At 61.0% G+C, this 55,199-nt stretch carries 60 protein-coding genes and 2 pseudogenes (1 of these 62 running past the window's edge); 34 read left to right on the plus strand and 28 right to left on the minus strand.

What is annotated here, in order from left to right:
• Positions 1-213: pseudogene (locus MOV61_RS07380) on the minus strand (hypothetical protein); the annotation flags it as partial.
• Positions 214-340: 127 nt separating this feature from the next.
• Here MOV61_RS07380 and MOV61_RS07385 point away from each other — a divergent pair.
• Complete coding sequence (locus MOV61_RS07385; RefSeq protein WP_038539139.1) at positions 341-796, plus strand: carbon monoxide dehydrogenase subunit G; 456 nt, start codon at positions 341-343, stop codon at positions 794-796.
• 16 nt (positions 797-812) lie between these two features.
• On the opposite strand, the gene MOV61_RS07390 is transcribed toward MOV61_RS07385, so the two are convergent.
• The 3 genes from MOV61_RS07390 to sppA form a co-directional block, all read right to left on the minus strand.
• Positions 813-1,148 carry a lipopolysaccharide assembly protein LapA domain-containing protein gene (locus MOV61_RS07390; protein ID WP_038539136.1) on the minus strand — a complete coding sequence of 112 codons (336 nt, stop codon included), beginning with the start codon at positions 1,146-1,148 and terminating at the stop codon, positions 813-815.
• A 102-nt stretch (positions 1,149-1,250) separates the two neighbouring features.
• Positions 1,251-1,550: an integration host factor subunit beta gene (locus MOV61_RS07395; protein ID WP_007759833.1), complete on the minus strand. Its 300-nt coding sequence runs from the start codon at positions 1,548-1,550 to the stop codon at positions 1,251-1,253.
• A gap of 26 nt (positions 1,551-1,576) precedes the next feature.
• Complete coding sequence (sppA, locus tag MOV61_RS07400; protein WP_247031535.1) at positions 1,577-2,533, minus strand: signal peptide peptidase SppA; 957 nt, start codon at positions 2,531-2,533, stop codon at positions 1,577-1,579.
• A gap of 204 nt (positions 2,534-2,737) precedes the next feature.
• Here sppA and lptC point away from each other — a divergent pair, with 204 nt between their 5' ends.
• From lptC to ptsN, 6 genes are all read left to right on the plus strand, one after another.
• Positions 2,738-3,406, plus strand: coding sequence for an LPS export ABC transporter periplasmic protein LptC (gene lptC / locus MOV61_RS07405; RefSeq protein WP_247136122.1), 669 nt, complete (start codon positions 2,738-2,740; stop codon positions 3,404-3,406).
• A 12-nt stretch (positions 3,407-3,418) separates the two neighbouring features.
• The gene (locus tag MOV61_RS07410) at positions 3,419-3,973 is read left to right on the plus strand and encodes an LptA/OstA family protein (protein WP_038539123.1); all 555 of its coding nucleotides are present in this window, start codon (positions 3,419-3,421) and stop codon (positions 3,971-3,973) included.
• Between the two features lie 36 nt (positions 3,974-4,009).
• On the plus strand, positions 4,010-4,792 hold the full coding sequence (gene lptB / locus MOV61_RS07415) for an LPS export ABC transporter ATP-binding protein (RefSeq protein WP_065814785.1): 783 nt from the start codon (positions 4,010-4,012) through the stop codon (positions 4,790-4,792).
• A 191-nt stretch (positions 4,793-4,983) separates the two neighbouring features.
• On the plus strand, positions 4,984-6,540 hold the full coding sequence (gene rpoN / locus MOV61_RS07420) for an RNA polymerase factor sigma-54 (RefSeq protein WP_247136123.1): 1,557 nt from the start codon (positions 4,984-4,986) through the stop codon (positions 6,538-6,540).
• Positions 6,541-6,788: 248 nt separating this feature from the next.
• Complete coding sequence (gene hpf, locus MOV61_RS07425; RefSeq protein WP_038539113.1) at positions 6,789-7,364, plus strand: ribosome hibernation-promoting factor, HPF/YfiA family; 576 nt, start codon at positions 6,789-6,791, stop codon at positions 7,362-7,364.
• A gap of 77 nt (positions 7,365-7,441) precedes the next feature.
• Entirely contained in the window at positions 7,442-7,906 is a 465-nt protein-coding gene (ptsN, locus tag MOV61_RS07430) for a PTS IIA-like nitrogen regulatory protein PtsN (protein WP_038539110.1), read from the plus strand.
• Between the two features lie 202 nt (positions 7,907-8,108).
• Here the strand turns inward: ptsN and grpE are convergent, their stop codons facing one another.
• The gene (grpE, locus tag MOV61_RS07435) at positions 8,109-8,750 is read right to left on the minus strand and encodes a nucleotide exchange factor GrpE (RefSeq protein WP_038539107.1); all 642 of its coding nucleotides are present in this window, start codon (positions 8,748-8,750) and stop codon (positions 8,109-8,111) included.
• Positions 8,751-8,868: 118 nt separating this feature from the next.
• Positions 8,869-9,948 carry a heat-inducible transcriptional repressor HrcA gene (gene hrcA / locus MOV61_RS07440; protein ID WP_038539103.1) on the minus strand — a complete coding sequence of 360 codons (1,080 nt, stop codon included), beginning with the start codon at positions 9,946-9,948 and terminating at the stop codon, positions 8,869-8,871.
• Between the two features lie 176 nt (positions 9,949-10,124).
• On the opposite strand from hrcA, the gene rph reads away from it, so the two are divergent.
• The 4 genes from rph to hemW are packed head-to-tail and all read left to right on the plus strand — an operon-like array spanning position 10,125 to position 13,120.
• On the plus strand, positions 10,125-10,841 hold the full coding sequence (gene rph / locus MOV61_RS07445) for a ribonuclease PH (RefSeq protein ID WP_038539100.1): 717 nt from the start codon (positions 10,125-10,127) through the stop codon (positions 10,839-10,841).
• A gap of 18 nt (positions 10,842-10,859) precedes the next feature.
• Positions 10,860-11,267 carry a VOC family protein gene (locus MOV61_RS07450; protein ID WP_038539097.1) on the plus strand — a complete coding sequence of 136 codons (408 nt, stop codon included), beginning with the start codon at positions 10,860-10,862 and terminating at the stop codon, positions 11,265-11,267.
• An 8-nt stretch (positions 11,268-11,275) separates the two neighbouring features.
• A complete protein-coding gene (gene rdgB / locus MOV61_RS07455; protein ID WP_247136124.1) occupies positions 11,276-11,920 on the plus strand; it encodes an RdgB/HAM1 family non-canonical purine NTP pyrophosphatase in 645 nt (214 codons plus the stop codon).
• A gap of 6 nt (positions 11,921-11,926) precedes the next feature.
• A complete protein-coding gene (gene hemW / locus MOV61_RS07460; RefSeq protein WP_247136125.1) occupies positions 11,927-13,120 on the plus strand; it encodes a radical SAM family heme chaperone HemW in 1,194 nt (397 codons plus the stop codon).
• Between the two features lie 11 nt (positions 13,121-13,131).
• On the opposite strand, the gene MOV61_RS07465 is transcribed toward hemW, so the two are convergent.
• The 6 genes from MOV61_RS07465 to mutM all read right to left on the minus strand — a co-directional run bounded on the left by MOV61_RS07465 (position 13,132) and on the right by mutM (position 18,948).
• Positions 13,132-13,725 carry a bifunctional 2-polyprenyl-6-hydroxyphenol methylase/3-demethylubiquinol 3-O-methyltransferase UbiG gene (locus tag MOV61_RS07465; protein ID WP_247136126.1) on the minus strand — a complete coding sequence of 198 codons (594 nt, stop codon included), beginning with the start codon at positions 13,723-13,725 and terminating at the stop codon, positions 13,132-13,134.
• A gap of 9 nt (positions 13,726-13,734) precedes the next feature.
• Positions 13,735-14,319, minus strand: a complete 585-nt coding sequence (locus tag MOV61_RS07470) for a LysE family translocator (RefSeq protein WP_244447463.1) — start codon at positions 14,317-14,319, stop codon at positions 13,735-13,737.
• Between the two features lie 38 nt (positions 14,320-14,357).
• Positions 14,358-15,923 (minus strand): chromosomal replication initiator protein DnaA, encoded by a 1,566-nt coding sequence (dnaA, locus tag MOV61_RS07475; protein ID WP_151040492.1) that lies wholly within the window; start codon positions 15,921-15,923, stop codon positions 14,358-14,360.
• An 859-nt stretch (positions 15,924-16,782) separates the two neighbouring features.
• Complete coding sequence (rpsT, locus tag MOV61_RS07480; RefSeq protein ID WP_038548594.1) at positions 16,783-17,049, minus strand: 30S ribosomal protein S20; 267 nt, start codon at positions 17,047-17,049, stop codon at positions 16,783-16,785.
• A gap of 191 nt (positions 17,050-17,240) precedes the next feature.
• The gene (locus MOV61_RS07485) at positions 17,241-18,014 is read right to left on the minus strand and encodes an enoyl-CoA hydratase (protein WP_247136127.1); all 774 of its coding nucleotides are present in this window, start codon (positions 18,012-18,014) and stop codon (positions 17,241-17,243) included.
• Positions 18,015-18,069: 55 nt separating this feature from the next.
• Positions 18,070-18,948 (minus strand): bifunctional DNA-formamidopyrimidine glycosylase/DNA-(apurinic or apyrimidinic site) lyase, encoded by an 879-nt coding sequence (mutM, locus tag MOV61_RS07490; RefSeq protein WP_247136128.1) that lies wholly within the window; start codon positions 18,946-18,948, stop codon positions 18,070-18,072.
• Positions 18,949-19,099: 151 nt separating this feature from the next.
• Between mutM and ubiE the strand changes: the two genes are divergently transcribed.
• From ubiE to MOV61_RS07510, 4 genes are all read left to right on the plus strand, one after another.
• Positions 19,100-19,876 (plus strand): bifunctional demethylmenaquinone methyltransferase/2-methoxy-6-polyprenyl-1,4-benzoquinol methylase UbiE, encoded by a 777-nt coding sequence (gene ubiE / locus MOV61_RS07495; protein ID WP_046627918.1) that lies wholly within the window; start codon positions 19,100-19,102, stop codon positions 19,874-19,876.
• A gap of 4 nt (positions 19,877-19,880) precedes the next feature.
• On the plus strand, positions 19,881-21,443 hold the full coding sequence (ubiB, locus tag MOV61_RS07500; RefSeq protein WP_038548582.1) for a 2-polyprenylphenol 6-hydroxylase: 1,563 nt from the start codon (positions 19,881-19,883) through the stop codon (positions 21,441-21,443).
• Positions 21,444-21,591: 148 nt separating this feature from the next.
• The gene (locus MOV61_RS07505; protein WP_247136129.1) at positions 21,592-22,929 is read left to right on the plus strand and encodes a hypothetical protein; all 1,338 of its coding nucleotides are present in this window, start codon (positions 21,592-21,594) and stop codon (positions 22,927-22,929) included.
• Positions 22,916-23,692, plus strand: a complete 777-nt coding sequence (locus MOV61_RS07510) for a hypothetical protein (protein ID WP_247136130.1) — start codon at positions 22,916-22,918, stop codon at positions 23,690-23,692. Before MOV61_RS07505 ends, MOV61_RS07510 begins: the two co-directional genes overlap by 14 nt.
• Before the next feature lie 27 nt (positions 23,693-23,719).
• Here MOV61_RS07510 and MOV61_RS07515 read toward each other — a convergent pair whose 3' ends face one another.
• Both MOV61_RS07515 and MOV61_RS07520 read right to left on the minus strand, forming a co-directional pair.
• Positions 23,720-24,280 carry a glyoxalase superfamily protein gene (locus tag MOV61_RS07515; protein WP_247136131.1) on the minus strand — a complete coding sequence of 187 codons (561 nt, stop codon included), beginning with the start codon at positions 24,278-24,280 and terminating at the stop codon, positions 23,720-23,722.
• Between the two features lie 222 nt (positions 24,281-24,502).
• Positions 24,503-24,862, minus strand: a complete 360-nt coding sequence (locus MOV61_RS07520) for a hypothetical protein (RefSeq protein ID WP_247136132.1) — start codon at positions 24,860-24,862, stop codon at positions 24,503-24,505.
• A 128-nt stretch (positions 24,863-24,990) separates the two neighbouring features.
• Here MOV61_RS07520 and coaBC point away from each other — a divergent pair, with 128 nt between their 5' ends.
• On the plus strand, positions 24,991-26,196 hold the full coding sequence (coaBC, locus tag MOV61_RS07525) for a bifunctional phosphopantothenoylcysteine decarboxylase/phosphopantothenate--cysteine ligase CoaBC (protein WP_247136133.1): 1,206 nt from the start codon (positions 24,991-24,993) through the stop codon (positions 26,194-26,196).
• Positions 26,197-26,199: 3 nt separating this feature from the next.
• Here the strand turns inward: coaBC and MOV61_RS07530 are convergent, their stop codons facing one another.
• Complete coding sequence (locus tag MOV61_RS07530) at positions 26,200-26,994, minus strand: class II glutamine amidotransferase (RefSeq protein WP_038548565.1); 795 nt, start codon at positions 26,992-26,994, stop codon at positions 26,200-26,202.
• 194 nt (positions 26,995-27,188) lie between these two features.
• Here MOV61_RS07530 and otsB point away from each other — a divergent pair, with 194 nt between their 5' ends.
• On the plus strand, positions 27,189-28,004 hold the full coding sequence (gene otsB / locus MOV61_RS07535) for a trehalose-phosphatase (protein ID WP_247136134.1): 816 nt from the start codon (positions 27,189-27,191) through the stop codon (positions 28,002-28,004).
• A gap of 17 nt (positions 28,005-28,021) precedes the next feature.
• Entirely contained in the window at positions 28,022-29,398 is a 1,377-nt protein-coding gene (otsA, locus tag MOV61_RS07540) for an alpha,alpha-trehalose-phosphate synthase (UDP-forming) (RefSeq protein WP_247136135.1), read from the plus strand.
• 103 nt (positions 29,399-29,501) lie between these two features.
• Here the strand turns inward: otsA and MOV61_RS07545 are convergent, their stop codons facing one another.
• Complete coding sequence (locus tag MOV61_RS07545) at positions 29,502-30,209, minus strand: glutathione S-transferase family protein (protein WP_247136136.1); 708 nt, start codon at positions 30,207-30,209, stop codon at positions 29,502-29,504.
• 111 nt (positions 30,210-30,320) lie between these two features.
• Here MOV61_RS07545 and MOV61_RS07550 point away from each other — a divergent pair, with 111 nt between their 5' ends.
• Positions 30,321-31,214 carry a LysR substrate-binding domain-containing protein gene (locus tag MOV61_RS07550; RefSeq protein ID WP_247136137.1) on the plus strand — a complete coding sequence of 298 codons (894 nt, stop codon included), beginning with the start codon at positions 30,321-30,323 and terminating at the stop codon, positions 31,212-31,214.
• A 62-nt stretch (positions 31,215-31,276) separates the two neighbouring features.
• Positions 31,277-32,221, plus strand: a complete 945-nt coding sequence (locus tag MOV61_RS07555; protein ID WP_247136138.1) for a threonine/serine dehydratase — start codon at positions 31,277-31,279, stop codon at positions 32,219-32,221.
• On the opposite strand, the gene MOV61_RS07560 is transcribed toward MOV61_RS07555, so the two are convergent.
• A complete protein-coding gene (locus MOV61_RS07560; RefSeq protein WP_247136139.1) occupies positions 32,222-32,749 on the minus strand; it encodes an Lrp/AsnC family transcriptional regulator in 528 nt (175 codons plus the stop codon).
• A gap of 81 nt (positions 32,750-32,830) precedes the next feature.
• Here MOV61_RS07560 and MOV61_RS07565 point away from each other — a divergent pair, with 81 nt between their 5' ends.
• Positions 32,831-33,217, plus strand: a complete 387-nt coding sequence (locus MOV61_RS07565) for a RidA family protein (RefSeq protein ID WP_247136140.1) — start codon at positions 32,831-32,833, stop codon at positions 33,215-33,217.
• A 6-nt stretch (positions 33,218-33,223) separates the two neighbouring features.
• On the opposite strand, the gene MOV61_RS07570 is transcribed toward MOV61_RS07565, so the two are convergent.
• The gene (locus tag MOV61_RS07570) at positions 33,224-34,807 is read right to left on the minus strand and encodes a peptide chain release factor 3 (RefSeq protein ID WP_247136141.1); all 1,584 of its coding nucleotides are present in this window, start codon (positions 34,805-34,807) and stop codon (positions 33,224-33,226) included.
• A gap of 98 nt (positions 34,808-34,905) precedes the next feature.
• Here MOV61_RS07570 and dut point away from each other — a divergent pair, with 98 nt between their 5' ends.
• On the plus strand, positions 34,906-35,376 hold the full coding sequence (dut, locus tag MOV61_RS07575) for a dUTP diphosphatase (protein ID WP_247136163.1): 471 nt from the start codon (positions 34,906-34,908) through the stop codon (positions 35,374-35,376).
• 129 nt (positions 35,377-35,505) lie between these two features.
• Positions 35,506-36,474 carry a cysteine synthase A gene (gene cysK, locus MOV61_RS07580; RefSeq protein WP_038592663.1) on the plus strand — a complete coding sequence of 323 codons (969 nt, stop codon included), beginning with the start codon at positions 35,506-35,508 and terminating at the stop codon, positions 36,472-36,474.
• 114 nt (positions 36,475-36,588) lie between these two features.
• Here cysK and MOV61_RS07585 read toward each other — a convergent pair whose 3' ends face one another.
• From MOV61_RS07585 to rsmI, 9 genes are all read right to left on the minus strand, one after another.
• Positions 36,589-38,124: a YifB family Mg chelatase-like AAA ATPase gene (locus tag MOV61_RS07585; protein WP_247136164.1), complete on the minus strand. Its 1,536-nt coding sequence runs from the start codon at positions 38,122-38,124 to the stop codon at positions 36,589-36,591.
• 194 nt (positions 38,125-38,318) lie between these two features.
• Positions 38,319-39,269, minus strand: coding sequence for a glutathione synthase (gene gshB / locus MOV61_RS07590; RefSeq protein ID WP_038592651.1), 951 nt, complete (start codon positions 39,267-39,269; stop codon positions 38,319-38,321).
• A 74-nt stretch (positions 39,270-39,343) separates the two neighbouring features.
• Positions 39,344-39,847, minus strand: coding sequence for a cupin domain-containing protein (locus MOV61_RS07595; protein ID WP_247031569.1), 504 nt, complete (start codon positions 39,845-39,847; stop codon positions 39,344-39,346).
• Between the two features lie 108 nt (positions 39,848-39,955).
• A complete protein-coding gene (locus MOV61_RS07600; protein WP_247136142.1) occupies positions 39,956-41,056 on the minus strand; it encodes a sn-glycerol-3-phosphate import ATP-binding protein UgpC in 1,101 nt (366 codons plus the stop codon).
• Position 41,057: 1 nt separating this feature from the next.
• On the minus strand, positions 41,058-41,906 hold the full coding sequence (ugpE, locus tag MOV61_RS07605; RefSeq protein WP_038548528.1) for a sn-glycerol-3-phosphate ABC transporter permease UgpE: 849 nt from the start codon (positions 41,904-41,906) through the stop codon (positions 41,058-41,060).
• A gap of 9 nt (positions 41,907-41,915) precedes the next feature.
• The gene (gene ugpA / locus MOV61_RS07610) at positions 41,916-42,800 is read right to left on the minus strand and encodes a sn-glycerol-3-phosphate ABC transporter permease UgpA (RefSeq protein WP_247136143.1); all 885 of its coding nucleotides are present in this window, start codon (positions 42,798-42,800) and stop codon (positions 41,916-41,918) included.
• A gap of 77 nt (positions 42,801-42,877) precedes the next feature.
• The gene (gene ugpB / locus MOV61_RS07615; RefSeq protein ID WP_038592641.1) at positions 42,878-44,200 is read right to left on the minus strand and encodes a sn-glycerol-3-phosphate ABC transporter substrate-binding protein UgpB; all 1,323 of its coding nucleotides are present in this window, start codon (positions 44,198-44,200) and stop codon (positions 42,878-42,880) included.
• Between the two features lie 113 nt (positions 44,201-44,313).
• Positions 44,314-44,703, minus strand: a complete 390-nt coding sequence (locus MOV61_RS07620) for a YraN family protein (protein WP_247136144.1) — start codon at positions 44,701-44,703, stop codon at positions 44,314-44,316.
• Positions 44,684-45,604, minus strand: coding sequence for a 16S rRNA (cytidine(1402)-2'-O)-methyltransferase (rsmI, locus tag MOV61_RS07625; RefSeq protein WP_247136145.1), 921 nt, complete (start codon positions 45,602-45,604; stop codon positions 44,684-44,686). The genes MOV61_RS07620 and rsmI overlap by 20 nt, the downstream gene beginning before the upstream one ends.
• 269 nt (positions 45,605-45,873) lie before the next feature.
• On the opposite strand from rsmI, the gene dnaN reads away from it, so the two are divergent.
• The 7 genes from dnaN to MOV61_RS07660 all read left to right on the plus strand — a co-directional run bounded on the left by dnaN (position 45,874) and on the right by MOV61_RS07660 (position 50,925).
• Positions 45,874-46,992: a DNA polymerase III subunit beta gene (dnaN, locus tag MOV61_RS07630; RefSeq protein ID WP_038548517.1), complete on the plus strand. Its 1,119-nt coding sequence runs from the start codon at positions 45,874-45,876 to the stop codon at positions 46,990-46,992.
• Positions 46,993-47,113: 121 nt separating this feature from the next.
• Positions 47,114-47,707 (plus strand): phospholipid N-methyltransferase PmtA, encoded by a 594-nt coding sequence (gene pmtA / locus MOV61_RS07635; protein ID WP_247136146.1) that lies wholly within the window; start codon positions 47,114-47,116, stop codon positions 47,705-47,707.
• Between the two features lie 2 nt (positions 47,708-47,709).
• Positions 47,710-48,303 carry a histidine phosphatase family protein gene (locus MOV61_RS07640; protein WP_247136147.1) on the plus strand — a complete coding sequence of 198 codons (594 nt, stop codon included), beginning with the start codon at positions 47,710-47,712 and terminating at the stop codon, positions 48,301-48,303.
• The gene (gene pyrF / locus MOV61_RS07645; RefSeq protein ID WP_247136148.1) at positions 48,300-48,992 is read left to right on the plus strand and encodes an orotidine-5'-phosphate decarboxylase; all 693 of its coding nucleotides are present in this window, start codon (positions 48,300-48,302) and stop codon (positions 48,990-48,992) included. The genes MOV61_RS07640 and pyrF overlap by 4 nt, the downstream gene beginning before the upstream one ends.
• A gap of 150 nt (positions 48,993-49,142) precedes the next feature.
• Positions 49,143-49,430, plus strand: coding sequence for a DUF1330 domain-containing protein (locus MOV61_RS07650; protein WP_247136149.1), 288 nt, complete (start codon positions 49,143-49,145; stop codon positions 49,428-49,430).
• Positions 49,431-49,532: 102 nt separating this feature from the next.
• Positions 49,533-50,513: a complex I NDUFA9 subunit family protein gene (locus MOV61_RS07655; RefSeq protein ID WP_247136150.1), complete on the plus strand. Its 981-nt coding sequence runs from the start codon at positions 49,533-49,535 to the stop codon at positions 50,511-50,513.
• 259 nt (positions 50,514-50,772) lie between these two features.
• Positions 50,773-50,925, plus strand: a complete 153-nt coding sequence (locus MOV61_RS07660; RefSeq protein ID WP_007763306.1) for a hypothetical protein — start codon at positions 50,773-50,775, stop codon at positions 50,923-50,925.
• Positions 50,926-51,074: 149 nt separating this feature from the next.
• Here the strand turns inward: MOV61_RS07660 and MOV61_RS07665 are convergent.
• Positions 51,075-51,875, minus strand: a pseudogene (locus tag MOV61_RS07665) (undecaprenyl-diphosphate phosphatase); the annotation flags it as partial.
• A gap of 155 nt (positions 51,876-52,030) precedes the next feature.
• Between MOV61_RS07665 and MOV61_RS07670 the strand changes: the two are divergent.
• The 4 genes from MOV61_RS07670 to MOV61_RS07685 form a co-directional block, all read left to right on the plus strand.
• Entirely contained in the window at positions 52,031-52,723 is a 693-nt protein-coding gene (locus MOV61_RS07670) for a glutathione S-transferase family protein (protein ID WP_007775165.1), read from the plus strand.
• Positions 52,704-53,879 (plus strand): tRNA epoxyqueuosine(34) reductase QueG, encoded by a 1,176-nt coding sequence (gene queG / locus MOV61_RS07675; protein WP_247136151.1) that lies wholly within the window; start codon positions 52,704-52,706, stop codon positions 53,877-53,879. The genes MOV61_RS07670 and queG overlap by 20 nt, the downstream gene beginning before the upstream one ends.
• Positions 53,879-54,751 carry an SDR family oxidoreductase gene (locus tag MOV61_RS07680; RefSeq protein ID WP_247136152.1) on the plus strand — a complete coding sequence of 291 codons (873 nt, stop codon included), beginning with the start codon at positions 53,879-53,881 and terminating at the stop codon, positions 54,749-54,751. Before queG ends, MOV61_RS07680 begins: the two co-directional genes overlap by 1 nt.
• A 381-nt stretch (positions 54,752-55,132) precedes the next feature.
• On the plus strand, positions 55,133-55,199 hold the 5' end (the start) of the coding sequence (locus MOV61_RS07685; RefSeq protein ID WP_247031595.1) for a septal ring lytic transglycosylase RlpA family protein. 344 nt of this gene lie beyond the right edge of the window; the window shows 67 of its 411 coding nt (coding positions 1-67); it begins with the start codon at positions 55,133-55,135; its stop codon lies off the right edge, out of view.

Here is a 55,199-nt window from a genome sequence, read left to right on the forward strand (position 1 = left end):
CGCCGGTGCTGCGGCCGGCGCGGGTTTCGCGGCCCTTTCCTGCAGCCGCGGGACCTGCTTGACTGCCGCTGGTTTTGCGGCGGCGTACCCGCGGGAGGACCTGTTGCCGGCCTCGCTCCGGGCTTTTTCACCCGGCCGCCTTTCCTTGTTCTTCAATACGTTCATCCGCTTGGATTTTTGAGACCTGGGCAGCAGATAGCATTTGCCGGCCATTCTTCAAAGCCGGGGAGCCTATGGCGGCGTGTTTTATTGAGGCCCCGGCGTGTCCGCCTTTTGTCCCCCTTGGCAAAGATCATCGCCCTTGCAATAAGTCTAGCAACGGTGGACGGAGGATCATCACATGGATATGGGCGGCGAAGAACGTATTGCAGCACCTCGCGAAGTGGTCTGGGCGGCGTTGAACGATCCGGAAATCCTTCGCCAGTGCATCCCCGGTTGCCAGACGCTCGAACAGAAGTCTCCAACCGAGCTTTCGGCAACCGTCAAGCTGAAGGTCGGTCCGGTCTCGGCGAGCTTTTCCGGCGAGGTGACCCTCTCCGACATCAACCCGCCGGAAAGCTACACGATCTCAGGCGAAGGCAAGGGCGGCATCGCAGGTTTCGCCAAGGGTTCCGCCACTGTCACGCTGGTCGACGACGGCAGCGACACGCTGCTTCGTTACTCCACCAAAGCTCAGGTGGGTGGCAAGATCGCGCAGCTCGGCTCGCGACTGATCGATTCGACATCGCAGAAGCTCGCCGGCCAGTTTTTCGCGGATTTCAACAAGGCCGTCGTAGCCAAAGCCGCGCAAGCCTAATTTACCTTGCCTGAATTCATTTCGAAGGAAGTTGCGCCGAGGCCGGCCGTCCAGCAACGGCAGCCTTGTGCTCGTTCTGCCATCGGACCGCTTCGCGTGCTTCGACGCGAGCCTGTTTGCGATGTTTGCCCTGGCTCCACCAGGTCACGAACGAGCCGATGAACATGCCGATCAGCAAGGCCAGGAACAGAAATAGAAAGAAGGGTGCGCTGACCGCCAACATGCCGTCTTCAGGCCGGAAGGGGTTGAGCGCCAGGGTGACCATCTGGCGATTCGCGACTGCGAGCACGATCAGCACGATGCCGAGCGGCACGAAGACCACGAGCGAGACGATCCTTTTGAACTTATCCATCTGAATCTCCGGCAGCAGACTGTCTGCTGTTTTACCAGCATCTGTTGCAGAATAGGCGCGCTTTGTGGGGTTTCAAGGGCGGCGAAAGCCGCGCCCGAAGGATCAATCCTCTTCGTCGTCGAGACCCGGATTCAGGCGCTCGCGCAATTCCTTGCCTGTCTTGAAGAACGGAACCCATTTCTCCTCGACAAACACGCTCTCACCGGTGCGCGGGTTGCGACCGGACCGTGAGGGACGATTCTTCACCGAAAACGCGCCGAAGCCTCGCAGTTCGACACGATTTCCGCCTGCCAGGGCATCTGTGATCTCGTCGAGCACGGCATTGACGATGTTCTCGACGTCGCGGTGGTAGAGATGCGGATTGCGAGCCGCAACGATCTGCACCAGTTCTGACTTGATCACGGTTGCCCCCTGAAAAGTTTAGATTTTTAACCGCGCCCAACCTGCCAAACGGAGACAAGACCGTCAAGAAACAACTTGTCGGCGCCGAAGATGCGAAGGACGTCGGGAGTGATTGCCTGGCCGAGACCGGAGAGGTTCAACACCTCGCTGATGGCGCTCGCGAGCCAGAAGGACGAGGAAGATTTGCGCTCCTTCCAGTCCACGATCGGCAGGTCCTTCGAGATGCCCCGTGATTCCAGATAGTCGCGGATGTCCTCCTCGCCGCCAAGCTTGTCGACCAGCTTGACGTTGAGTGCCTGGCGACCGGTGAAGATGGTGCCATCCGCGAGCTTCAGCACCTCGTCGCGCGGCATCTTGCGGCGATCGGCAACGAGATCGACGAACCAGGCGTAGCTGTCCATCACCATGCTGCGGATCATCGTTTTGGCTTCCTCGCTCGCGGGATGGAAGGGCGACGGCTCGGCCTTCAGCGGCGCCGACTTGATCTCCTCTAGAGAGACGCCGACCTTCTTCATCACCTCATCGACCTGCGGATATTGGAAGATCACGCCGATCGAACCGGTGATCGAGCTTTCGCCCGCGACGATCTGGTCGCCGGCGGTGGCAATCATATAGCCGGCAGATGCGGCCAGCGTGCGGATATCGGAAACGACCGGCTTCTTTTCGGAAACCTTGCGGATCGCCTTGAAGATGCGTTCGCCGCCATAGGTCGTCCCGCCCGGCGAGGAAATCGAGACGATCAACGCCTTGGCCTGGCTGCTTTCGGCAATCTTGGCGAGGCGCTCCAGCAATTCCTTGTCATCGGTGATCAAACCGGAGATTTCGATGCGGGCGACATGAGGCAAGGCGGATCCGCCGCTCTCGCCGGCAACGGCACGATAGAGCGCAAAACCGATGCCGACCAGGAAAACAAGGGCAACGACCCGCCAGAAACTCAGCTTGCGGCGCAGGGAGCGCCGGTCCGCGATTGCCATTTGATCCATAAATCACCCTTCGAGACGAACCGTCGTTGCTAAATAGGCTCTCTAGCGCGTTTTGCAGCGGCTCACATCACGTTTTTATGTTGCCCATTATTGTTTGTTGATTGAATAAAAACCATATTGGCGGACAAAGCAAAGCTCCTACCGGTTCCATCGGCATTGCCGAGATGGGCATGGAGACGAGCTAGAAGGAACAACCCGGCACTCATGCTGCAGCATATTCGAAAAACGGCAGGCTTTACTGCGGCGCTGGAGCCGCGCGCGGGTGCTTACCAGGCGGCGCTGGCGCATTCCTCGCTCGTGCGTAAACTCAAGATATTGCTGCCGATCCTGGCCGGCGTGATTTCGGCCGCCTTCATCGCTATCTCAATCGTCCGCGCCTACCTGCCGGAAAACCTTTCGATTGAAAACGCGCGGATCGAAAACGGCAAGATAGTCATGGAACGACCGGCGATCTCTGGCCGCAACAAGGACGGCATCAGCTACTCGATGACCGCCAGCCGTGCGCTGCAGGATATCAAGAACTCGAATATGATCACGCTCGAGGACGTCAAGGCCGCCGTACCGGTCAACGACGACGTTATCGCGAGGGTCATCGCGACCGGCGCCGACTTCGACCGCGGCACGGACATGCTCGATCTCAACTCCCCGTTCGATGTCAATCTGAGCAACGGGATCACCGCCCGCTTCAAGTCCGCCCATCTCGATATCAATGCTGGTGTGATGAATTCACCCGAGCACGTCGATATCGCCATGAAAGAAGGCTCTATCGTTGCAGAGTCTTTAAAGATAACGGATAAGGGACATACCATCACCTTCAAAGGCCAGGTTCGCGTCCATCTCGATCCAGCCACCATCCGCAACCAAGGCAAGTAGAGCCCGGCCGTCATGATCAATCGCCGCCTTCTTAAACGCAATGCCGCAGTTCTGATCGCGGCAGGATTTATTTCCTGTCTAGCAGCGACCGCACATGCCCAGACGACCACCAGCCAGATGGAAGGCCTGAAGCTTTCCGGCGACCAACCGATCCAGATCCAGAGTGACCAACTCGAGATCAAGGAGCAGGAAAAGAAGGCCTATTTTACCGGCAACGTCCAGGTCGTGCAGGGCACGACCACGATGAAGGCGGGCAAGATGACGGTTCTTTATACGGGTGAAGGTGGCTCGGTGACCTCGGGCAACGCCAATATCGACAAGATATTCCTCGACGAGACAGTATTCCTGACCTCGGGAACGCAGCAGGCGACCGCCGAGAAGGGCGAGTTCGACATGAAATCCCAGACCTTCGTGCTTTCGGGCAAGCAGGTCGTGCTGTCTGAAGGTCCCAACGTCTTCAAGGGCTGCAAACTCACCGTCCTGATGGAAACCGGCCAGGCCAAGCTTGACGCCTGTGGCGGGCGCGTCGAGATCCTGCTCGATCCGAAATCGCGACCGAAGCAATAATAGACATTTGACGTGAAAATACCGTTCATCACCAGTCTGTCGGCAAGGAAGCCGTCCGCGCCCGAACCCTTCGTCGTACGCGATAAAGCGCGCTACGAGGGCACGCTTGTCGCGCATGGGCTTTCGAAGACCTACGACACGCGTCGCGTCGTCAACGGCGTGTCGCTGGTCGTGCGCCGTGGCGAGGCCGTCGGACTGCTCGGGCCGAACGGCGCGGGCAAAACGACCTGCTTCTACATGATCACCGGCCTGGTGCCGGTGGACGAAGGCATGATTGCGATCAACGGCAACGAAGTCACCCGCATGCCGATGTATCGCCGCGCCCGGTTGGGCGTAGGTTATCTGCCGCAGGAAGCATCGATCTTCCGCGGCCTGACCGTCGAAGAAAACATCCGGGCGGTGCTGGAAGTCCACGAGCCCGACAAGGACAAGCGGGAACGCAAGCTCGACGAACTGCTGGAAGAGTTCCATATCAGCCAGCTTCGGAAAACGGCGGCCGTTGCGCTTTCCGGCGGTGAGCGCCGGCGCCTTGAAATTGCCCGAGCGCTGGCGACCGACCCCGCTTTCATGCTGCTCGACGAACCTTTTGCGGGCGTCGACCCTATTTCGGTTTCCGACATCCAGAACCTCGTGCGCCACTTGACGGCACGCGGGATTGGCGTTCTGATAACGGACCACAACGTCCGCGAGACTTTGGGCCTGATCGACCGGGCCTACATCATCCATGCGGGCGAAGTGCTGACCCACGGCCGGGCGGACGACATTGTCAACAACCCGGACGTCCGCCGCCTCTACCTCGGCGACAAGTTCAGCCTCTAGACGCTGCTCCGGTCGCTGCAGCGCGCCAAAGAAATTTACTTTCCCGCACTGCAGCGCTTGACCAAATCTTTCAAAAAAGCAATTCTTGTGCCAGATGCAAATTTGGCCTTGTGGGGGCTTGGCCGAAAACGAGCGTCCGCCATCCATGACCGGGTGGTTCAAGGGGATTGCACGGGAGTTTCGCGTCCGCCATGGGTTTATCCGCTAATCTTTTCCTACGCCAAACCCAATCGCTGGTGATGACGCCGCAGCTGATGCAATCCATCCAGCTGCTGCAGATGACGCATTTCGAACTCAACCAGTTCATCGCCCAGGAAGTCGAAAAGAACCCGCTGCTCGAAATTACGTCAAACGAGAGCGAAAACGACGCGGAAACAGGCTTCGAAACCGCCGACGACTTTGACCCGACCGAAGGCCGCGAGAGTTCGGCAGTGGCCGAAGTCGATAGCGGCTGGTACGAGGGGTCCTCCTCCATCAGCGCCGAAAGGCTTGGCGAAGGGCTCGACACGGGCTTCGAAAACGTCTTCCCCGACGATGGCCCGGCGCGGCGCGCCGACGCCCCGGAACTGCTCAGCCAATGGAAATCGATGCCGGGCGGCGATGCCGGCGAAGACTACGACCTGGATGATTTCGTCGCCGGCCAGGTGACGCTACGCGATCACCTGAACCAGCAGATCCCCTTCCTGATCGTCGATGCGGCCGACCGCCTGATTGCCCGGCATCTCGTCGATCAGCTGGACGAGGCCGGTTATATGCTCGGCGATATCGAGGAGATCGCCGCCCGCCTCGGCAAAAGCGCCGAGAATGTAGAAGCCATCCTCCGCTCGCTGCAGACGCTCGATCCGCCGGGCGTCTTCGCGCGATCGCTCAGCGAATGTCTGGCAATCCAGCTTCGGGAAAAAGACCGGCTCGACCCGGCCATGGATGCGCTGATCAGACATCTGGATCTGCTGGGCAAACGCGACTTCGCCTCGCTTCGAAAGATCTGCGGCGTCGACGACGAAGACCTCATCGACATGCTGGCAGAAATCCGCTGCCTCAACCCGAAGCCCGGCGCCGGCTTCGAGCGCGGCATGTCTGAGACGATTTCGCCGGATATCGTCGTGCGCGCGGCGCCCGACGGCAGCTGGATGGTCGAGCTCAATCCGGACACCCTCCCGCGCGTCCTAGTAAACCACAGCTATTTCCAGACGGTGTCCAAGCACTGCCCGAAAAACGGGGACGACCACAACTTCCTTTCCGAATGCATGCAGAATGCCAATTGGCTGACGCGCAGCCTCGACCAGCGGGCCAAGACGATCATGAAGGTGGCCGCCGAAATCGTCCGGCAACAGGATGCCTTCCTGATGCACGGCGTCGATCACCTGCGCCCGCTCAACCTCAAGACCGTCGCCGAAGCGATCAAGATGCATGAATCGACGGTCAGCCGCGTAACCTCCAACAAATACATGCTGACGCCGCGGGGGCTGTTCGAACTCAAATATTTCTTCACGGTGTCGATCGGCTCGGCCGAAGAGGGCGGCGACAGCCATTCGGCGGAGGCCGTGCGCCATCGGATTCGCCTGCTGATCGCCCAGGAAACGCCTGAGACGGTGCTCTCCGATGACGATATCGTCGTCAGCCTGAAACGCGGCGGGGTCGAGCTCGCGCGCCGGACCGTCGCGAAGTACCGCGAGGCGATGAACATTCCTTCTTCCGTCCAGCGCCGTCGCGAAAAGCGCGCGATCGCGGGGGTCGCGGCGTTCTGAGATACCGGCGAAACACCCGGGTTTCCACAGGCCTACGTAGAAATCCAAAGGTCCGCTGCCGTTGACATTTAAAACATCGGGCGCTAGAAGCCCGCCGCAACTGCACGGGGCATGGCACGAAACGTATCCCATTATCCAGACAGGCATCGATTGCAGCAATTTGGCCCAGTCGCATGTGAACGGCTTGGATGCGGGGACGGCTTGGCGTAGACTGGAACACGCAAGTCACGACAAGAAGGAAGAACTCCATGAGTGTGCGTGTATCCGGTAAGCATATGGAAATTGGCGATTCGTTCCGTCAAAGGATCGAGGACCAAATCGGAGAAGCGGTTACAAAATACTTCGACGGAGGCTACTCAGGCCAAGTCATCGTGGAAAAGGCTGGTTCGCGCTTTTCTGCCGACTGCAAGGTGCATCTCGATACCGGGATCGTCCTGCATGCGGCTGGCGAGGCGAATGATCCGCAGATCAGTTTCGATGCCGCAGCACAGCGGATCGAAAAACGTCTGCGCCGCTACAAGCGGCGGCTCAAGGATCATCATGCCGGCAACCATGTGAATGGTTATGCGGAAGTTGCCTACACTGTTATGGACAGCGTACCGGATGAAGGGGAGGAAGTGCCCGAGGATTTCGCGCCGACCATCGTCGCGGAAAGTTCGAAGCAGTTGAAGACGATGACGGTCGCAAGTGCCGTCATGGCACTTGATATGACAGACGAGCCTGTTCTTCTGTTCCGTAGCCCCGGCAAGGAACATCTGAACATTGTGTACCGCCGCAATGACGGCAATATTGGCTGGATCGATTCCACCAATATCAAGAACTAACAACTTGGGGAGAGCGTCGGAGACGGCGCTCCCCTTCGCCTAGGGCACAAGCTCTTGCGGCACGAAGGATGAAGAGAATGGCATTGGCAGATTTGCTGCAGCAAGATGCGATTATTCCTGCCCTAAAGGTAAACTCCAAAAAGCAGCTATTGCAGGAGCTGGCGGCCAAGGCTTCCAAGTTGACGGGCGTGAGCGAACGAGAAATCTTCGACATCATCCTGCAGCGCGAGCGGCTCGGTTCCACCGGCGTCGGCCACGGCATCGCCATCCCGCACGGCAAGCTCAACAGCATCTCGTCGATCAAGGGTATTTTCGCGCGCCTTGAAGCGCCGGTCGATTTCGAAGCGCTCGACGACGAGCCGGTCGATCTGGTGTTCCTGCTGCTGGCACCCGAAGGCGCGGGCGCCGATCACCTGAAGGCCCTGTCGCGTATTGCCCGCGTGTTGCGCGACCAGGACCTTGTCGCCAAGCTGCGCAAAACCGATTCCGCTTCGGCGATCTATGCATTCCTCAACGAGGAGCAGGCCAACCACGCCGCCTGACGGCATATGCATTCGTGGGGACGAAACGAACCGCCCGGCCGCTGTCAAAGCGCCGGGCGGTTTTGTTTTTGAGCCGCATTCCGCGGGGATTATGCGTGGAAACTCAACGGATCAGGAACAATCGCCAGTCCAACGAGCAAACACCAACGGGAGTGTCCGGCCTAGAATGAGAAGCAGGCTCATCGCCTGCTCCTCAAAGACTTCAGGCGCTTTTCTCACCGGCGGCTTCTGCAGAGGCTTCCGCCTTCGGTCCACCTTTTGCGACACCGACCATAGCGGGCCGCAGCACGCGTTCACCGATGGTGAAACCAGCCTGGACGACCTGGACGACGGTATTGTTCGGGACAGCAGGGTTCGGGATTTCGAACATCGCCTGGTGGAAGTTCGGGTCGAACTTCTGGCCTTCAGGATCGATCTTCTTCACGCCGTGGCGCTCCAGAGCGGACAGCATCGAGCGTTCAGTCATCTCGACGCCCTCCAGGAGCGTGGTCAGCGAGGCATCTGCCGTGGCGCGCATTTCGGTCGGCACGGCGTCCAGCGCCCGGCGCAGGTTGTCCGAAACGGCGAGCATGTCGCGTGCAAAGCCGGCCGCCGCATAGGACTTAGCGTCCTTGATTTCGCGTTCGGTGCGGCGGCGCAAGTTATCCATCTCAGCGGCAAGCCGCAGGAAGCGGTCGCGCAACTCGTTGTTTTCGGCCTTCAGCAATTCCAGCGGATCAGGTTCGGCGGCAGGCGCCTCGGCATTCTTCTGGTTGGCCGCGTCCTCAAGAGCAGATGCTACGGCTTCCGCGGCGTTCTCCGCGGCAGTTGCGTCAGGTCCGTTCTTGTTGGTTTCGTCGGTCATGACGGTCTCCGGTTATTCTTGACTTCGATTTACGGGCTTGGATTTGTGCCCGATATCGAGGTTTAAGGTGGAAAAATCAAGGCTTGCTGGGAAACTTGGGCCGGTCCGGCCGCAAAATTCAGCGCGACAGCCTGGCAAGCAGCTGCGCGGTGTAATCCACCATCGGCACGATGCGGGAATAATTGAGCCGCGTCGGCCCGATGACACCGACGGCACCGACGATGCGGTCCTCGCCGTCGCGATAAGGCGCCACGATGAGCGACGAGCCGGAAAGCGAAAACAGCTTGTTTTCCGAGCCGATGAAGATCCGGACGCCCGGCCCCTTTTCGGCGAGATCAAGAATCTCGATCAGACTGTCCTTCTTTTCGAGATCATCGAAAAGCAGCCGCAAACGATCGAGATCGGCAACATCCGCCAGGCCTTCGAGCAGATTGGCCCGGCCGCGGACGATCAGTTGGGTCGGCTTTCCTTCCTCGCTGTCGCCGGACCAGACCGCAAGACCGCGCTCGACCAGTTCCTGCGAGAGCGCATAAAGCTCGCCCTGGACTTGGTCCTTGAGGGTCTTCAACTGGCCACGCAGTTCCGGCAGGGTCTGGCCGCTCAGGTGGGCATTGAGGAAATTCGCCGCCTCGGTCAGCTGCGACGAGGTCACGCCGGCGGGCAATTCGATGATGCGGTTTTCGACCTGGTTGTGATCGCCGACCAGCACGGCGAGCGCCTTGGTCGGCTCCAGGCGGATGAACTCGACATGCTTGAGAACCGGATCGCTCTTGGTGGTAATGACGATGCCGGCGCCGCGCGAGACCCCCGACAACATGCGGCTAGCCTCCGCCATCAGGCTTTCCATCGGCTGATCTCGGTCGGCCGGGCGGATCTGCCGGTCGATATTGGCACGTTCCTCGGCCGACAGGTCCCCGACCTGCATGAAGGCGTCAACGAAAAACCGGAGCCCCGACTGGGTCGGCAGGCGCCCGGCGCTGATATGCGGGGAATAGATGAGGCCGAGCTCCTCGAGATCGCTCATCACATTGCGCACCGAAGCCGGCGACAAGGAGATGGGCAGCAGCCGTGAAAGATTGCGGGAACCGAGTGGCTCACCGTTTTCCAGGTAGCTTTCCACGATGCGGCGGAAAATTTCGCGCGAACGGTCATCGAGCACAGAGCCGCTGTCCCTACCCGTCGATGCCGAAAATCCCATCTAGACCTTCACCGTTCCGTTGATCATTCGACAAAATATAGTCATTCGACGCGCCTTCTCCAAAGGGAAAATTGCGCCAGCCAGGATCATTCGCTTGCACACTCATCAGGGCTTTTTCTTTGCAAAAGCTCGGCCGGGGCCTTAGAAGGCGGAAACAGAAATCCAGGGAGTGAAGCATGCGGCCTTCAGGCAGACAGTTGAACCAGATGCGCAAGGTCTCGTTCGAGCGCAATTTCTCCAAGCACGCGGAAGGTTCCTGCCTCGTGAAGTTCGGCGACACGCATGTGCTCTGCACCGCGAGTCTTGAAGAAAAGACGCCGCCGTGGCTGCGCAACAGCGGCAAAGGCTGGGTGACGGCCGAATACGGCATGCTGCCGCGCGCCACCGGCGACCGCATGAAGCGCGAAGCCGCCAGCGGCAAGCAGGGCGGCCGCACCCAGGAAATCCAGCGCCTGATCGGTCGGTCCTTGCGCGCCGTCATCGATCTCGAAGCACTCGGCGAAAAGCAGATCACCATCGACTGCGACGTCATCCAGGCGGATGGCGGCACGCGCACCGCCTCGATCACCGGTGGCTGGATTGCGCTCTACGACTGCCTGAAGTGGATGGAAGCCCGCTCGATGACCAAGGTCGACAAGGTGCTGAAGGACCATGTCGCGGCGATCTCCTGCGGCATCTTTGCCGGCCAGCCGGTAATCGACCTCGACTATATCGAGGATTCGGCTGCCGAGACGGACGCCAATTTCGTCATGACCGGTTCCGGCGGCATCGTCGAGGTGCAGGGTACGGCGGAAGGCAAGCCCTTCAGCCAGGAGGAGTTCCTGAAGCTGCTGGCGCTCGCTCAGGACGGCACCCAGGAACTGGTGGCGATGCAGAAGCAGGCGATTGCCTGAACCTGAAAGAGGTGCGGTTTGATTGAGGGCATTCTCGAAACCGCGCTCTACGCCGATGATCTCGATGCCGCCGAAGCGTTCTACGGCGGCATTCTCGGCCTTGAGAAGGTGCTGCGCGCCGGTACCAGACATGTGTTCTTCCGTTGTGGGCCGGGGATCCTGCTGATCTTCAATCCGGCTGAGACGATCAAGCCACCGCCCGCCGATGCGCTGCCCGTACCGCCACATGGCGCGACGGGACCGGGACATGTCTGCTTTCGCATGACGGGCGACGCGATTGACTTGATCAAGGAAAAGCTCAACAAGGCAGGGATTGCCATCGAAAGCGATTTCCGCTGGCCGAACGGTGCCCGCTCAATCTATTTCCGCGATCCGGCCGGCAACAGCCTGGAATGCGCAGAGCCCAGGCTCTGGAATATCGAATAGGAATTATCATGCGCAAGCTCGATACCAAGACGATCGTGGTCGCCAGCCACAATGCCGGAAAGATCCGCGAAATCGCCGAACTGATCGGCCCCTTCGGTTTCTCGGCCAAATCCGCCGCCGAATTGCAATTCGAAGAGCCGGACGAGACGGGCACGACATTCGAGGAAAATGCCGCGATCAAGGCACTCGCCTCCGCCAGGGCCTCCGGCCTGCCCGCACTGTCTGACGATTCCGGTATTGTCATCGACGCGCTCGACGGCGCGCCGGGTGTCTACACCGCCAACTGGGCGGAACGTGAGGATGGCAGCCGCGATTTTCAGATGGCGATGGAAAAGGTCGAGAAGGCGCTCGAAGAACGCGGCGCGACCAAGCCGGAACAACGCGGTTGCCGCTTTGTCAGCGTTCTCTGTCTCGCATGGCCTGACGGACACACGGAAATGTTCCGGGGCGAAGTGGAAGGCGCCGTAGTGTGGCCGCCGCGCGGCACCCAGGGTTTTGGTTATGACCCGGTCTTCCAACCAGAAGGCTATGATATTACCTTCGGTGAAATGAGTAGTGATCAGAAACACGGCTGGAAACCTGGCGAACCGGAAGCGCTTTCGCATCGCGCCCGCGCCTTCAAGCGTTTCGTCGAAACCTGCCTGGAGGCTTGAGGCATTTTGAACTCGGCCGCTCCTCTTCTGCGCGACACCCTTCTGCCCGATACCGGCGAGCCGGGCTTTGGCGTCTATGTGCATTGGCCATTCTGTGCGGCCAAGTGCCCCTATTGCGACTTCAACAGTCATGTACGCCATCAGCCCGTGGACCAGCCGCGTTTCACCGCCGCCTTCCTGAAGGAGATGGAAGTGATGCGGCGGATGAGCGGGCCGAAAACCGTCACCAGTATTTTCCTCGGCGGCGGCACGCCGTCTCTGATGGACCCCACCACGGTCTCGGCGATCCTCGACGGCATTGCCAGGCATTGGCATGTGCCCGACGGCATCGAGATCACCATGGAGGCCAACCCTTCCAGCGTCGAGGCGACCCGCTTCCGCGGCTATCGCGCTGCCGGGGTCAACCGCGTCTCGCTCGGCGTACAGGCGCTCAACGATCCGGACCTCAAATTCCTCGGTCGGCTGCATGACGTTGCCGATGCGCTGAAGGCCATCAAACTGGCGCGGGAGATCTTTCCGCGCATGTCCTTCGATCTCATCTATGCCCGGCCGAAACAGACGGTCGAGGCCTGGGAAGCGGAGCTGAAGGAAGCGGTTTCCTACGCGGTCGACCATTTGTCGCTCTACCAGCTCACCATCGAGGAAGGCACGCCCTTCTATGGCCTGCACAAGGCCGGCAAGCTGATCGTGCCGGATGACGACCAGTCGGCTGCCCTCTACGAGGCGACCCAACAGATCACCGAGGGGTTCGGCATGCCAGCCTACGAGGTTTCCAACCACGCCCGCCCCGGTGCTGAAAGCCGCCATAACCTGACCTATTGGCGTTACGGCGACTATGCAGGCATCGGACCCGGCGCCCACGGTCGGCTGATGCGTGGCAGAAACAAGATCGCGACCTCCACCGAACGTCGTCCGGAAACCTGGCTGGAACAGGTGGAACGCGTCGGCCACGGGATGCTGGACGAAGAAATCCTTGGCTTCGAAGAACAGGCCGACGAATTGCTGCTGATGGGCCTGCGCCTGCGGGAAGGCGTCGACCTCGCCCGCTGGCAGCAGCTTTCCGGCCGGGACCCCGACCCGATCCGCGAGGAAAGGTTGCTGGAATATGGCTTCATCGAGCGGATCGGCAACTCGCGGCTGCGCTGCACGCCGTCCGGTATGCTGATCCTCGACGCTGTCGTGGCCGATCTCGCCTGCTGAAAACCCGGCGCTTAAGCTTTTACCGCCAGGACATGCAGCCAGTCGGTCGGCTTCTTGTCGTAGCCGCTGCCCTGTACCTCATCGATATCGACGGATGTCCAGGCGAAAGCCCCGTAGGCCGCACTTAGCCAGGCCTTGGACGGGTAATTGTAATAACGCCCGAGGCCGTCATGCCCCTCGGCTTCGCCAGCCTTGAAACTCGCATAGAAGACGCCGCCGGGGCGCAAGGCCTCGTGGATGCGGCCGAGGATGCCGCCGAGTTCCGCCCGTGGTGCATGCAGCAGGCAGGCATTGGCCCATATGCCATCGAAAGCCGAGACCGCGTCGATATCCCCGAAACGGAGCACGCTAACCGGCCTGCCCAGATGTTTGGCGGCTTCCTGCGCCATCTCCGGCGTGCCATCGGTGGGCGTGACGTCGAAACCCCGCGCGATCATGGCCGCGCTATCCCGCCCGCTGCCGCAGCCGAGTTCGAGGATGGCAGCGCCAGGCACAAGTTTCGACAGGAAGCTATCGAGGCGGCGTGTATTTGGTGCGGAGCTCTCCGCGTAAGCCACCGCGTTTTCGCTGTAGAAGCTCGCCGTCGGATCCTTTTCCATGGCCATTCGTGATCCTCAGCGCTGCGACATCAGCAGCTTGGTGCCAAAGCCGACAAAAACCATGCCGACGCCCAGATCGATCTTCTTCTTTGCCTTCAGATAGGCTGCGGCCACCGTCCGGTGAGTGATCAGCGCGACGAGAAAAGAATAATAGATGGTCGAAACGGTGACCATGACCGCGATCGCCGCCAAGCCATAGAGGAAGGGCGTTCCGACCGGCATGGTCGCGGCAAAAAGGCTGGCAACGAACAGCGCCGATTTCGGATTGGCAAGATTAGTCACCAGGCCCATGCGATAGGCGGTCTTGAGCGGCACGTCGATACGCGCCGCCGCTATATCAGCCGACTGGCGCGACTTTCGCGCATCCAGGAATATCTTCAATCCGAGCCAGACAAGATAAAGTCCGCCGACGATCTTCAACGCCACATAGGCGAAAGGTGCCGCCTGGAAGAGGACGTTGATCCCCAGCCACCCGGCAAGACCCCAGCAGAACGTGCCTGTAATGGTCCCCATTGCCGCGAGAATCGGCACGCGACGCGGCGCGGTCAGCGCATAACGCATGACCAGAAGCGTGTTGGGCCCTGGCGTTATGCACGCCACGGCCCAGATCATTGCAACAGAAAGCAGAAACATGGATTTTAAGCGTTGTTCTCGTTGATCAGCCGTTTCAGCAGTTCTACCTCGTGGCTGAGCTTCGTGTCACCCGAAATCAGCTCCTCGATCTTGCGGACGGCATGCAGGACGGTCGTGTGGTCCCTGCCGCCGAAACGACGCCCGATCTCCGGGAAGGAGCGCGGCGTCAGCGTCTTCGACAGATACATGGCGATCTGGCGCGGCTTGACGATGACGCGGGTGCGGCGGTTCGAGACCAGTTCCTGGCGCGACACATTATAATGGCGGGCGACGATGCGCTGGATGTCCTCGATGCGGACGCGCTTGGCCTCGCCGGCACCCACCAAATGGGCGAGCAGTTCATCGACACGCTCGATCGAAAGGGAGGGCTCGAAGGAACGGCGGAACAGGAGCTGATTGAACGCGCCTTCCAGTTCGCGACCGCTGGCGGTGACATTTCTCGCCACGTGGCTGAGGATTTCCGCCGGGATATCCAGCGACGGATCGTCCTGGCGGGCAGTCGCCAGGCGGCCCTTGATCATTTCGAGACGCATCTCGTAATCCGGCGCTTCGACTTCGATCGCCACACCACCCTGCAGACGTGAACGAACGCGCGGATCGAGCGATTCCAGCTCCCAGGGCGCACGGTCGGCGGCAACCACCACCTGCTTGGCGCTGTCGAGCAGCATGTTCAGGAGATGGCAGAACTCGTTCTGGATCATCTTGCCCTGCAGGAACTGCATGTCGTCGATGATCAGCAGATCGATATTGCGAAGCGAGTCCTTTAGCGTCAGTGCATCATTGTCACGGATCGCGGTCGCGAAACGCCACATGAAATATTCCGCCGTCAGGTAGACGACCCGCGGCATGCGCTCGCTGCCGACCGCCGCATTGGCGATCGCCTGCAGAAGATGCGTCTTGCCAAGGCCGACGCCGGAATGAATGAACAGCGGATTGAAACGGACCGCGCTGGCGCCAGCTTCGGCGATCGTCTTGGCGGCAGCAAGCGCTACCCGGTTCGACGGACCTTCCACGAACGTATCAAAGGTAAAGCGGCTATCGAGCGGTGAGCCGAACAGCGGGCCTGGAACGTGGGCCGAACGGGCAGGAGAAGCCGACGGCGACGGGAAAGCGGCAATCTTGCCGATCTCGCGGGGAGCCTGAGAGCGCGGGAAGGAGGTTGCGACGACGGGCTCCGGCGCAAGAGTGCGCTCTTCACCTGCCACAAGTACCTTGGTGTTGCGGCTTGCGCTGCGCACCAGGATTTCCACCTTCAGGATCTCCGCGTCTTCCGCCTGGAATATGGTGGTGATCTGATCGAGGTAGCGATTGTTGATCCAGGATTTCAGAAAAGTGGTCGGAACCGTGAGCCGAACAACGCTCTTCGAAACGGAATGCAGCTTCAGGCGTCCGAACCAGCTCGCATAAACATCCTGGCCGACCTGTGCCTTCAAACGCGTGCTAAACCGCTCAAAAAGAGCATTATGCTTCATCTCCGTCGTTTCCCCTGCCGCCTGGGAGCAACTTGAATCAAATCCTTGCCGTGCGTGGTCCCCATTACCTGCACGGGCCGATATAGTATTCATATGCATAATTCGCCGCCTTCCAAATCTAGTAGCCTGGCGGTTCTCGTTAACGCCGCCAGAACAAACATCGTTTCAAGGCATAGCAAAACCATTCCCAATCATTGAGAACCGTCGCCGCCCGTCCCCTTTTTTTAAAACTCTCTCTCGTCCTCGCAGCCGATCAAAAGTCCCGCCCAGCCCGCCTCGTGAACGGTCTGCGCTTGCAGGAGCCACCCCACATATACGAACGCTCTCATCCTCATCATGAGCCGTCCGAACTCTTCCACCTCCTTGGTCCGGATACAGGACCCGGATTCGCATTGACAAAGACCGACCGCTTCCGGAAATGCCAATTTCCGGACCACAACCGATGGTTATCAGGAAAACGGGAGAATTTATCCCCGTTGCAAAGGGCAAAAGCCTGCTTCCCGTCCTTCACTTTGACGGTTATCGGCAGCCTCTGAAGTAATCCCCGCGCCCCTTGCTGAAGGGCATTTAGGCAGGATCAAATGCCAAGATCAATGATGAATTTTACGCAAAATTAAGAGCCGGGCGTTGACTCCGCGAGCGTGATTTGAATGTCACAGAGGCATTCATGGAGAATCGCTGTTGAATCAATGGGATTCAAAAAGGACATACATTCTGAACGATTGTTCACAGAAAAAATAAAAATGTTCTTGACTCGATCCGAGGGCATTTGATGGCCCCCAAAGTCACCTACAGACTCATAGACCTCCAGTAAGCATTTGATATTTAAGTCTATTTTCTGTCACGCCGATGACACGAAATTGTTAATGAGCCGGATAAATATAAGGAGGCCTGAGAGAATCACAAAAAGCCCAGTCGGAACGACCAGGCTTCATTATGATACAGTTTGTGAAATTAATTAGGCCGAAAGGGCCTTCACACGTGCAGCAAGACGGGACACCTTGCGGGATGCCGTGTTGCTGTGAAGCACGCCCTTGGTGGCGGCGCGCTGGATTTCCGGCTGGGCAGCCTTGAGGGCTTCGGCAGCAACGGCCACATCGCCGGAAGCGATGGCTTCCTCGACTTTACGGATGAAGCCGCGAACGCGCGAGCGGCGGGACTTGTTGACTGCAGTACGGCGAGCGATCTTGCGGGTCGCTTTTTTCGCCGAAGTTGTATTGGCCATTTCATGCCTCTCTACGAATTCGAACCAAACTCCGCCGTTGCCGCGCCGGTCCTTGCGACCATCAATCCAGCAATTCGGGAGCAATAGAGGAAGCCATGATCAGGCTTTCCCAACTGTGGGCGGGCATATAACCGGAATACCCGCCCCAGTCAACGCGCATTTTGGTGGATGACCATCCGCTGTTGCACGATTTATCGGTTGGAGAACTGCGGCTTGCGCTTTTCCACGAAGGCCGCCATGCCTTCCTTCTGGTCGGCGGTCGCAAACAAGGAATGGAAAAGCCGCCGTTCGAAACGCAGCCCTTCGGCAAGCGTGCCCTCGAAGGAACGGTTGACGGCCTCCTTTGCCATCAGCACCGCGGCGCGCGGGAAGGAGGCGATCTTTGCGGCCGCCTCGACTGCCTCGTCGATCAACCGCTCCGGCGAAACGATGCGCGACACGAGCCCTGCCCGCTCCGCTTCCGCCACGTCCATCATCCGGCCGGTCATCACCATGTCCATCGCCTTCGCCTTGCCGACCGCTCGGGTCAGTCGCTGCGAACCGCCCATGCCGGGAATGACGCCGAGCGTGATCTCCGGCTGGCCGAACTTCGCGGTTTCCGAGGCGATGATGAAATCGCACATCATGGCGAGCTCACAACCACCGCCGAGCGCAAAACCGGAGACGGCGGCAATCATCGGCTTGCGGGTCGCGGCGATTGCCTCCCAGCCGGAGATGAAGTCGTTCACATACGCTTCGACGAAATCGATGCCCTGCATTTCCTTGATATCGGCGCCGGCGGCAAAGGCCTTTTCCGAGCCGGTGAGCACAATTGCGCCGATCGCCTCGTCCTTGCCGAATGCGAAAAGCGCCTCCGTCAATTCGGCCATGACGGTCGAATTCAGAGCGTTCAGCGCCTTCGGCCGATTGAGGGTGATGAGCGCGACGGCGCCCCGGGTTTCGGTCAACAGGGTTTCATAGCTCATCGAATGTCTCCTCTTCTGCTCTGTGTCTCTGGGCAGCGGTTATTTTTGGCGGCGGTTATTTTTGGCAGGCCGGGCAATAGAATGTGGAGCGGCCCGCCTGGGTGATGCGCGCGACGGTACCGCCGCAGCCCGGCGTGCGGCAAGCGCCGCCTTCCCGGTCGTAGACGGAGAAGGAGTGCTGGAAATAACCGAGAGAACCATCCGTCTGGATATGGTCCCGCAGCGACGAACCTCCGGCGGCGATCGCATCGGCGATGACGTCGCGGATCGACTGATTGAGGAGGACCAGCTCCTTGTTCGGCCTGCCGGTCTTGGTAACGACACTGCCGGCCGCGCGTTTCGGCGACAGATGCGCGCGCCACAGCGCCTCGCAGACATAGATATTGCCGAGGCCAGCGATCACCGTCTGGTCGAGGAGCGCGCCCTTGAGCGGCTGGCTCTTGCCCGCCAACCTTGCCGCCAGATAGTCCGCATCGAGCGCGTTGCCGGTCGGCTCCGGCCCGAGCTCGGCAAAGGCCGGATAAAGATCGAGCTCGCTGCGCTTCCACAGCTGCATGAAGCCGAAGCGGCGCGGGTCATTATAGATGACGCGCAGCAGGCCTTCATTCTGTCTCAGATGGAAGACGACATGATCGTGTTTCTGATCTTTCGAACGCGGATGGTGGAACTCGGCGAGCGCATCGTTCTCGATCCGAAACGATCCCGACATGCCGAGATGGCTGATCACGGTGAGATCGTCCTCCAGGTCGATCAGCAGGTATTTGGCGCGCCTGCCGAGCGAGACGATGCGGCGTTCGTTGACGGCATTGGCGAAATTCTCCGGAAGCGGAAAGCGCAGGTCCGGACGGTTGAGCTCCAGCCTGGCGATCACCGCACCTTCCATTGCCGGGGCGAGACCGCGCCGGACGGTTTCCACCTCTGGCAATTCGGGCATGATTGACTAACTTCCTGTTTCAACGACATCGCGCCTGGTCTATAGACCGGACCGGATGTCGCACCCATGTAATGACACGCGCCACAGATAGCGTGGGATGAGCGATTTCGCTATGGTCGCCGACCAGAAGAGAGACGTTAGGAGTTCACCGATGACTGAAGCTCGTACCAGCGCCGACGGCGGGATGGAAACGTCCTATGGCTTCCGCAAGGTCGCCGACGGCGAGAAGCAGGGTCTCGTCAACGACGTCTTCCATAAGGTCGCCAAACGCTACGACGTGATGAACGACGTGATGTCGGCCGGCATGCACCGTGTCTGGAAGGATGCGCTGATCGCCTCGCTCAATCCGAGAAAGGACGTCGGCTATAAAACCCTGGACGTGGCAGGCGGCACGGGCGATATCGCTTTCCGCATCGTGGAGGCTTCCGACCGCAAGGCGCATGTGACCGTGCTCGACATCAACGGCTCGATGCTGGCTGTCGGGGCCGAGCGCGCTGAGAAGAAACGTCTTTCCGAAAACCTCGCCTTCGTCGAGGCCAACGCTGAGTCCCTGCCCTTCGAGGCTAACTCCTTCGACGCCTACACGATCGCCTTCGGCATCCGCAACGTGCCGCATATCGACGTGGCTCTGAAGGAGGCCTATCGCGTGCTGAAGCGCGGCGGACGGCTGCTGGTGCTGGAATTTTCAGAAGTCGAGATGCCGCTTCTCGAGCGCTTCTACGAGGAATGGTCGTTCAAGGCGATCCCGCGCTTCGGAAAGATGATCACCGGCGAGGCGGAGCCCTATCAATATCTGGTGGAATCGATCCGGAAATTTCCGAACCAGGAGAATTTCGCCGCGATGATCCGCAATGCGGGTTTTTCGCGCGTCACCTACACCAATTATACCGGCGGCATCGCGGCGCTGCATTCCGGCTGGAAACTCTGAACGCATGAGCACGATCGGCGCTTATTTCCGGCTTGCCCGCGTCGGCTGGGTTCTGGTGCGCGAGGGCGTGGTATCGGCACTGCCGACCCAGGACATGCCGCCCTCCGTCGGCCTCATCAAGGCTCTGGTGGAGCCCCTGGCGCGGTTCCGCTCCAAAACGCAGGCGCGCAGCGAGCGCCTGACCCGAGCCGTCGACCGGTTGGGGCCTTCCTATGTCAAGATTGGCCAGTTCCTTGCGACCCGTCCGGATGTGGTGGGCGTCGACTGGGCCGTCGATCTCGCCATGCTGCAGGACCGGATGGCCTTCTTCCCGACCGCGATTGCGAAAGCGGCGGTCGAGGCATCGCTCGGCCGAACGATCGGCGATCTCTATTCTTCCTTCGACGAACCGATCGCCGCGGCCTCGATCGCCCAGGTCCATCCCGGCGTCGTCAATGACAGGAAAGTGGCCATCAAGGTGGTGCGCCCGGGCGTGCGCCAGCGCTTCGCCCATGACATCGAAAGCATGTATCTCCTGGCGCGTATGCAGGAACGCTTCATGCGCTCCAGCCGGCGCTTAAGGCCCATCGAGGTGACGCGGACGCTCGAACAGACCACCAAGGTGGAAATGGACCTGCGTCTGGAGGCCGCGGCGCTTTCGGAGATTGCCGAGAATACCAAGGAGGATCCCGGGTTCCGAGTGCCGTTGGTCGACTGGGAACGCACCGGCCGCGACGTTATCACCATGGAATGGATCGACGGCGTCAAGATGTCGGATGTTGCGGCTCTTCGCGCCGCCGGCCACAATCTCGAAAAGCTCGCCGAGGTGCTGATCCAGTCCTTCCTGCGCCACACGCTGCGGGACGGCTTTTTCCATGCGGACATGCATCCCGGCAATCTGTTCGTCGACACCGCCGGCACGGTCGTCGCCGTCGACATGGGCATTGTCGGGCGATTGGGCAAAAAAGAGCGTCGCTTCCTCGCCGAAATCCTCTACGGCTTCATCACCCGCGACTATCTGCGCGTCGCGGAAGTGCATTTCGAAGCGGGCTATGTACCCGCCCATCACGACGTGGCGAGCTTCGCCCAGGCGATCCGCGCAATCGGCGAACCGATCCACGGCCAGCCGGCCGAAACGATCTCGATGGCGCGGCTCCTGGCGCTGCTCTTCGAGGTGACCGACCTGTTCGAGATGCAGACCCGCACCGAACTGATCCTGCTGCAGAAGACCATGGTCGTGGTCGAGGGCGTGTCGCGCATGCTCGATCCGCGCTTCAACATGTGGAAGGCTTCAGAACCGGTCGTCGGCCAATGGATCCGCGACAATCTCGGGCCGAAACGCATCGTCTCGGACCTGCGCGACGGGGTGAAAGCCGCCGTCAAGCTCGCCGAAGCCCTGCCGGAGATCGCCGCCAAGACGGAGACGCTACACCAGGAACTCGTCTATATGAGCGAGCACGGCCTGCGCTTCGATCCTGAGACCACAGAGGCCATCGGCAAGTCGGAGGCGCGACACAATCGTTCGGGACGCGTCGCGCTGTGGATCATCGCGCTGTCGCTGCTTTATATTGCCTTCACGCTCAGCTGAGCTTTGCCGGGCCACGTAGTGATGCAAAAACCCTGCTCCACAAGGGTTTTCGCCATAGTGTAACTCCAAAGCGGCCTTTATTCCGCCGAGTTCTCATCCTCTGTTAAGGAATACATTCCTTTTGGAATTCGCCTTTCGGAGACAGTTCATGGCGCTAGGCGCAACTCAACGCTTGCATGACGGCGTCGCGGCCGTCGAGACGATGACCCGTTTCGCGCTCGCCGTGCTGGCGCTCGCCTCCGGCGTCTATACCTATCTCGGGGCACGCAGCATTCTCGACGGGTCGCCGACGGCCGTGTTCTTTGCAGCGGTCATCTACTCCGCCTCGGTCTCGGTCGGCATCTATGCCTTCTGGTCCTATATGGCCCGGTTCTACCCGCATGTGACGAGCCGTGGCGGCCGCACCGCCATGCTCGGCGTCATGGCGGTCGGTGCTGCGATGATCCTTGCCATGTCGAGCTGGCTGAATGCGGCGGCGCTTGCCGGTTCCGCTGCCGTGGAGCAGCATCTTTCCGAGACGGTCGAGGACTATACCGCGGATCTCGACCGCGCCCACCAGAACGCACTCGCGGCCCAAAACCTGCTGCCGGATATCCAGCGCGCGTCCGAACGTTTCGCCCAGCTCGCGGGGGTCGAGCGCCAGTCCGGTTCGCTCACCGGCACGACCGGATCGGGGAGCGTCGTGCAGCTTCTCAGCCAGATGTCGGCGCAGATGAAGTCGCTTACAGCCAACATCGATGCCTCGCGCGAGCAGGTGGACGGCCTCTTCGCCCAGGGCCAGAAACGGCTTGAGACAATGCGTTCGCTGGTTTCCGCGCCGGGCACGATCGAGCCGCGCGCCGACCAGTTTTTCACCGAAGCCGTGGCGCTGACCGGCGTCATCACCTCGCTCGCGCAGACCTCGATCGCACCGTCGATCCGTCGCGCGGCGGACGACCTGTCGCTCGGCTTCATCGCGCCGGTTCCGGATGGCGGCGCTGCCGATCTCGTCAACCGGCAAAACCAGGTGATGGACACCGTCCGCACCTCGGTCACCGCGCAATCCAAGGCGCTTGCCAAGGCTGCCGACGAAATCCTCGCCCGGCCGCCGGTGCAGGAGCGTCGTTTCGTGCCGATGTCTTCCGCCGAAGCCGTGCTGAATTATGCGCAGGATTTCATTCCCGCCTGGGCCGGCGCTATTTCCATCGACCTGCTGCCTGGCGTGATGGTGTTCATCCTGGCCGTCGTGCATGGCGCTATCCGCCGCCAGGAAGAAAACCTGCCCTTCGCCGAACGGATCACGGCTGCCGAGCTTCTCAGGGCGCTGGAAGTGCAGCGAGCCGTTACCGCCGGCGGCGTCACTGTCGAACAGGCCGTTTCCAAAGCAGACGCGAAGAGCGAAACACCAACGGCAAATCCGGAATCGTCGCCGGAGACCGAGCCGAACAACATCACCGCCATCGACCTCAAGTCGCGCAGCCGGGACCGGACGCATGAGGATCGGTGAGGCGATCAGCAAACTCGACGAAGGCGTGCTGATGCGCGCCGCCTTCTACATGCTGCTCTCGGCCGCGGCGGTGTTCCTCGTCGTCGATATTCGCGACATGACGGTGATGAACGCCGCCTTGCCCGGCTTCGATCCGATGCACGAGGACCAGCCCGTGCTGCCGCCGGCGCTGACCGAAGGCGTGCCCGCAGCACCGCCGGTGCAGCCCGCCAGCCCCAAGGAAGTGCTGCGCAAGCCGATCACCTTCGAGCTCACCACAGGCGGCGTGCTGCTCGCCGAAGGGACGATCGACCGGGGCGCCGCCGCCCGCTTCTCCAAGGAGATCGAGACCCGCGGAGAATATGTGAAGACGGTGACGCTCAACTCCCCCGGCGGCTCGGTGGAGGATGCGCTTGCCATGTCGAAGCTGATCCGCGACAGGAAGCTCGACACGAAGGTAGCGTCGAAAGCGCTCTGCGCTTCGTCCTGCCCGATCGTATTTGCCGGCGGCGTCGGGCGATTGGCGGAAAAGGATGCAGTGATCGGCGTGCACCAGGTGTTCAACGGAGCCAAGGACCGGCCTTCGGCGGAACAGGCGATGTCCGCCGCGCAGGCGACCACCGCGCGGGTCGCACGGCATCTCGACCAGATGGGAATTGGCGCGGGCCTCTGGATCCATGCGCTCGAAACGCCGCCGGACCGGCTCTATTATCTGACGCCGAAGGAAATGACGGATTTCAAGCTGACGACCGAGCCGCTCGCGACCGCCAGGAAGAAGATCTAGCGTCCCGTCGGGCCTCGAGAGGCTAGGTCAGGCTTGGGGCTTGATCTCCCGCTCGCAGAAGGTGATGCGGTTGCTAAACGGGTCGGTGACCGTCACTTCCAGACCCCAATCCGCCTGTTCCAGCCCCGGCTTCATATAGGGGTAGTTCTTGCCGATCAGCTCCTGATGAAAGGCGCGCGCACCCGTCATCGGCACGAAGACCCTTGCTGCCGGCGACGCATCGCCTGCATGCTCGGAAAGGTGCATCAGCATGCCGCTTCGCGAGATCTGGCAATAAGGCGGGAAGTTTTCGCCGAAGCGATGCTCCCAGTCCACGGTAAAGCCTAAGAAATCGCGGTAGAATTCCATCGCCTTATCGACGGAGAATATCCGGAAGATCGGGATCGCCGGCTGGATCGACACCGCATCCGGCTTCCTCTGCTGCGGTTCTGCCGCGCCAATCTTTGCAGCAAGGATATTCCAGTTGTCGTAGCCGAACTGCGCTGCGACCAGTTCCAGGGCCTGGCTATGCGTCAGCTCGACCTTACGTTCGGCAAGCGCCTCGCGCAGGCTTTTCGCCATCAGTTTTGCATCGCGGAAATCGCGCATCTCATCATCCTTTCAACAGACGAACAAAGACCGGTCAGGTCCATCAATCAGCGCCCGCATTGCTGATCCGTTCGTCATCGCTGGCCGGATTGGCAAAGGATGAGAGGCGGTGGATGCGTTCACCTTAGCGCTTGAGGCGCCGCGGGCGGCTGGCCGCATCCGGCCGCAAACAGGAGTAGTGCAGTCCAGAATCTAGCGCAAGATGTCCAAACCGCCTTCGCGTCAGTGCGTGACCGGTTCCGGGAAAATCCGGCCTTCCTTCGCTTTGGCGTTCGCCTTGAAGAGAGCGCGCGTCGGACTGGTGACGACGTCGATCGCTGCTGCCGTCGCGCTCTCGATCGCCTCGCCTGCCACGCTTGCGGCAAGGGCGCGTCTGCGGCCGCTTATCTTGCCGGGCTTGCGGACATCGGCCCGCTCGTCAGTCAGGACGGCGGCGGCGGCATTGGCGCCTGCGACGAGGGCTCTCGCCAGCATCTGCCGACCGGTGCGGCTTGCCAGCATGTTGCGCAGCAGTGACGACTTGCGCACGGATTTCGGCACCTTGAACCCCGCGACCTTCTTCGGAACGATCTTCTTTTTCATGACGGCTCTCCTTTGCCGTTGAACTCCCATCGGCTGCAACTGTTCCGTGACGCCGTCAAATGGGGAAGGCAATTGCAACTTGGCGACCGAAAGCTTAGCTTCCGGCCATTCTGGTATCGGGTAACGGCATGGAACTCTCCGGCAAGCGTATTCTTCTGATCATCTCCGGCGGCATCGCGGCCTATAAAAGCCTCGATCTCATCCGCCGGCTTCGCGAGCGGGGCGCATCGGTTCGTCCGATCATGACCAAGGCGGCCCAGGAATTCATCACATCGCTCGCGGTCGGCGCGTTATCCGCCAGCCACGTCTATATCGATCTGTTTTCCCGCGAGGACGAGCAGGATGTCGGCCATATCAGGCTCGCCCGCGACAACGATCTTGTGATCGTCGCACCCGCCAGCGCCGACCTGATGGCCAAGATGGCGCATGGCCTGGCCGACGATCTGGCGAGCGCCGTGCTGCTTGCCACCGACCGCCCGGTCCTGGTCGCACCCGCCATGAACCCGAAGATGTGGGCAGCGCCCGCGACCAGGCGCAATGTTGAAACGCTGACGGCAGATGGTATCCATTTCATAGGCCCTATGGCCGGTGAGATGGCCGAAAGCAACGAGAGCGGCACCGGCCGCATGGCCGAGCCGCTGGAAATCGTCGCGGCAGCGGTCAAACTGCTGGACGGCGCACCGAAACCGCTGACCGGCAAAAAGGCGATCGTCACATCCGGCCCGACGCACGAGCCGATCGACCCGGTGCGTTATATCGCCAACCGCTCCTCCGGCCGCCAGGGCCATGCGATCGCCGCGGCACTCGCAAAGCTCGGCGCGGATGTGACACTCGTCTCCGGACCGGTCACCATACCTGATCCTGTCGGCGTGAAGACCGTACATGTGGAACGCGCCGAGGAAATGCTGGAAGCGGTGATTTCCCGGCTGCCGGCCGATATCGCCGTCATGGTGGCGGCGGTCGCCGACTGGCGCGTCGCCTCGTCGGCCGGCCAGAAGATCAAGAAGCAGCCGGGCGAGGCCCCGCCTCCCCTGTTGCTGACCGAAAACCCGGACATCCTGAAGACCGTGGGTCATCACGAAAAGCGGCCGAAGCTGGTGGTCGGCTTTGCCGCCGAGACCCAGGACGTCGAAAAGAACGGCCGCTCGAAGCTGGAGCGCAAGGGCGCCGACCTGATCGTTGCCAACGACGTGTCGCCGGAAACCGGCATCATGGGCGGCACCCGCAACCGGGTGAAGATCATCAGCGCCAAAGGCGTCGACGAATGGCCCGAGCTTGACAAGGACGAGGTGGCAGAGCGCCTTGCGGCACTGATCGCCTCGAAGCTCGGGTAGATCTCAAGCCGCTTCCGAGAGCGCCTTCGGCCGGAAGAGCGTGGCCTGCAGGCCATCGGCACCAACCACGACGGCGCTGCCGTCCGGGATTTCCACCCAGGTATCGACTTCATCGTTGAGCGGCTCGGAAACAAGGCAATAACCCGTCTTGCCGCCCATCGGTGCCGCGTAGAGCGTCGGCGGTTTATGGTCGGTAGCGTAACGCACCGCATAAAGTTCGCGGCCGTTGGAATAGGCGGCGGTGAAGCGCACCAACGCCTCGCCCGATTTTTCCAGAGACAGGTCCTCGACCGTGGCGATCGCCTTTTCCATGGCCTGGAAGGGATCGGTATCCAGGCCGAATTGCAGGGCGAGCAGGAAGAGAAGCTCGGAATCGGTCGTGCCGTTGCGGGCTTCGAACAGCGCGTCCGAAAGCATGCCCTCCATATGCCGGCGGATGCGCTCGAAGCCGGAGATCTGGCCATTGTGCATGAACGACCAGTGGCCCTGGACGAAAGGGTGGCAGTTGTCGCGCCGCGTCGCGCCATTGGTTGCCGCCCGCACATGGGCGAGGAAGAGCGGCGAACGGATCTGCCGCGCCAGGCTCTTCAGATTGCAGTCGGACCAGGCAGGCAGGATGTCGCGGTAACGGCCCGGTTCCGGCCGGTCTCCATACCAGGCAATTCCGAAACCATCACCATTCGTCGCGGTCTTGGCGCGGGTGGCGCAATGAGACTGCTCGATCAGGGAATGCGCCGGTGAGGATACGAGTTCTTCGAGATAAAGAGGTTCGCCGCGATAGGCTGCCCAACGACACATGGGTATTTCTGCTCCGACGTTGCCGCCCGTCCGCGGCCTGAAAATCCAAGAATTTCAGGGTCTCTACAAAGGCTTAATGAAACATGAATTCAATGGTTACATGCCAGCTTCTTGCTAAAGAATGTATCACTTTTTGCGACAGAGCGTGATCTTTCGAGGTTGCCGCCGGAGTTTGGCGGCCTAGATAGAGGCTCATGTCGCGTAAAGAACAGCCGAGCCCAGCTACTGCAGAAGCGCCCCTTCCGGGGGATCCCGTTCTCGCCAGGCTGATGCTCGAACCGGAGCGATGGGCGCTGTTTCTCGATATCGACGGCACGCTGATTGAGCTTGCCGAGACCCCGGACGCGATCGTCGTACCGCCGGATCTGACCGAGAACCTGCATCGTCTTTCCATGAGGCTTGGCGGCGCGCTGGCGCTGGTCACAGGCCGGGCTCTTCCCTATGCCGACCAGCTTTTCACCCCGTATAAATTCCCGATCGCAGGCCTGCACGGCTCGGAGCGCCGCGATCCCTCCGGGGCGATCAGCCGTGTCGAGATCGGTGCCGCGTTCGAGGATCTGAAGGCGGCTCTTGTCCGCGAAGCCCGTCAGTGGCCGGGCGTTCTGGTGGAGGACAAGGGGGCGGCCGTCGCCGCCCATTATCGCCAGGCGCCGAAGCAACGCGAAGCGGTCGAGGCGGCCATGCCCCGCTACCTCGATATGGCAGGACCCGACTTCACGCTCCAGCACGGCAAGATGGTGATGGAGATCAGGCCGGCCCAGGCGAGCAAGGGCCACGCATTGCAGGCCTTTCTCGATCAACCGCCCTTCAAGGGCCGCAAGCCGATCGCGATCGGCGACGACGTGACCGACGAGGCGATGTTCCGCACCGCCAACCAACTCGGCGGCCATTCCATCCGCATCACCGAGACGCCGGGTGACACGGAAGCCAAATCCACCCTCCCCTCGGCCGCTGCCTTGCGCGCGGCAATCAAAGCGCTCGCGAGTGGCGTCAAGCCCGACGCCGCGTGAGCTGAAAGGACAATATCTTGAGCCGACTTGTCGTCGTTTCGAACCGTGTCTCCCTGCCGCAGAAGAGCGGCGATGCTCCAGCCGGCGGGCTGGCTGTCGCGCTGCAGGCCGCTCTGGAGGAGCACGGCGGCATCTGGATGGGATGGTCCGGCAAATCCAGCGGCGCGAAGGAGCCGGCGCCGCTCGACATGCAGCAGCACGGCAACATCACCTATGCGCTCACCGATCTCACCAAGACGGACGTCGAGGAATATTACCACGGGTTTGCCAACCGGGTGCTCTGGCCGATCTGTCATTACCGGATGGATCTTGCGGAATATGGACGAAAGGAGATGGCCGGGTACTTCCGCGTCAACCGCTTCATCGCCCATAAATTGGCACCGCTCATAGAGGACGATGACGTCATCTGGGTACACGACTATCACCTGATCCCGCTTGCCGCAGAACTGCGCCAGATGGGCCTCAAGAACAAGATCGGCTTCTTCCTGCACATTCCTTGGCCGCCAGCGGACGTGCTCTTCACCATGCCTGTCCACGAGGAGATCATGAAGGGGCTGTCGTATTACGATCTTGTCGGGTTCCAGACAGACCATGACCTTGCCAATTTCGTCGGCGGGCTCGTGCGAGAGGGCATCGGTGACGCACTCGAGGGCGGGAAACTGACCTCCTATGGGCGCACCTTCAAGGGCGGCTACTACCCGATCAGCATCGAGACGGCGATGTTTGCGGAATATGCGAAGAAGGCCGCGAGCAACGTCATCGTGCGCAAGGCCAAGCAGAGCATCGAAGGGCGGGACCTGATCATCGGCGTCGACCGGCTGGATTATTCGAAGGGCATCACCCAGCGGATCGATGCCTTCGAACACTTCGTCAAATCCAACCCGGCCCATCATAACCGCGTAACCTATCTACAGATCACGCCGAAATCCCGCTCCGAAGTACCGGAATACGAGCAGATGCAGCGCATGGTGGCCGAGCAGGCAGGCCGCGTGAACGGTGCGATCGGCACGGTCGACTGGGTGCCGATCCGCTATATCAACCGCTCGATCGGCCGGCCCGTTCTGGCAGGCCTTTATCGGCTCGCCAAAATCGGGCTCGTCACGCCGCTTCGCGACGGCATGAACCTGGTCGCCAAGGAATATGTGGCGGCCCAAGATCCGGACAACCCGGGCGTTCTGGTGCTGTCGCGCTTCGCGGGTGCTGCGCGGGAACTGCGTGGGGCGCTGCTGGTCAATCCCTATGACATCGAAGGCACGGCAAACGCGATCGCGCGCGGCATCAACATGCCGATTGAAGAGCGCAAGGAGCGCTGGGGCCGGATGATGGAGCATCTCCTCGAATACGACGTGACACGCTGGTGCGACGACTTCCTCAAGGACCTCACCGCGGCGTAAGTTCGTTGAACCCCTAAGGATCAAATCCGAGTATCATTTCAGACAAGCGCCTCAGGTCGCAGCGCCCACCAGGGACGCCACGACTGCGCATGGATATCGGCGATCACGCCGCCTGCTTCAAAGACCCGAGCGCTTCATCGAGGCTCACATGGCCAAGGAACTGGCCGCTCGTCCGCGCCTCTTCCTGATATTCGATGGCCCAGGCGAACTGCACCGCCGGGTCCTGCTGCAGGCGCTCGTAAAGCGCGTTGAGCGCCGGAAACTGCGTCCGGTCGACGACCCTGTGGAAATCGTTCCAGCGAGCGATGCCGGCGAAATAGGCGTCCGCAAAGCTCTTCTCGTCGCCGAGCAGCCATTCGTGGCCGCCAAGGAGCTTTTCGAGCTGCGCATGCGTCTTTTCGACCTTGGCGATACCATAGGTGCGAAGTGCCTGGTTGGCCTGCGGGTCGAGTTCATGCTCCGCTGTGTGCCAGAGCGGGCCGAAGGCGTTGAAGAAAGCGGTATTGAGGAAGGCCAGCATCTGGTTCATCCGGTCGAATTTTTCCGACTTCGAATCGAAACCCCAGCCCTTGCCCACCGTGCGCGCGGCGATGTGATTGAGGATCGCCATGCTTTCGCTCATTACCCGGCCGTCCGGCAGCATCAGCGACGGTGTTTCGCCGATCGGATTGACCGGCTTGTAGACGTCGCTCGAAACCACGCTTGGCATTTCGATCCGGCATAGCCGATATGGCGCGCCGGTCCATTCGAGCGCGACGATCGAGCCGAAGGAACATCCTTCCGGTACGCCGTAAAACAGGATCGGTGTCATTTTCATACTCCTTGGATTGAAATTTTGAGGCCCCGGCAATATGAATTTGTGGACGCTGGCGCGGTAGACACCAATTTTCCGCCTTTAAGTCTACAGATATGGAAGCTGAGAATGACTTTGCCCAACCTCAACGATCTCTATTTCTTCGTGCAGGCAGTGGAGCATGGCGGCTTTTCCGCGGCAGGCCGCCGGCTCGGCGTGCCGAAATCCACCGTCAGCAAACGCGTGGCGGAACTCGAGGACCGGCTCGGCGTGCGGCTGATCCAGCGGACATCCCGCAGTTTCTCGCTGACCGACCTCGGCCGGGATTTCTTCCGGCACGCCCAGGCATCGGTGATCGAGGCGGAGATGGCGGAAACCATCGTTCGCACCCACCTCGGCGAACCGAGCGGCATCGTGCGGATGACGGCCGCAGTGCCGACCGCGCAATTCGTACTCGCCGATCATCTTGCCGAGCTTTCGACACGTTATCCGAAGCTGCATCTTTCGCTGCATGTCAGCGACCGGTTCGTCGATATCGTTCAGGAAGGTTTTGACATCGCGGTACGCAGCCACCAGGCGCCGCTGCCGGATTCGACACTTCTGCAGAAGAAGCTCGCGGTGCACTCTTTCTTCGTCGTCGCCTCACCGGATTATGTTCGCATCCATGGCGAGCCCTTGCAGCCGGAAGATCTCGCCGGACACAGGGCGGTCACTGCCGGCCCGACGGATACGGTCTGGAAGCTGGCCTCCGAGGATGGCGAAGCGGTTGTGGTGACACCTCAATCTGTGCTTTCCGCCGACGAGCCGATGGTGATCATGAAGGCGACGATGACAGGCCTTGGCCTGGCCTGCCTGCCGACGTCCGTCTGCCGCGAGGCGCTTGCCGAGGGCAGGCTGATCCGCCTGTTGCCCGATTGGACCGCCGGCAGCATCACCACGACGATCCTGATGCCGCATCGACGCGGGCAGCTTCCGGCCGTGCGCGCCGTGGTCGACTTTCTCAGCGAACGGATAGGCGCCTAAAGGGACTTTTCTTTCGGCGTCTTGGCGGCTACCCATGGCCGTTCCATTCCCAAGAGGCCATCATGTCGATCGAACATACCGTCACGCCCGAACGTATCGCGGAAACCGAAACGCTCATCCGTCCGCATATCCGCCGCACGCCGGTGATGCGCGTCGACATGCGGGATTTCGGCGGGGCACCGCTGCCGGTCGACCTGAAGCTCGAGCTGCTGCAGCATTCCGGTTCGTTCAAGGCGCGCGGCGCCTTCACCAACCTTTTGACGCGCAATGTCCCGGCAGCAGGCGTCGTCGCCGCGTCCGGCGGCAATCACGGAGCGGCCGTCGCCTACGCAGCGATGAAGCTCGGCATTCCGGCGCATATTTTCGTGCCGAGCGTGGCCTCGCAGGCGAAGATCGACCTCATTCGTTCCTATGGCGCGGAACTGGTGGTCGGCGGCGATCGCTACAATGATGCATTGGCCGCGAGCCAGACCTATGTGGCGACGAGCGGGGCAATCGCCGCCCATGCCTATGACCAGGTGGAAACCCTGCTCGGCCAGGGCACGCTCGGCAAGGAGATCGAGGACGACCTGCCGGAGATGACGACGCTGCTGGTCGCTGTCGGCGGTGGCGGGCTGATCGGCGGCATCGCCTCCTGGTTCCAGGGTCGGGTGAAGATCGTCGCGGTGGAATCCGACGGCGCGCCGACCCTTTACGAAGCCTTCAAGGCGGGTCACCCGGTGGATGCGCCGGCCGGCGGCATCGCGGCGGATTCGCTGGCGCCAAAGCAGGTCGGCGAACTGATGTTCCCCGTTGCCCAGAAATTCCTCCAGCCGCCGATCCTGGTGACCGACGATGAGATCCTCGCCGCTCAGAAGGCACTGTGGGCCAGCGCCCGTATCGTTGCCGAACCCGGCGGCGCTGCGGCCTTCGCCGCCCTGCTTTCCGGCAAATATGTTCCCAGCCCCGACGAACGCGTCTGCGTGCTGGTCTGCGGTTCCAACACGACGGCGGTCAAGTTCGGTTGATCATTCCGGCGGCAGAGGCACGTTCGGCCAGTCCGTCGTGACCTCCGCCTGAACCGGCCGGTCTAGATAAGTTGAAAGTGCGATGTAGCTGCGGGTACCGCGCACGCCGGGCAGCGAATGGATCTGGCCGAGCAGGAATTCGAGCGCCTGCGGATTTTCCATCCGCACCTTGAGGATCACGCTCGCATCGCCGGCAACGGAATGCAGTTCCTCCACTTCCGGGAAACGGGCGATCTGCATGAGCCGCTCACTCTTGCCCCAGCCTGCCGCCTCCACATGCACGAAGGCAGTGAGAGGCTTGCCGACCGCCGTGCCATCCAGCCGCGCCACCGTATCGCGGATCACGCCCGAGCGCTTCAATCGCTTGACGCGCTCGTGCACCGCTGGCGGTGACAGACCCACTGTTTCTCCCAGCGCCGCATAGCTCCGGTCCGCATCGGCAGCGAGTGCTGCTAATATCCTTCGGTCAAAAGCGTCGAGCGGGGCAGGCCCCCGCCGCTTCGGCTGAACATCTTTCGTATTTTCCATTTCATCGCCTTTTCAGCTTTTCTGCCGAATAGTATTCGGCAAAGATGCGGCATTGCCATACGAAATTCCAGAGGAACCACGATGAAGATGATCGCCCGCAACCCGCAGGATGGCGTCTACGCCGCGACGCCGGACTATGTGCATGCCATGGAAGTGTGCAGCCCCGACCGCTTTCTTTTCGTCAGCGGCACGATGGGCCTCGACGGGAATGGAGCGGCGGGCGCCGACCTGGAAACCCAACTCCGCCTGATCTGGTCGAACCTCAACCGGATTCTTGCCGAAGCGCGGATGACTGCGGACAACATCGTGCGGCTGACCAGCTATCTGCGGCATGCCTCCTATGTGGAGGCGAACCAGAATGCGCGGCTTTTAGCACTCGGCGGCCGCCCTGTGCCGACGACCGCCATCGTCGTCGAGACCCTGCGCGACGACTGGCTGGTGGAGATCGAGATCATTGCCGCGGCGTGAGCAGTCTCACGCCGCCTTGGCCACCTGATATTCCTTGATCGCGACCATCTTGATGGCCGGATGACGCTCCGACTCGTAGCGCAGCGAGAAGCTGTCCTGCGCCAGGAAAACCGGATCGCCATCGAGATCGCGGGCGATATCGCCGCGCTTTACCGTCAGGAACTTGTCGAGATCGGCCTGATGATCGGCCGAGATCCAGCGGCAGATCGAGAACCGCGACATTTCGAAGGAGACCGGCAGGCCGTATTCGCCCTGCAGCCGTTCCTTCAACACGTCGAGCTGCAGCGCGCCGACGACGCCGACGATGGCGGGCGAGCCGTCTTCCGGCGAGAATAGCTGCACGACGCCCTCTTCCGCCATCTGCTGCAGCGCTTCCTTGAGCTTCTTTGCCTTCATGGCATCCTCCAGCCGCACGCGGCGGAGGATTTCCGGCGAGAAGTTCGGTACGCCCTGGAACACCAGGTGTTCCCCTTCGGTCAGCGTATCGCCGATGCGCAAAGTGCCGTGGTTCGGGATGCCGACCACATCGCCCGCATAGGCGGTATCGGCCAACTGGCGCTGGGATGCGAAGAAGAACTGCGGCGCCGTCAGCCCGAGCTGCTTGCCCGTGCGCGACAGCCGCGCCTTCATGCCACGCTCCAGCTTGCCCGAGCAGATGCGCGCAAACGCGATACGGTCGCGGTGGTTCGGGTCCATGTTCGCCTGGATCTTGAAGACGAAGGCCGTCATCTTGTCGTCGGTCGCGTGCACGGTGCGGATGTCGGCCACCTGGTCTCGCGGCGGAGGGGCGAAATCGCCCAGCGCGTCGATGAGATCGCGCACGCCGAAATTCCGCAAAGCCGAACCGAAGAAGACCGGCGTCATGTGGCCTTCGAGGAAAGCCTTGCGGTCGAACGGCCGGCAGGCCTCGATCGCCAGTTCGGTCTCCTCGACGAAGGCGGCGCGTTCGTTTTCCGGCAGGCGGTCGGCAACGCTCTGGGGTCCGTTGACAGGCGTCGCCTTGACGTCCGTATCCGAGCCGCGAACCGTGTTGTCCGCCAGGTTATAGGAACCGCAAAAACTCTTCGAACGGCCGATCGGCCAGGTGATCGGAGCGGTATCGAGCGCCAGCTTTTCCTCGACCTCGTCGAGGATCTCGAAGGGATCGCGGCTTTCGCGGTCCATCTTGTTGATGAAGGTGATGATCGGAATATCGCGCATGCGGCACACTTCGAACAATTTTAGCGTCCGAGGCTCGATGCCTTTTGCGGCGTCGATGACCATGACCGCGGCATCCACCGCCGTCAGCGTGCGATAGGTGTCGTCCGCGAAGTCTTCATGGCCGGGCGTATCGAGAATATTGAAGACGTTGCCGTCATATTCGAAGGTCATCACCGAGGTGACGACCGAGATGCCGCGTTCGCGCTCGATCTTCATCCAGTCGGACCGGGTCTGAATACGGTCCCTCTTCGCCTTCACCTCACCGGCGAGCTGGATCGCGCCGCCGAACAGCAGCAGTTTTTCGGTCAGCGTCGTCTTGCCCGCGTCCGGATGGGCAATAATTGCGAATGTGCGGCGGCGGGAAACCGCCTCGGCAATCGTTTCGGGCATTTTTTCTAGATCCTTTACGTTGCCGCGTATCTAACGACTCCGTGGATAACTTTCAATTCGTGTTTGACCGGAGCGACCGTGGGTCGACAAATGACATGATGAACATTCACGCTCCCTCCTCGCCGAAGCTCAATCTCGTCCGCCTCCCGCACGGCGCCGGCCTCGATCTGCCGGCCTATGAAACCGCCGGCGCTGCCGGCATGGACCTGCGCGCCGCCGTCGAGGACGACATGCCGCTGACAATCGCACCCGGCAAAAGGGCACTGGTGCCGACTGGCTTCATTTTCGAAATACCGGAAGGGTTCGAGGCGCAGGTGCGGCCGCGGTCCGGACTTGCCTTCAAGAACGGCATCACCTGTCTCAACACGCCGGGCACGATCGACAGCGATTATCGCGGCGAGGTGAAGGTGCTGTTGATCAATCTCGGCGACGAGGATTTCATCATCACCCGCGGCATGCGGATCGCGCAGATGGTGATCGCGCCGGTGATACGGGCTCGGGTAACCGAGATTACGGAAACCTCGACGACGGCACGCGGTGCCGGTGGCTTCGGCTCGACCGGTCTTTGAACGCAAAGGCGTTTTCGTTCCCGACCACTTCCGGGAACAAAATTTCCATTTCTCTTTCCGTCCGGTTCCGCCTTGCTGGCATTCGTGGGGAACACGCCCTAACTTCTCTCCAAACTCAGGGAGAGCACCATGCCAGAGACCAGAAAGCCGGGCCGCGGCCGAATCTATTCCTCGATCACCGAAACCATCGGCGACACGCCGATCGTGCGCCTCGACAAGCTGGCCAAGGAAAAGGGCGTGAAGGCCAACCTTCTGGCCAAGCTCGAATTCTTCAATCCGATCGCTTCGGTGAAGGACCGTATCGGGGTGGCGATGATCGAAAGCCTGGAGGCCGAAGGCAAGATCACGCCCGGCAGGACGACGCTGGTTGAGCCCACATCCGGCAATACCGGCATCGCACTCGCCTTCGCGGCCGCCGCCAAGGGATACAAGCTGATCCTCACCATGCCGGAAACCATGTCGATCGAGCGCCGCAAGATGCTCGCCCTGCTCGGCGCCGAACTGGTGCTGACCGAAGGCCCGAAAGGCATGAAGGGTGCGATCGCCAAGGCGGAAGAACTCGCCGCTTCGCTTCCGGATGCAGTCATCCCGCAACAGTTCGAAAATCCGGCCAACCCCGAAATTCATCGCAAGACGACGGCCGAGGAAATCTGGAACGATACCGACGGCAAGATCGACATCTTCGTCTCCGGCATCGGCACCGGCGGCACGATCACCGGTGCCGGCCAGGTGCTGAAGGAGCGCAACCCGGCACTCAAGATCATTGCCGTCGAACCGGAAGAATCGCCCGTGCTCTCCGGCGGACAGCCCGGGCCGCACAAGATTCAGGGCATCGGTGCAGGTTTCGCTCCGAAGATCCTGGACACGCACATCTATGACGAGATCATCACCGTCAACAGCGGTGAGGCGATGGAGATGGCCCGCCTGGTGGCCAGGCTCGAAGGCGTACCGGTCGGCATCTCCTCCGGCGCGGCGCTGCAGGCCGCCATCGAAGTCGGCAGCCGCGAAGAAAACGCCGGCAAGACCATCGTCGTCATCATTCCATCCTTCGCCGAGCGTTATCTGTCGACCGCGCTTTTTGAAGGGTTGGGGAATTAGTGGGTAGTGGGTAGTGGGTAGTGGGTAGTGGGTAGTGTCGGGCAAAGCGGGCGGCATACAAGCTGCCGAGCTCCATCCACTAATCACTACCCACTATTCACTGCTCACTCGCTCTCACGCCGCGGCCGTCGCCAGCCGTTCGCCGGCCATGCGATAGGAAATCGCCTCGGCGAGATGGAGGCGGCCGACGGTATCCTTGCCGTCAAGATCGGCGAGCGTGCGGGCGACCTTCAAAATGCGGTGGTATCCGCGGGCTGAGAACTTGAGCTTTTCCGCCGCATCCCTGAGCAGCTGGAGACCGCCGGGATCGGGTTCGGCTATCTTCTCGATCAATGCCGTCGAGCAGCGGGCATTGGTGAGCACGCGCGGATAACCGGCCTGTTCGAACCGCTCCCGCTGCCTGTCACGCGCGGCCGCCACGCGCCTGGCGACATCCGCGCTGCTTTCCGCCGGCCTCGGGCGAATGAGATCGGCGGCCGAGACTGCCGGTACGTCTATGCGGATATCGATCCTGTCCATCAGCGGCCCTGAAATGCGGCCCTGGTAGTCCGACATGCATTTTGGTCCACGTGCGCAGGAATGGCCGGGTTCGCCCGCCATGCCGCAGCGGCATGGGTTCATGGCGGCGACGAGCTGGATACTGGCGGGATAGGAAACCCGGTGGTTGGCGCGGGCGATAATGCATTCGCCGGTCTCCAGCGGCTGGCGGAGCGCGTCCAGCGCCTGCGGAGAGAATTCCGGGAATTCGTCGAGGAACAGCACGCCGTGATGGGCAAGCGATGCCTCCCCGGGCCTTGCGCGCAGGCCGCCACCCACGAGCGCTGCCATGGTGGCCGAATGGTGCGGCGTGCGGTAAGGCCGGCGATCGGAAAGCTTGCCGCCGGAAAGCTGGCCGGCGATCGAATGGATCATCGACACTTCCAGCAGTTCGGCAGCCGAAAGCGGCGGCAGGATCGACGGCAGCCGAGCGGCGAGCATGGATTTTCCGGAGCCGGGAGGGCCGACCATCAGAAGATTATGGCCACCGGCGGCGGCGACTTCCAGCGCCCGCTTGGCGGTTTCCTGACCTTTGATGTCGACGAGATCCGGCAGATTGGCAGGCAAGGCGCGGATTGCCGGCTGTGGACGCGAGATGACTTGGGTGCCGCGGAAATGGTTTGCGAGCGCGATCAGGCTGCGTGGCGCGATGATATCGATATCGGCCCCTGCCCAGGCAGCTTCCGCGCCGCTGTCAGCCGGGCAGATCAGGCCCTTTCCCAGAGCGTTTGCGGCGATTGCCGCCGGAAGCGCCCCGGCCACAGGTGCAAGCGTGCCGTCGAGGTTCAGTTCTCCGAGCACGACATAACCGGCGAGTGCATCTCCGGGAACGGCGCCCAACGCCGCCATCAGCGCCAGCGCGATCGGCAGGTCGAAATGCGATCCTTCTTTCGGAAGGTCGGCCGGCGCCAGATTGACGGTGATCTTCTTCGGCGGCATGGCAAGGCCCGAGGCATGCAAAGCCGCCTGCACCCGCTCGCGGCTCTCGGCTACCGCCTTGTCCGGCAGGCCGACGATATGCATGTTGATCTTGCCCGGCCCGACCATGACCTGCACGTCGACCGGAACGCCTTCTATGCCCTGGAACGCAACTGTGCTGACGCGCGAAACCATATCCACCCCGCCCCTAACCTCATGTCCAGGACGCCAGCGATACACGCTTTCCGTGCCAGGAATTGCAATCTGGCATAGAAATAAGAATGAAACAAGAACATTAATCGAACAACTTCACGCATCCGCTGCAAGTGGGTTGCGGGCGGTTGCAGCGCGAGAACAAAGGCGAACCGTATCCGAAACGCCTGCCTCCATCAGGCGCGTTTTGCCTCGATTGCATCCCAGAGGAGGCTTGCGACGTCGGCGCCGCCGAACTTCTTGACTTCGCGGATGCCCGTCGGGGATGTGACGTTGATCTCGGTCATGTAGTCGCCGATGACATCGATGCCGACGAAGATGAAGCCGCGTTCGCGCAGGGCGGGTCCGATGCGGGAGCAGATTTCCTTCTCGCGCGGCGTGATCTCGGTCGCCTCGGCGCGGCCGCCGACATGCATGTTGGAGCGGCTGTCGTGTTCGGCGGGAACCCGGTTGATCGCGCCGACTGGTTCGCCGTCGACCAGAAGGATGCGCTTGTCGCCCTTGCGCACGGCCGGCAGATAGGCCTGGGCGATATAAGGTTCGCCGCGATACATCTGGCCAAACATTTCGAGCAGCGACGTGAAATTGCGGTCGTCCCGGGCGGAATGGAAAACCCCGGCGCCGCCATTGCCGTAGAGCGGCTTCAGGATGATATCGCCCATCTCCTCTCGGAAGCGGGCGATTTCGCCCGGATCGCGGCTGATCAGCGTTGCCGGCATCAAATCGGCAAATTCGGTGACGAAAATCTTCTCCGGCGAGTTGCGCACCCAGGCGGGGTCGTTGACGACAAGCGTTTTCGGGTGGATGCGCTCAAGCAGATGGGTCGAGGTGATATAGCCCATGTCGAAGGGCGGATCCTGGCGCAGGTGCACCACGTCCATCTCCGACAGATCGATGCGCTCCTTGTCGCCGAGCGTGAAATGATCGCCCTTGACGTCGCGCACCTGCAGCGGTTCGACGGCAGCGAAGATCTTGCCGTCGCGCATGGTCAGGCGGTCGGGGGTATAGTGAAACAGTTCGAAACCACGCGCCTGCGCTTCGAGCGCCATGGCGAAGGTGGAATCGCCGGCAATGCTGATGCCGGAAATATGGTCCATCTGGAACGCGACCTTGCGGATTTTCGCCATGACTTCAGCCCCCTAGGATTGGCCCGCCTGATGTAGGATGGCGAGCCCCCAAAGGCAACTGCAATCGGCCGATATCACGCGGAGATGCCGACCTGCGTCTTTGCCCGCAACATGTTACGCAGCCGGAAAAGCATGGCGATCGGCTTCGGGAAAGGCCGGCGGATGAATGCTACCTTTTTCAGATAGTTGTCGATGCGCCAGGTGGCCCAGGTCCGGCCCTTGAAATAGCCGACATCGCCTGCCGTCAGCGTGCGCTGCGTGCCGTCATCGGCAGTCACGTGCACTTCGCCCTCAAGGATCACCACCGTTTCGTCCCAATGGAAGTACCAGCGGAACTCGCCGGCCGTGCATTCCCACACGCCGGTCGTGGCGCAATCGTCTTCTGCGGTGGAGTGGGAGGCGGCACGCGCGCGCGGATCACCGGCGAGCACCCATGTGGGCTCGATCGGCATCGGCTTCATCTCCAAAGAATGCGGGCAGGCGCCGATGAACGCCTTAACCTTCGGTTTCTCCGGCGTGTCTGACCTGTATCTGAATGCGATTGCCGCTGCGGTCGCGGCGAGGACATGCCAACTCATCTTTCCCCCAAAAGCTGCCAATTCCGGGAAAATGTAGCGGCAAAGAGTAAGGCTGCTGTTCAGGCCAATCGTACAATTTTAACGATCGGCCTGATTTTCGCACTCTCTTTAGAGAACCGGTTCGACCGGCGCGAGCTTTGCCTCCGCCGGTACGTTGCCCGGCAGCCGCTTGCCCGTATCGAGCGAGAAGAAGTGCAGGCGCTTGGCATCGACGGCGATGCGCATTTCCGCAGAGAGCGCAATCTCCGGCGAAACGGCGGCAGTGATCTGCTGATCGCCGACGGTGCCGTGGATCAGTCGCTGGGCGCCCAGTTCCTCGGTATATTCGAGGCGGAAAGGCAGGGCCTCTTCGTCGTCGCGCGCGATGCGCAGATCCTCAGCGCGGACGCCGACGGTAACGGCGCCCGAAGTCGGTGCAAAACCGTTGAGGCTGATCATCGCCGGGCCGATCGCCAGCTTGTCGCCATGCAACTCCCCCTTGACGAGGTTCATGGCCGGCGAACCGATAAAGCTTGCCACAAAGGTAGAGGCGGGTGCGTGGTAAACTTCCAGCGGCGCACCGATCTGCTCGATCTCTCCCCCGTTCAGAACGACGAGGCGGTCGGCGAGCGTCATGGCTTCGAGCTGGTCGTGGGTGACGTAGATCGACGTGGTGCCGAGGCGGCGCTGCAGGCGCTTGATTTCGCCACGCATGGAAACGCGCAGTTTCGCATCGAGGTTGGAGAGCGGCTCGTCGAACAGGAAGGCTGCCGGCTTGCGTACGATGGCGCGGCCCATGGCGACGCGCTGGCGCTGGCCGCCGGAAAGCGCGCGCGGCTTGCGCTCCAGATACTGGGTGATCTCCAGCATGCGGGCCGCTTCAGCGACACGCGCGTCGATCTCAGCCTTCGGCGTACCGCGGTTCTTCAGACCGTAGGCCAGGTTGTTATACACCGTCATATGCGGATAGAGCGCGTAATTCTGGAACACCATGGCGATATCGCGTTCGGCCGGCTCGACCTCGTTGACGACCCGGCCGGCGATTTTCACTTCGCCCGCAGAGATGGCTTCCAGCCCCGCGACCATGCGCAACAGCGTGGACTTTCCGCAGCCAGACGGACCGACAAGGACGATGAACTCGCCATCGGCTATGTCGATAGAGACGGAGCTTACGGCCTTTACGCCGCCGGTATAAACTTTTGAAACCTCTGAAATGTGAATGCCAGCCATGTTATTTCTCCGTTTCAGTAAGCCCGCGGATGAACAACCGCTGCATGAAAACCACGACGAGGATGGGGGGAAGCATGGCGAGTACGGACCCCGCCATGACGAGTTGCCACTCGATGACGCCGTCCTGCGCCGTGACCATGCGCTTCATCCCCATCATCAGCGTGTAATAACCGGGGTCGGTGGTCACCAGGAGCGGCCAAAGGTACTGAACCCAGCCATAGATGAAGAGGATGACGCATAGCGCGCCGATATTGGTACGCGAGAGCGGCAGGAGGATGTCCCGGAAGAACTTCATAGGGCCGGCTCCGTCCACACGGGCCGCTTCCAGAAGTTCGTCCGGGACTGTCATGAAGAACTGGCGGAACAGGAAGGTCGCCGTGGCCGATGCGATCAACGGGACGGTCAGACCGGCCCAGGAATTCAACATGCCGAGGTCGGCAACGATCTTGTATGTCGGCATGATGCGCACCTCGACCGGCAGCATCAGGGTGACGAAGATGATCCAGAAAGCCAGTAGCCGGAAAGGAAACCGGAAATAGACGATCGCAAAGGCGGAAAGGATCGAGATGGCAATTTTTCCGACGGTGATTGTCAACGCCATGATCAGAGAGTTCAGCGCCATGTGCGAATAATTGGGCAGGCCGTGAGCGGCCGCGGCGCTCGTCAGAATGGTCGAATAGTTCTCGATGAAATGCGAGCCCGGCAGAAGCGGGACCGGCCCGCTCATCAGCGTCGAGACGTCATGGGTCGACGCCATGATCGCGACATAGACCGGCAGCGCGACCACCAGAAATCCCAGGATCAGGAATGCGTGGGTGAGGAAAGTCAGGAAGGGGCGGTTTTCAACCATGATCGTTCCTCAATACTGGACGCGGCGTTCGACGAAGCGGAACTGAACAAAGGTCAGCAGCATCACGATCAACATTAGCAACACCGACTGCGCCGAGGACGAACCGATGTTCAGACCGACGTAACCGTCCTGATAGACCTTGTAGACGAGCGTGGTCGTCGCCTGCGCTGGCCCGCCGCCCGTCGTGGCATCCACGATCGGGAAGGTGTCGAACATCGTGTAGTTCACGTTGATGATGAACAGGAAAAACGTCGTCGGCGACAGAAGCGGCAGAGAGATGGTGAAGAAGCGCCTCACCGGGCCCGAACCGTCGATCGCGGCAGCCTCGATCAGCGACTGCGGCACCGACTGCAATCCAGCCAGGAAGAAAAGGAAGTTGTAGGAGATCTGCTTCCAGGCTGCCGCGATGATGATCAGGATCATCGCATGCGTGCCGTTGAGATCATGGTCCCAGCGAATGCCGACGCGCTCAAGGAAAAAGGGCAGCAGACCGGTGGATGTATTGAAGAGAAACCACCACAGGACACCCGCCACGACAGGGGCGACGGCATAAGGCCAAACCAGCAGGGTGGTATAGATTCTGGCGGATCGCGTCACGCGGTTGACCGCGGCCGCGAATGCAAGGCCGAGCATCATCGAAAGGATGGTAACGGACACCGCGAATATGCCGGTGCGCCAGAGAGCATCCAGATAGTTCGGGTCCTCGATCAGCTGCCGATAATGGGTCAATCCGACGAAAACGGTAGAGAAACCAAAGGGATCTTCCCGCTCGAATGAAGACTTCACTGCCTGCGCGGCAGGCCAGATGAAGAAGACGAGCGTGATAGCGAGCTGGGGCGCGAGCAGCAAATAGGGCAGCAGGCGGTTATTGAAGGTTGTTCTTTTGGTATCCACCGTTCCCTCACCACAACGTAATAAGCAAGCAAGGGAGGGCCGGCGGTAGCCGGTCCTCCCTGCGGAGATCGGAACGATCAGTTCGAGTTGGCCGCCTCGAATTCACGCAGAAGCGCATTGCCGCGCTGCACTGCGCTGTCGAGCGACTGCTTGGCGTCCTTCTTGTTGGCGAGGAGTGCCTGGAACTCCTCGTCGATGATGGTGCGGACCTGGGTAAAGTTGCCGAACCGCACGCCCTTCGAATTTTCCGAGGGAGTACCGCGGGTGATCTGCTTGATGGCGATGTCGGAGCCGGGATTCTTTTCGTAATAGCCCTGCTTCTGGCCGAGTTCGTAAGCAGCATTGGTGATCGGCAGATAACCGGTGAACTGGTGCCAATCAGCCTGGACATCCGGCTTGGAGAGATAGCTGAAGAACTTGGCTACACCCTTGTAGGTCGCCTTATCCTTGCCGTTCAGCACCCAGAGGGTGGCGCCGCCGATGATGGAGTTCTTCGGCTCCTTGATCTCATCGTCGTAATAAGGCAGCGGGGCGAAGCCCGGCGTGAAGTTCTTGGCGTTGTTGATGACCCCGGCGCGGCCTGCGGAGGAGTTCATCGTGATGGCGCATTCCTGCGAATAGAACATGGTCGCCGCCTGGTCGCCACCGACCGGGCCACCATACTTGAACAGGCCTTCGTCCTGCCACTTCTTCAGGTTTGCCCAGTGCTTGACCTGCAGAGGACCGTTGAAGGTGAATTCGGACTTCACGCCGCCGAAACCGTTCTGCAGCGTGCCGAAAGGCTTGTCATGCAGCGCCGAAAGGTTTTCGGTCTGTACCCAGGTAATCCACGCCGAGGTGAGGCCGCACTTGGCAGCGCCGGAGGAAACGATCTTCTTCGAGAACTCCTCGACTTCCTTCCAGGTCTTCGGGGCAACTTCAGGATCAAGGCCCGCCTTTTTGAAGATGTCCTTGTTGTAATACATGATCGGAGTGGAGGAATTGAAGGGCAGCGACAGGATGTTGCCCTTCGTATCGGAATAGTAGCCGGTAACCGGAGCCAGGAATGTCTTGGTGTCGAAGGGTTCGCCTTCGTCCGCCATCAGCTTGTAGACAGGATAGACGGCGCCCTTGGCAGCCATCATCGTGCCGGTGCCAACTTCGAAGACCTGGACGATAGCCGGTTGCTGGCCAGCGCGGAACGCGGCGATCGCGGCGGTCAACGTTTCCGGATAACTTCCCTTATAGACCGGAACGACTTTGTAGTCGGACTGGCTCTCGTTGAATTTCTGAGCGATTTCTTCAAGCTTCTTGCCGAGTTCGCCACCCATGGCATGCCACCAGGTGACTTCCGTCGCGGCAAGCGACGACGTTGCCGACAGCGCGACCGCGAATGCGGCCATTGAGAGTTTTCTCAACATTATTATTTCCTCCACCTTGATTGGTGTCGGCCCCCAAATAGGGTCCTCCCATGACACCACCGTTACAGTTTTATGTCATTTTTCTAACAGAGCAAGGACACTTGATTTGTTCGTTAGAATGCGTCGGGAAAATGCCGCGGCAGGCGCCCTGGAAGCACGGCAATAATGTCGTAGCGCTGTGAAAGCGTCGCTACATGCTTCCGCTTCGAAAGCCACAGCGCGCTTGCCGCGCGAATACGGTTCTGGGTCATGTAGCCGACTGCGTCGATGGCTTCGCTTTCGCCTCTGCGCGCCTTGACCTCGACGAATATAACAAGGTCCCCCTTGCGGGCTATAAGATCGATCTCGCCGATCTTTGTGCGATAGCGAATGGCAAGGATGCGGTAGCCCTTCACAAACAGATAGAGCGCGGCGAGATACTCGGAGAGATGGCCTCTTTTATAAGCCTTCTGCCGCTCGGCCTTTCGCCGGTTCAGGCTGTTGTCATTGCGCTCCGCCGCCATCCTCGCCCTTCAACTCCAGGAGCCGCTGATAAAGAACCTTGCGGGCAAGTCCGGTGAGCCGCGCAGCCTCGGCAGCGGCTTTCGCTGCTGGCATAGAGGTTGAGAGCCGGCGCAGCAGCACGTCCACCTCGACTTCGCCGGGAGGCTCCTCGGCCTCGGGCGGCGCCAGAAGCAGCACGATCTCGCCCTTCACCACGCGGTCGTCGTCGTAATAGGCGGCGAGTTCCTCCAGCGTGCCTCGGCGAAACTCTTCGAAAGTCTTCGTCAATTCACGGCAGACCGCCGCGCGCCGGCCAGTTCCGAGCACTTCGGCGGCCGCGGCGAGCGTTGCGCCGATGCGATGCGGCGATTCGAAGAAGATCAGCGTTGCCGGCACTTTCGAAAGCTCGGCCAGCCGGTCGCGGCGGCCCTTGTCCTTGACCGGAAGGAAACCGGCAAACAGAAACGCGTCGGACGGCATGCCGGAACCGACGAGCGCTGCGAGCGGCGCAGAGGCGCCGGGGATCGGCACGACCTTGTGGCCGGCCTGGATCGCCATCTGACCGAGCCGATAACCGGGATCGGAGACCAAGGGCGTGCCCGCATCGGAGACCAGCGCCACCGATTTTCCTTCTTCCAGCGCCGCGATCAGCTTCGGTCCGACCTCGTCGGAATTGTGCTCATGGTAGGAATAGGGCCGGTTGACGATGCCGTAGCGGTCGAGCAGGACGCGGGTCACCCGGGTATCCTCGCAGGCGAGCACATCGGCGCCGGAGAGTGTCTCCAGCGCCCTCAACGTGATGTCGCCGAGATTGCCGATCGGGGTCGCGACCAGATAAAGCGCCGGCTCCAATGGCCGCGCGGCCACGAAAGTATTGGCGACGCGATAGCCGCGCTGGCTGCTCTTCAGGTCATCGGTCAAGGGGCGTCACGCACAAAAGGATGGTCATGTGCCTTTATGGGCAAGCCGACGGGCTTCGGCAAGTAAAGCCCAAGCTGTTGAGAACGCATATTTTCTGTGTGCAGCGCGTGAGACAGATGCGAAATGACTTGCTAACGCCTTGTTCACCTCTTGCTTTTCGAACGGGTTGTCTGCCATTTTGCCGGTCCACATCATCCGGCTGGCCCAAAGCCGGCAGAATATCAGGGTCCGGCCCTGCCGGATCGCCACGGTCGAAAGCGATTGCGTCCATGCGTATTACTCTTGAGCGGTCAAACCTTCTGAAGTCGCTGAACCACGTGCATCGCGTGGTGGAGCGACGGAACACCATCCCGATCCTCTCCAACGTGCTGATGCGCGCGTCCGGCGCCGGTCTCGACCTGAAAGCGACCGACCTCGACCTCGAAATCACCGAAGCCCTTCCGGCCATGGTCGAGACTGCCGGCGCCACGACGGTTCCGGCGCACCTGCTTTACGAAATCGTCCGGAAGCTGCCGGATGGTTCGGAAGTGCTGCTCGCCACCAATCCTGACGGCAGCTCGATGACGGTGCAATCCGGGCGCTCGAAGTTCTCGCTGCAGTGCCTGCCGGAATCCGACTTCCCCGACCTCACCGCCGGCAGCTTCACGCATACGTTCAAGCTGAAGGCGACCGATCTGAAAATGCTGATCGACCGCACCCAGTTCGCGATCTCCACCGAGGAGACCCGCTATTACCTGAACGGCATATTCTTCCACACGATCGAAGCCGATGGGGACCTGAAGCTTCGCGCAGTCGCGACCGATGGTCACCGCCTGGCCCGCGCCGATGTGAAGGCGCCATCGGGTTCCGAAGGCATGCCGGGCATCATCATTCCCCGCAAGACGGTCGGCGAACTCCAGAAACTGGTCGATGATCCGGAATCGGTGGTCACGGTCGAGGTTTCGGACGCCAAGATCCGGGTCACGATTGGCTCGATCGTCATGACCTCGAAGCTGATCGACGGCACCTTCCCGGATTACCAGCGCGTCATCCCGACAGGCAATGACAAGGAAATGCGCGTCGATTGCCAGAGCTTTACCAGGGCTGTCGACCGCGTCTCGACCATTTCCTCCGAGCGCGGCCGTGCCGTAAAGCTGTCGCTGACAGACGGCCAGCTGATGCTGACCGTCAACAATCCGGATTCGGGCAGCGCCACGGAAGAGGTTGCAGTCGGTTACGACAACGATCCGATGGAAATCGGCTTCAACGCCAAATACCTGCTCGACATTACCGCCCAGCTTTCGGGCGACGACGCGATCTTCATGCTGGCGGATGCCGGTTCTCCGACATTGGTGCGAGATACTGCGGGCGACGACGCGCTCTATGTCTTGATGCCGATGCGCGTTTAACATCATCAAGGCGGCCGGAAGCTCCGGCCGCCTTTTTCATGCGGTTTTCCCAGGTGCGACATTTTTCCTTGCTTTTGCGGCATCGGGGTTCCACATGGGGCAAAAGGGAGAGGATAAAAAAATGGAACTGCGCTTGAAGGAGCGGCTTGGCCGCAAGTTCGATGATGAGATCCGGTTCTTCAAAGGCTGGATCGATGGCCCGAAACGGGTCGGCGCGATCTGCCCCACCTCCTCCGTTACCGCCAAACGCATGGCAAGCGTCATCGACACGGCCTCCGGCCTGCCTGTCCTCGAACTCGGGCCCGGCACCGGCATCATCACCAAGGCGATCCTGAAGCACGGTATCTCGCCGGAAAACCTGGTCTCCATCGAATATTCGACCGATTTCTTCCAGCACCTAGTCCGCACCTATGAAGGCGTGAACTTCATCAATGGCGATGCCTTCGATCTCAAGCGCACGCTCGGCGCCTTGAAGGACACGACATTCGACAGCGTTATTTCGGCAATCCCGCTTTTGAGCTTCCCGATGGAGCGCCGCATCGGGCTGCTCGAAGACCTGCTCGACCGCATCCCGGCCGGCCGGCCGGTAATGCAGATCACCTATGGCCCCGTCTCGCCGATCATTGCTCAGCCCGACCGCTACCGGATCAAGCATTACGATTTCGTCGTCCGCAACATTCCGCCAGCGCAGCTCTGGACCTATAGCCGCGGCTGACCATGGCATTCGGCCTCTACATCACCCATCCGCAGGTCCGCATCGATGCGAACGTGCCGGTGCCTCGGTGGGGGCTCTCCGACGTTGGCGCCGCCCGCGCTCGCGCGGCCGCCCAATCCGAATGGGCAAGGAAACTCGGCCGGATCATCTCCAGCGACGAGGTGAAGGCGATCGAGACTGCCGAAATCCTCAGCCTCGCCTCGGGCATTTCGATCGAGATCGCCGAGGACACCCATGAGAACGATCGCTCGGCGACAGGCTTTCTGCCGCCGCCACAGTTCGAGGATGCGGCAAACTGGTTTTTCGCCCACCCGGAAGAGAGCTTCAAAGGCTGGGAACGCGCCGTGGATGCGCAGAGCCGCATCGTCTCGGCGGTCACCAGAACTCTTGCCGCTCACGACCCGAGCACGCCGATCGCCTTCGTCGGCCATGGCGGCGTTGGTACGCTGTTGAAATGCCACCTCACCGGCTCGCCGATCGCTCGCGACCGGGACCAGCCGGGCGGCGGGGGAAATCTCTTCTGCTTCACCCTTGCGGATCGGACGCTCTCATGCGACTGGACGCCCATCGAAACATGGGAAGGGTTCCTGGCATGAACGCTCGTGATCGCCTCATCGTAGGCCTCGACATTCCGACCATCGGCGAGGCCGAAAAGATGGTCTCCACGCTCGGTGACACCGTTTCCTTCTACAAGATCGGCTATCAGCTCGTTTTCGCCGGCGGTCTCGAACTTGCACGCGATCTGGCAAAGGATGGCAAAAAAGTCTTCCTCGACATGAAGCTGCTCGACATCGACAACACGGTCGCGAAGGGCGTCGAGAATATCGTCAAGATGGGCATGACCATGCTCACCCTGCACGCCTATCCGAAGGCGATGCGCGCCGCGGTCGAGGCAGCAAAAGGTTCCGACCTCTGCCTGCTTGCGGTCACCGTCCTGACCTCGATGGACGAAACGGATCTCGTCGATGCCGGTTACGAATACGACCCTCATACCCTGGTTCTGCGACGCTCCGAACAGGCGCTGGCTGCCGGCATGGGCGGTATCGTCTGCTCGGCCGAGGAGTCAGCTGCGGTTCGCAAGATTGTCGGCCCTGATCTGGCGATCGTCACGCCCGGCATCCGCCCTGCGGGTTCGGAAGCGGGCGATCAGAAGCGGGTGATGACGCCGGCCGACGCATTGCGCGCCGGATCGAGCCATCTGGTCGTCGCCCGCCCGATCGTCAAGGCGCCGGATCCGAAGGCGGCGGCACAAGCCATCCTCGCCGAGATGCAGGGCGTGCTCTGATAATCCGTCGTTGCCGGAGAGATATCCTGCCGGTCGCGATCCGGGACGAGTCCCGGTGGCTGTCGGACAGGTACGCAACGCCCGCCATATTGACTCGCCCGGGAATTTGCCGGAAGTCGTCCTAACCGAAAACACGCTGGAGGAGATACCATGGCCAAGGGATATTGGGTCGCTCGCGTCGATGTTCGCGACGCGGAACGCTACAAGGATTATATCGCAGCGGCCACGCCCGCCTTCGAGAAATACGGCGCCAATTTCCTCGCCCGCGGCGGCGCCATGGCGGCGATGGAAGGCAAATCCCGCGCCCGCAACGTCATCATCGAATTCCCGTCGATGCAGGCCGCCGTCGACTGCTACAATTCGCCCGAATACGCGATCGCCATCAAGATCCGCCAGGAAGTGGCGGATGGCGAAATCGTCGTCCTCGACGGCCTTTAAGAACCGGTTATCGCGGGCGGTGCGGCAGTGGAGACACTTCCACCCGTGCCGCGATTCGGTTAAACAGCACTCATCTCGTCCCACAGGCTCCCGGAGCACGCCATGACCATCAACAACCTTCCGCCGCTCGTCACCGTTTTCGGAGGATCGGGCTTCGTCGGCAGGCATGTGGTGCGTACGCTTGCCAAGCGCGGTTATCGCGTCCGGGTCGCCGTTCGCCGTCCGGATCTTGCCGGTTTCCTGCTGCCCGCCGGTTATGTCGGGCAGATCTCGCTGGTCCAGGCGAACCTGCGCTACCGCCAATCGGTCCTGAAGGCCGCCGAAGGCGCTTCGCATGTGGTCAACTGCGTCGGCATCATGTTCGAGAGCGGCCGCAACACGTTCGATGCGGTTCAGGATTTCGGCGCTCGCGCGGTTGCCGATGCGGCACGTGCTGCCGGCGCCAGACTTACCCATATTTCCGCGATCGGCGCCAATGCCAATTCGCAATCGTCGTACGCCCGCAGCAAGGGCCGCGCCGAAGCGACTATCTTCTCAACGCTGCCGGATGCCGTGATCCTGCGGCCGTCGATCATGTTCGGCCCGGAAGACAGTTTCTTCAACAAGTTCGCCTCCATGGCCCGCACCTTCCCTGCGCTGCCGCTGATCGGCGGCGGCAAGACGAAGTTCCAGCCGGTCTATGTGGAAGACGTCGCCGAAACCGTCGCCCGCTCCGTCGACGGCACGATCGCCTCCGGCAAGATCTATGAGCTCGGCGGCGGCGAGGTCATGACCTTCCGTCAGTGTCTCGAAACGATGCTGCGCGTCACCAATCGCAGCAACGCGCTCGTCTCGCTGCCGTTCGGCATCGCATCGCTGATCGGCAGCATCGCGTCGTTGATCCCTTTCGTCCAGCCGCCGATCACCAGTGACCAGGTGAAGCTGCTGAAAATCGACAATGTCGTTTCCGATGCCGCCGCCACGGAAGGCCGCACGCTGCAGGGAATAGGCATCCGCCCGACGCTCGCGTCCTCGGTTCTGCCATCTTACCTTGTGCAGTATCGCCCGCAGGGCCAGTACACAGGCTCTGGCCGCGCGGCCTGATATCATTAACCATATCCAGCAATTTGTTTCGCTTCGACATTCCGGTCGTGCCCGATGAAAAATCGGGCACCCCTTTGTTGTCGCTCATGTTTCGGGCAAGGATAGTGGCACAAAGGTCGCAGTGGCCGAAGCAGTCGCGTTAACGGCCGGTTCAGCAAAATCCTTTATTGAATTCTTCTAATCCAACCCATAAATCCTCCCTCACCAAACAAGCGGCGCAACCGTGACGATAAAATCTTCCATCGAAAGGCATTCCTCCATGGGCAAGCCCATCGCCCTCTTTTTTGCATGCGCAGCGCTGATCATCCTCGCGGGCTCGTTCATGGCTCCGACGACGGGCGCAGCCGGCAAGAGCGAATGCACGCCCGCATACGGTGTTGATCCGTGCAGCACGGCATCCATTCATCACTAAGCATCGACAAAACAAAAAGGCCGCTCCTTAGCAGCCTTTTTGTTTCATGAAGAATTGAGCGCCCTTCACTTTAGCAGTGCAGGACGCAGGGCAGTCTCGGCCGGCGCGACGGCGCTTGAGGCCGCGGCACTCTGTTCACCGCGTTGCGGGACAGATCCCAGGGCGATCAGGCCGAGCAACAAAAATCCGAGAACGATTCTATAGATCGCGAAGACGGTGAAGCGGTTGCTGCGGATATAGGTCAGCAGCCATTTCACGGCGATGAAGGCGACGATCGTCGACACGACGAAAGCCACGCCGAGTGAGGTCCAATCCTCGTGCGCGGCGCTGCCGTCCTTGAGCGTCTTCAGTAGCTCGTAGCCACTGGCCGCATACATGGTCGGAATGCCGACGAGAAAGGCAAACTCGGTGGCCGCAGCCCGGCTTCCGGTACCGGCCAGCATGGCGATGAAGATAGTGGCACCCGAACGCGACGTGCCGGGGAAGACCCCCGCAACCACCTGCGCAATGCCGACCAGGATCGCGACGAGCCAGGTTATCTGGGTGGAAGCCGGCCTGCGTGCGGCGGCCCATTCTGCAAAGATCATCCAGATGCCGCCGATGATGAGTGCCCAGGCAATCGGTGCCGCGTCCTCGGGAAGCGCGAAACCGAGCTTCTTGACGATCAGCCCGAGAGCCGCCGTGATCAGGAAGGCAACGATCAGCTTGGCGGCATAGTCGCGATTTGCCGGCTCCCGCCAACCGAGGAACAGGTTAAGCAGGCGACGCCAGTAGATGATGGTTACCGCGATGATCGCGCCGGCCTGGATGACGATATTGAACGTATCAGACCGGTGACCCAGCCATTGTTCCGCGATGATGAGATGGCCGGTGCTGGAGATCGGCAAAAACTCGGTAATACCCTCGATCACACCGAGCACGAGGGCGCTGATAATCGACTGATCAGCCATTCTTAATCCTTTGTTGAGCAGATAAGGACAGTTTTAAGCAGTTTATGAGCCGTTGCTTGTGTTGGACCTACCAAATCCATATAGCTGCCATATGTCACGCGGGCGCGCTACGTGCCCCATCCTTCGTATACGATATTCGTGAAGTTCAAGTATCCATGCCCACGCTCTATCATCATTCCATGTCTTCGGCCTCGCGGTTCGTCCGGCTGATTCTCGCCGAATATGGCTTCCAGGCGGACCTGGTCGAGGAGCAACCGTGGGAAAAGCGCCGGGAATTCCTGACGCTCAATCCTGCGGGCACGCTCCCGGTTTATGTCGACGACAGCATGAGAGTGCTTTGTGGCCCTTCCGTGCTCCTGGAATTCCTCGACGAAACCCATGGCGTGCTGAAGCGTGACCGCCGGCTGTTGGCCGAAGACCCGTGGCAGCGCGCCGAAATCCGGCGTCTGACAGAATGGTTCCTGCAGAAGATGGAGCAGGATGTCACCCGGCCGCTGACCCGGGAGCGGGTCTTCAAGCTGCAGATGACGACGGCTCAAGGCGGCGGCGCGCCGGATTCGAAGGTGCTGCGCACGTCCCGCGCCAATATCCGCCAGCATATGAAATATCTCTCCTGGCTTGCCGGCTCACGGCCCTGGCTTGCGGGTGACCGCCTGAGTTATGCCGATCTCGCCGCCGCCGCCTCGATTTCAATCCTCGACTATCTGGGCGAGATCGACTGGTCGGAGACGCCGGTCGCCAAAGACTGGTATCAGCGGCTGAAATCCCGACCCTCCTTCCGGCCTATGCTTTCCGAACGCATCCGCGGCCTCACCCCGGTATCCCATTATGCGGACCTTGATTTCTGACGCGCCCGCGCGCGAGGAAGAAAAGGCGCTCCGGCGGCGGGAGAAGCTGACTGCCTTCATTCGCGAGGAAGCGGCGGCTCAGGGCTTCGATCTTTGCCGGATTACAGGCCCGGACAGCATTCCGCGGGCGCCGGAGCGGTTGGAGATTTTCCTCGCCGACGGCCACCACGGCAGCATGGACTGGATGGCAGAGACTAGGCTGCGCCGCGCCGATCCGAGGGTGCTATGGGATCAGGTGCGTTCGATCGTGATGTTCGGGCTGAATTACGGGCCGGACGAAGACCCGCGCGGCATTCTCGACAAGCCCGACAAGGCCGCGATCTCCGTCTATGCGCGCAACCGCGATTATCACGACGTCATCAAGGGCCGGCTGAAAGAGATAGCGACGCGCTTTGCGGCGCGCGCCGGCGAGGACGTCAAAGTCTTTGTCGATACGGCGCCGGTGATGGAAAAACCGCTGGCGGAGGCGGCCGGGCTCGGCTGGCAGGGCAAACATACCAATCTCGTCAGCCGCACCCATGGTTCCTGGCTTTTCCTCGGCAGCCTGTTCACCACGGCAGACCTTATTATAGACGCGCCCGAGGCCGACCATTGCGGTTCCTGCCGGGCATGCCTCGACGCCTGCCCGACGGCGGCGTTTCCGGCTCCCTATCGGCTCGACGCCCGCCGCTGCATCTCTTATCTGACGATCGAACACAAAGGTCCGATCGATCCGGAATTCCGGCCGTTGATCGGCAACCGCATCTATGGCTGCGACGACTGTCTTGCCGCCTGTCCCTGGAACAAGTTTGCGGCGAGCGCCTCGGAGATGAAACTGCAGGCGCGCGACGACTTGAAGGAACCATCGATCGCGTTTCTGCTGACCCTGGACGATGCGACCTTCCGGACCTTTTTCAGCGGCTCGCCTGTCAAGCGGATCGGCCGCGACCGGTTCATTCGCAACGTGCTGATCGCTACGGGCAATTCCGGCGATGCCAACCTCATCGCACGATGTCTCGAACTTGCGGGCGACCCCTCGCCCGTGGTGCGCGGCATGGCTATATGGGCCCTGAAGCGCTTGATGACGGATGTGGACTTCGCGCGGTTTGCCGAGGCGCGCAGCGCCGAAGAGGATCCGGAAGTGCAGCAAGAATGGCGATTGGCGGGAGCGGCCTGATGAATGTGATGATCTTCGGATGCGGCTATTCGGGCCAGGCAATCGCCGAGGCCTTCAAATCCGAAGGCCATCGGGTCTCCGGCACGGTCAGGACGGCCCACAAGGCACTGGAACTCGCTGCCCGTGACATCAAGGCCTTCGTGTTCGACGGCAGCCCGTTCAGCGGCGAACTGCTGGCGGAGCTTCAAGAGGTGACGCATCTGGTGCAGTCGATCCCGCCCGGCACCGAGGGCGATCCACTGCTGAAGCTCGTCTCCGGACGGCTGCGTGCGCTTTGCCCGAAGCTCGAATGGATCGGCTATCTCTCGACGGTCGGCGTCTACGGCGATCACGGTGGCGGCTGGGTCACCGAGGAGACGCCGGGCAGCCCGATCCAGGGCCGGTCGATCGAACGGGTCGATACGGAAGATGCCTGGGCTACCGAAGGGCGGGCCGCCGGTCTACCTGTGGCCAGCCTGCGCCTCTCCGGTATCTACGGCCCCGGCCGCAACGCTCTCGTCAACTTGGCGCGCAGCACGGCGCGGCGCATTATAAAGAGAGACCAGGTCTTCAACCGCATCCGCGTCGAAGACATCGGCGGCGCGGCGCTCTTTCTCGCCGGAGGCAATATGGGCGGCATATATAATGTCACCGACGACGAGCCCGGTCCGCCGCAGGATGTCATCGTCGAAGCCGCGCGCCTGATGGGTGTCGAGCCGCCGCCGGAACTGGATTTCGAGACCGCTGACATGACGCCGATGGCGCGTTCCTTCTATGGCGCCAACAAGCGCGTTTCCAATGCCAAAATCCGCGCCGCGGGGTTCGAGTTCCTCTTCCCCAATTACCGTATGTCGCTCGCCGAAATGTGGACTTCGGGCCGCTGGCGAGGATAAAATTCCCATTATGAAACGGTTGAAATTTCCATCCTGATCGGTTGATCTAGTTATTATTTCTTAATACTTACGGCTGAGCGTCACAAAATTTGCCCAAATGAGGCAATAAATCACGCATCGCGACAAATTTTTTTCTGCGGTTTTCGTGATCACGGACTCCCTGCGAGTCTCACTGAAACTACATTCCGCTTTCTGACTGTTTTTAAAGGTTTTCTTCCGTAGAAGCTTAGCTGGCTTCTAAAAAGATCAGCGGCAATCTAATCACAAATGTTACAGACTGTAATGTTCCGTGATCAAAAGCCTCACTTTTTCGCCACTTTTCGCCCCGCTTAGCCGTTTTGCACGCAACGTGCAGGGACAAAACGAACGGGGACGACCGACTTGACAACAATTCGACGCTCGACTTTCGCCGCGGCCTCCATTGCTGCTTTTGCAACTCTCGGCTCCG

It is taken from the genome of Neorhizobium sp. BETTINA12A (assembly GCF_023006485.1).
GTDB lineage: Bacteria > Pseudomonadota > Alphaproteobacteria > Rhizobiales > Rhizobiaceae > Neorhizobium.

Bases quoted from the DNA above. Each gene is read 5' to 3' on its own strand.
- MOV61_RS07385 (WP_038539139.1), top strand. From the start codon at position 341: ATGGATATGGGCGGCGAAGAACGTATTGCAGCACCTCGCGAAGTGGTC.
- MOV61_RS07390 (WP_038539136.1), bottom strand. From the start codon at position 1,148: ATGGATAAGTTCAAAAGGATCGTCTCGCTCGTGGTCTTCGTGCCGCTC.
- sppA (WP_247031535.1), bottom strand. From the start codon at position 2,533: ATGGATCAAATGGCAATCGCGGACCGGCGCTCCCTGCGCCGCAAGCTG.
- lptC (WP_247136122.1), top strand. From the start codon at position 2,738: ATGCTGCAGCATATTCGAAAAACGGCAGGCTTTACTGCGGCGCTGGAG.
- MOV61_RS07410 (WP_038539123.1), top strand. From the start codon at position 3,419: ATGATCAATCGCCGCCTTCTTAAACGCAATGCCGCAGTTCTGATCGCG.
- rpoN (WP_247136123.1), top strand. From the start codon at position 4,984: ATGGGTTTATCCGCTAATCTTTTCCTACGCCAAACCCAATCGCTGGTG.
- hpf (WP_038539113.1), top strand. From the start codon at position 6,789: ATGAGTGTGCGTGTATCCGGTAAGCATATGGAAATTGGCGATTCGTTC.
- ptsN (WP_038539110.1), top strand. From the start codon at position 7,442: ATGGCATTGGCAGATTTGCTGCAGCAAGATGCGATTATTCCTGCCCTA.
- grpE (WP_038539107.1), bottom strand. From the start codon at position 8,750: ATGACCGACGAAACCAACAAGAACGGACCTGACGCAACTGCCGCGGAG.
- hrcA (WP_038539103.1), bottom strand. From the start codon at position 9,948: ATGGGATTTTCGGCATCGACGGGTAGGGACAGCGGCTCTGTGCTCGAT.
- rph (WP_038539100.1), top strand. From the start codon at position 10,125: ATGCGGCCTTCAGGCAGACAGTTGAACCAGATGCGCAAGGTCTCGTTC.
- rdgB (WP_247136124.1), top strand. From the start codon at position 11,276: ATGCGCAAGCTCGATACCAAGACGATCGTGGTCGCCAGCCACAATGCC.
- MOV61_RS07465 (WP_247136126.1), bottom strand. From the start codon at position 13,725: ATGGCCATGGAAAAGGATCCGACGGCGAGCTTCTACAGCGAAAACGCG.
- dnaA (WP_151040492.1), bottom strand. From the start codon at position 15,923: ATGCATATGAATACTATATCGGCCCGTGCAGGTAATGGGGACCACGCA.
- rpsT (WP_038548594.1), bottom strand. From the start codon at position 17,049: ATGGCCAATACAACTTCGGCGAAAAAAGCGACCCGCAAGATCGCTCGC.
- MOV61_RS07485 (WP_247136127.1), bottom strand. From the start codon at position 18,014: ATGAGCTATGAAACCCTGTTGACCGAAACCCGGGGCGCCGTCGCGCTC.
- mutM (WP_247136128.1), bottom strand. From the start codon at position 18,948: ATGCCCGAATTGCCAGAGGTGGAAACCGTCCGGCGCGGTCTCGCCCCG.
- ubiE (WP_046627918.1), top strand. From the start codon at position 19,100: ATGACTGAAGCTCGTACCAGCGCCGACGGCGGGATGGAAACGTCCTAT.
- ubiB (WP_038548582.1), top strand. From the start codon at position 19,881: ATGAGCACGATCGGCGCTTATTTCCGGCTTGCCCGCGTCGGCTGGGTT.
- MOV61_RS07505 (WP_247136129.1), top strand. From the start codon at position 21,592: ATGGCGCTAGGCGCAACTCAACGCTTGCATGACGGCGTCGCGGCCGTC.
- MOV61_RS07510 (WP_247136130.1), top strand. From the start codon at position 22,916: ATGAGGATCGGTGAGGCGATCAGCAAACTCGACGAAGGCGTGCTGATG.
- MOV61_RS07515 (WP_247136131.1), bottom strand. From the start codon at position 24,280: ATGCGCGATTTCCGCGATGCAAAACTGATGGCGAAAAGCCTGCGCGAG.
- MOV61_RS07520 (WP_247136132.1), bottom strand. From the start codon at position 24,862: ATGAAAAAGAAGATCGTTCCGAAGAAGGTCGCGGGGTTCAAGGTGCCG.
- coaBC (WP_247136133.1), top strand. From the start codon at position 24,991: ATGGAACTCTCCGGCAAGCGTATTCTTCTGATCATCTCCGGCGGCATC.
- MOV61_RS07530 (WP_038548565.1), bottom strand. From the start codon at position 26,994: ATGTGTCGTTGGGCAGCCTATCGCGGCGAACCTCTTTATCTCGAAGAA.
- otsB (WP_247136134.1), top strand. From the start codon at position 27,189: ATGTCGCGTAAAGAACAGCCGAGCCCAGCTACTGCAGAAGCGCCCCTT.
- MOV61_RS07545 (WP_247136136.1), bottom strand. From the start codon at position 30,209: ATGACACCGATCCTGTTTTACGGCGTACCGGAAGGATGTTCCTTCGGC.
- MOV61_RS07550 (WP_247136137.1), top strand. From the start codon at position 30,321: ATGACTTTGCCCAACCTCAACGATCTCTATTTCTTCGTGCAGGCAGTG.
- MOV61_RS07555 (WP_247136138.1), top strand. From the start codon at position 31,277: ATGTCGATCGAACATACCGTCACGCCCGAACGTATCGCGGAAACCGAA.
- MOV61_RS07560 (WP_247136139.1), bottom strand. From the start codon at position 32,749: ATGGAAAATACGAAAGATGTTCAGCCGAAGCGGCGGGGGCCTGCCCCG.
- MOV61_RS07565 (WP_247136140.1), top strand. From the start codon at position 32,831: ATGAAGATGATCGCCCGCAACCCGCAGGATGGCGTCTACGCCGCGACG.
- MOV61_RS07570 (WP_247136141.1), bottom strand. From the start codon at position 34,807: ATGCCCGAAACGATTGCCGAGGCGGTTTCCCGCCGCCGCACATTCGCA.
- dut (WP_247136163.1), top strand. From the start codon at position 34,906: ATGAACATTCACGCTCCCTCCTCGCCGAAGCTCAATCTCGTCCGCCTC.
- cysK (WP_038592663.1), top strand. From the start codon at position 35,506: ATGCCAGAGACCAGAAAGCCGGGCCGCGGCCGAATCTATTCCTCGATC.
- MOV61_RS07585 (WP_247136164.1), bottom strand. From the start codon at position 38,124: ATGGTTTCGCGCGTCAGCACAGTTGCGTTCCAGGGCATAGAAGGCGTT.
- gshB (WP_038592651.1), bottom strand. From the start codon at position 39,269: ATGGCGAAAATCCGCAAGGTCGCGTTCCAGATGGACCATATTTCCGGC.
- MOV61_RS07595 (WP_247031569.1), bottom strand. From the start codon at position 39,847: ATGAGTTGGCATGTCCTCGCCGCGACCGCAGCGGCAATCGCATTCAGA.
- MOV61_RS07600 (WP_247136142.1), bottom strand. From the start codon at position 41,056: ATGGCTGGCATTCACATTTCAGAGGTTTCAAAAGTTTATACCGGCGGC.
- ugpE (WP_038548528.1), bottom strand. From the start codon at position 41,906: ATGGTTGAAAACCGCCCCTTCCTGACTTTCCTCACCCACGCATTCCTG.
- ugpB (WP_038592641.1), bottom strand. From the start codon at position 44,200: ATGTTGAGAAAACTCTCAATGGCCGCATTCGCGGTCGCGCTGTCGGCA.
- MOV61_RS07620 (WP_247136144.1), bottom strand. From the start codon at position 44,703: ATGGCGGCGGAGCGCAATGACAACAGCCTGAACCGGCGAAAGGCCGAG.
- dnaN (WP_038548517.1), top strand. From the start codon at position 45,874: ATGCGTATTACTCTTGAGCGGTCAAACCTTCTGAAGTCGCTGAACCAC.
- pmtA (WP_247136146.1), top strand. From the start codon at position 47,114: ATGGAACTGCGCTTGAAGGAGCGGCTTGGCCGCAAGTTCGATGATGAG.
- MOV61_RS07640 (WP_247136147.1), top strand. From the start codon at position 47,710: ATGGCATTCGGCCTCTACATCACCCATCCGCAGGTCCGCATCGATGCG.
- pyrF (WP_247136148.1), top strand. From the start codon at position 48,300: ATGAACGCTCGTGATCGCCTCATCGTAGGCCTCGACATTCCGACCATC.
- MOV61_RS07650 (WP_247136149.1), top strand. From the start codon at position 49,143: ATGGCCAAGGGATATTGGGTCGCTCGCGTCGATGTTCGCGACGCGGAA.
- MOV61_RS07655 (WP_247136150.1), top strand. From the start codon at position 49,533: ATGACCATCAACAACCTTCCGCCGCTCGTCACCGTTTTCGGAGGATCG.
- MOV61_RS07660 (WP_007763306.1), top strand. From the start codon at position 50,773: ATGGGCAAGCCCATCGCCCTCTTTTTTGCATGCGCAGCGCTGATCATC.
- MOV61_RS07670 (WP_007775165.1), top strand. From the start codon at position 52,031: ATGCCCACGCTCTATCATCATTCCATGTCTTCGGCCTCGCGGTTCGTC.
- queG (WP_247136151.1), top strand. From the start codon at position 52,704: ATGCGGACCTTGATTTCTGACGCGCCCGCGCGCGAGGAAGAAAAGGCG.
- MOV61_RS07680 (WP_247136152.1), top strand. From the start codon at position 53,879: ATGAATGTGATGATCTTCGGATGCGGCTATTCGGGCCAGGCAATCGCC.